This window comes from Flavobacterium fructosi, from assembly GCF_042787335.1.
Taxonomy (GTDB): Bacteria; Bacteroidota; Bacteroidia; order Flavobacteriales; family Flavobacteriaceae; genus Flavobacterium; species Flavobacterium fructosi.
The window spans coordinates 230,687-288,357 of the sequence record NZ_JBHZQA010000001.1 but is presented as its reverse complement, the minus strand read 5'-3'; the positions used below and the strand labels follow the sequence as shown (position 1 = coordinate 288,357).

The 57,671-nt window shown below is 33.3% G+C and carries 49 protein-coding genes and 2 tRNA genes (1 of these 51 cut by a window edge); 31 read left to right on the top strand and 20 right to left on the bottom strand.

Annotated features, from left to right (window positions below; genetic code table 11):
- The first annotated feature begins 1,086 nt into the window (after window positions 1–1,086).
- Window positions 1,087–4,623 carry a PAS domain-containing protein gene (locus ACFX5D_RS01240; RefSeq protein WP_379856459.1) on the top strand — a complete coding sequence of 1,179 codons (3,537 nt, stop codon included), beginning with the start codon at window positions 1,087–1,089 and terminating at the stop codon, window positions 4,621–4,623.
- 9 nt (window positions 4,624–4,632) lie between these two features.
- The gene (locus ACFX5D_RS01235) at window positions 4,633–5,034 is read left to right on the top strand and encodes a response regulator transcription factor (RefSeq protein ID WP_379856458.1); all 402 of its coding nucleotides are present in this window, start codon (window positions 4,633–4,635) and stop codon (window positions 5,032–5,034) included.
- A gap of 19 nt (window positions 5,035–5,053) precedes the next feature.
- On the opposite strand, the gene ACFX5D_RS01230 is transcribed toward ACFX5D_RS01235, so the two are convergent.
- The 3 genes from ACFX5D_RS01230 to ACFX5D_RS01220 all read right to left on the bottom strand — a co-directional run bounded on the left by ACFX5D_RS01230 (window position 5,054) and on the right by ACFX5D_RS01220 (window position 6,947).
- Window positions 5,054–5,536: a hypothetical protein gene (locus ACFX5D_RS01230; RefSeq protein WP_379856457.1), complete on the bottom strand. Its 483-nt coding sequence runs from the start codon at window positions 5,534–5,536 to the stop codon at window positions 5,054–5,056.
- 283 nt (window positions 5,537–5,819) lie between these two features.
- Window positions 5,820–5,990, bottom strand: a complete 171-nt coding sequence (locus ACFX5D_RS01225; RefSeq protein ID WP_379856456.1) for a hypothetical protein — start codon at window positions 5,988–5,990, stop codon at window positions 5,820–5,822.
- A 177-nt stretch (window positions 5,991–6,167) separates the two neighbouring features.
- The gene (locus ACFX5D_RS01220; protein ID WP_379856455.1) at window positions 6,168–6,947 is read right to left on the bottom strand and encodes a response regulator transcription factor; all 780 of its coding nucleotides are present in this window, start codon (window positions 6,945–6,947) and stop codon (window positions 6,168–6,170) included.
- A gap of 147 nt (window positions 6,948–7,094) precedes the next feature.
- On the opposite strand from ACFX5D_RS01220, the gene ACFX5D_RS01215 reads away from it, so the two are divergent.
- Both ACFX5D_RS01215 and ACFX5D_RS01210 read left to right on the top strand, forming a co-directional pair.
- Window positions 7,095–9,092 carry a PAS domain-containing protein gene (locus ACFX5D_RS01215; protein WP_379856454.1) on the top strand — a complete coding sequence of 666 codons (1,998 nt, stop codon included), beginning with the start codon at window positions 7,095–7,097 and terminating at the stop codon, window positions 9,090–9,092.
- Window positions 9,079–10,170, top strand: coding sequence for an ATP-binding response regulator (locus ACFX5D_RS01210; RefSeq protein WP_379856453.1), 1,092 nt, complete (start codon window positions 9,079–9,081; stop codon window positions 10,168–10,170). Before ACFX5D_RS01215 ends, ACFX5D_RS01210 begins: the two co-directional genes overlap by 14 nt.
- A 68-nt stretch (window positions 10,171–10,238) precedes the next feature.
- Here the strand turns inward: ACFX5D_RS01210 and ACFX5D_RS01205 are convergent, their stop codons facing one another.
- The 4 genes from ACFX5D_RS01205 to ACFX5D_RS01190 all read right to left on the bottom strand — a co-directional run bounded on the left by ACFX5D_RS01205 (window position 10,239) and on the right by ACFX5D_RS01190 (window position 13,662).
- A complete protein-coding gene (locus tag ACFX5D_RS01205; protein ID WP_379856452.1) occupies window positions 10,239–11,279 on the bottom strand; it encodes a TolC family protein in 1,041 nt (346 codons plus the stop codon).
- 32 nt (window positions 11,280–11,311) lie between these two features.
- The gene (locus ACFX5D_RS01200; RefSeq protein WP_379856451.1) at window positions 11,312–11,989 is read right to left on the bottom strand and encodes a hypothetical protein; all 678 of its coding nucleotides are present in this window, start codon (window positions 11,987–11,989) and stop codon (window positions 11,312–11,314) included.
- Complete coding sequence (locus ACFX5D_RS01195) at window positions 11,976–12,536, bottom strand: RNA polymerase sigma factor (RefSeq protein ID WP_379856450.1); 561 nt, start codon at window positions 12,534–12,536, stop codon at window positions 11,976–11,978. The genes ACFX5D_RS01200 and ACFX5D_RS01195 overlap by 14 nt, the downstream gene beginning before the upstream one ends.
- Window positions 12,537–12,684: 148 nt before the next feature.
- Entirely contained in the window at window positions 12,685–13,662 is a 978-nt protein-coding gene (locus ACFX5D_RS01190) for a polyprenyl synthetase family protein (protein WP_379856449.1), read from the bottom strand.
- A gap of 221 nt (window positions 13,663–13,883) precedes the next feature.
- Between ACFX5D_RS01190 and ACFX5D_RS01185 the strand changes: the two genes are divergently transcribed.
- The 3 genes from ACFX5D_RS01185 (at window position 13,884) to ACFX5D_RS01175 (ending at window position 19,564) form a co-directional block, all read left to right on the top strand.
- Window positions 13,884–16,973 (top strand): SusC/RagA family TonB-linked outer membrane protein, encoded by a 3,090-nt coding sequence (locus ACFX5D_RS01185; RefSeq protein ID WP_379856448.1) that lies wholly within the window; start codon window positions 13,884–13,886, stop codon window positions 16,971–16,973.
- Between the two features lie 11 nt (window positions 16,974–16,984).
- Window positions 16,985–18,391, top strand: coding sequence for a SusD/RagB family nutrient-binding outer membrane lipoprotein (locus ACFX5D_RS01180; protein ID WP_379856447.1), 1,407 nt, complete (start codon window positions 16,985–16,987; stop codon window positions 18,389–18,391).
- 90 nt (window positions 18,392–18,481) lie between these two features.
- The gene (locus ACFX5D_RS01175; protein WP_379856446.1) at window positions 18,482–19,564 is read left to right on the top strand and encodes a phosphoglyceromutase; all 1,083 of its coding nucleotides are present in this window, start codon (window positions 18,482–18,484) and stop codon (window positions 19,562–19,564) included.
- 53 nt (window positions 19,565–19,617) lie between these two features.
- On the opposite strand, the gene rlmN is transcribed toward ACFX5D_RS01175, so the two are convergent.
- Entirely contained in the window at window positions 19,618–20,661 is a 1,044-nt protein-coding gene (rlmN, locus tag ACFX5D_RS01170) for a dual-specificity RNA methyltransferase RlmN (protein WP_379856445.1), read from the bottom strand.
- A gap of 80 nt (window positions 20,662–20,741) precedes the next feature.
- Here rlmN and ACFX5D_RS01165 point away from each other — a divergent pair, with 80 nt between their 5' ends.
- The gene (locus tag ACFX5D_RS01165; RefSeq protein WP_379856444.1) at window positions 20,742–21,383 is read left to right on the top strand and encodes an O-methyltransferase; all 642 of its coding nucleotides are present in this window, start codon (window positions 20,742–20,744) and stop codon (window positions 21,381–21,383) included.
- A 160-nt stretch (window positions 21,384–21,543) separates the two neighbouring features.
- On the opposite strand, the gene ACFX5D_RS01160 is transcribed toward ACFX5D_RS01165, so the two are convergent.
- From ACFX5D_RS01160 to ACFX5D_RS01130, 7 genes are all read right to left on the bottom strand, one after another.
- On the bottom strand, window positions 21,544–22,113 hold the full coding sequence (locus ACFX5D_RS01160; protein ID WP_379856443.1) for a phosphatase PAP2 family protein: 570 nt from the start codon (window positions 22,111–22,113) through the stop codon (window positions 21,544–21,546).
- Window positions 22,113–22,439, bottom strand: a complete 327-nt coding sequence (locus ACFX5D_RS01155; protein WP_379849480.1) for a Sec-independent protein translocase subunit TatA/TatB — start codon at window positions 22,437–22,439, stop codon at window positions 22,113–22,115. Before ACFX5D_RS01155 ends, ACFX5D_RS01160 begins: the two co-directional genes overlap by 1 nt.
- A gap of 110 nt (window positions 22,440–22,549) precedes the next feature.
- Window positions 22,550–24,793: a M1 family metallopeptidase gene (locus ACFX5D_RS01150; protein ID WP_379856442.1), complete on the bottom strand. Its 2,244-nt coding sequence runs from the start codon at window positions 24,791–24,793 to the stop codon at window positions 22,550–22,552.
- A gap of 65 nt (window positions 24,794–24,858) precedes the next feature.
- Complete coding sequence (locus tag ACFX5D_RS01145; RefSeq protein WP_379856441.1) at window positions 24,859–25,362, bottom strand: DUF6702 family protein; 504 nt, start codon at window positions 25,360–25,362, stop codon at window positions 24,859–24,861.
- Window positions 25,363–25,488: 126 nt separating this feature from the next.
- The gene (locus ACFX5D_RS01140; protein WP_379856440.1) at window positions 25,489–26,244 is read right to left on the bottom strand and encodes a peptidase associated/transthyretin-like domain-containing protein; all 756 of its coding nucleotides are present in this window, start codon (window positions 26,242–26,244) and stop codon (window positions 25,489–25,491) included.
- Window positions 26,234–26,962 carry a carboxypeptidase-like regulatory domain-containing protein gene (locus tag ACFX5D_RS01135; protein WP_379856439.1) on the bottom strand — a complete coding sequence of 243 codons (729 nt, stop codon included), beginning with the start codon at window positions 26,960–26,962 and terminating at the stop codon, window positions 26,234–26,236. The genes ACFX5D_RS01140 and ACFX5D_RS01135 overlap by 11 nt, the downstream gene beginning before the upstream one ends.
- Window positions 26,949–27,713, bottom strand: coding sequence for a hypothetical protein (locus ACFX5D_RS01130; protein ID WP_379856438.1), 765 nt, complete (start codon window positions 27,711–27,713; stop codon window positions 26,949–26,951). Before ACFX5D_RS01130 ends, ACFX5D_RS01135 begins: the two co-directional genes overlap by 14 nt.
- Before the next feature lie 168 nt (window positions 27,714–27,881).
- Here ACFX5D_RS01130 and pepE point away from each other — a divergent pair, with 168 nt between their 5' ends.
- Entirely contained in the window at window positions 27,882–28,589 is a 708-nt protein-coding gene (gene pepE, locus ACFX5D_RS01125; protein ID WP_379856437.1) for a dipeptidase PepE, read from the top strand.
- 60 nt (window positions 28,590–28,649) lie between these two features.
- Here the strand turns inward: pepE and ACFX5D_RS01120 are convergent.
- A tRNA-Gly gene (locus ACFX5D_RS01120) sits at window positions 28,650–28,722 on the bottom strand.
- Window positions 28,723–28,766: 44 nt separating this feature from the next.
- A tRNA-Gly gene (locus ACFX5D_RS01115) sits at window positions 28,767–28,839 on the bottom strand.
- A gap of 149 nt (window positions 28,840–28,988) precedes the next feature.
- Here ACFX5D_RS01115 and ACFX5D_RS01110 point away from each other — a divergent pair.
- Window positions 28,989–29,318: a GNAT family N-acetyltransferase gene (locus tag ACFX5D_RS01110; RefSeq protein WP_379856436.1), complete on the top strand. Its 330-nt coding sequence runs from the start codon at window positions 28,989–28,991 to the stop codon at window positions 29,316–29,318.
- A gap of 109 nt (window positions 29,319–29,427) precedes the next feature.
- Here the strand turns inward: ACFX5D_RS01110 and ACFX5D_RS01105 are convergent, their stop codons facing one another.
- Window positions 29,428–30,150: a murein L,D-transpeptidase catalytic domain family protein gene (locus tag ACFX5D_RS01105; protein ID WP_379856435.1), complete on the bottom strand. Its 723-nt coding sequence runs from the start codon at window positions 30,148–30,150 to the stop codon at window positions 29,428–29,430.
- 189 nt (window positions 30,151–30,339) lie between these two features.
- On the opposite strand from ACFX5D_RS01105, the gene ACFX5D_RS01100 reads away from it, so the two are divergent.
- From ACFX5D_RS01100 to ACFX5D_RS01060, 9 genes are all read left to right on the top strand, one after another.
- A complete protein-coding gene (locus tag ACFX5D_RS01100; protein WP_379856434.1) occupies window positions 30,340–32,733 on the top strand; it encodes a DUF5916 domain-containing protein in 2,394 nt (797 codons plus the stop codon).
- Between the two features lie 180 nt (window positions 32,734–32,913).
- On the top strand, window positions 32,914–35,331 hold the full coding sequence (locus ACFX5D_RS01095; RefSeq protein WP_379856433.1) for a DUF5916 domain-containing protein: 2,418 nt from the start codon (window positions 32,914–32,916) through the stop codon (window positions 35,329–35,331).
- 141 nt (window positions 35,332–35,472) lie between these two features.
- Window positions 35,473–36,990 (top strand): 2,3-bisphosphoglycerate-independent phosphoglycerate mutase, encoded by a 1,518-nt coding sequence (gene gpmI / locus ACFX5D_RS01090; protein WP_379856432.1) that lies wholly within the window; start codon window positions 35,473–35,475, stop codon window positions 36,988–36,990.
- Window positions 36,991–37,112: 122 nt separating this feature from the next.
- Window positions 37,113–37,784: a TetR/AcrR family transcriptional regulator gene (locus tag ACFX5D_RS01085; RefSeq protein WP_379856431.1), complete on the top strand. Its 672-nt coding sequence runs from the start codon at window positions 37,113–37,115 to the stop codon at window positions 37,782–37,784.
- Between the two features lie 14 nt (window positions 37,785–37,798).
- Window positions 37,799–39,469 carry a peptidase domain-containing ABC transporter gene (locus tag ACFX5D_RS01080; protein ID WP_379856430.1) on the top strand — a complete coding sequence of 557 codons (1,671 nt, stop codon included), beginning with the start codon at window positions 37,799–37,801 and terminating at the stop codon, window positions 39,467–39,469.
- A complete protein-coding gene (locus ACFX5D_RS01075; RefSeq protein ID WP_379856429.1) occupies window positions 39,463–40,809 on the top strand; it encodes an HlyD family secretion protein in 1,347 nt (448 codons plus the stop codon). The genes ACFX5D_RS01080 and ACFX5D_RS01075 overlap by 7 nt, the downstream gene beginning before the upstream one ends.
- A complete protein-coding gene (locus ACFX5D_RS01070; RefSeq protein WP_379856428.1) occupies window positions 40,809–42,197 on the top strand; it encodes a TolC family protein in 1,389 nt (462 codons plus the stop codon). Before ACFX5D_RS01075 ends, ACFX5D_RS01070 begins: the two co-directional genes overlap by 1 nt.
- 44 nt (window positions 42,198–42,241) lie before the next feature.
- The gene (gene map / locus ACFX5D_RS01065) at window positions 42,242–43,060 is read left to right on the top strand and encodes a type I methionyl aminopeptidase (RefSeq protein WP_379856427.1); all 819 of its coding nucleotides are present in this window, start codon (window positions 42,242–42,244) and stop codon (window positions 43,058–43,060) included.
- Window positions 43,060–43,830, top strand: coding sequence for a class I SAM-dependent methyltransferase (locus ACFX5D_RS01060; protein ID WP_379856426.1), 771 nt, complete (start codon window positions 43,060–43,062; stop codon window positions 43,828–43,830). Before map ends, ACFX5D_RS01060 begins: the two co-directional genes overlap by 1 nt.
- 77 nt (window positions 43,831–43,907) lie before the next feature.
- On the opposite strand, the gene ACFX5D_RS01055 is transcribed toward ACFX5D_RS01060, so the two are convergent.
- Window positions 43,908–46,718: a M16 family metallopeptidase gene (locus ACFX5D_RS01055; protein ID WP_379856425.1), complete on the bottom strand. Its 2,811-nt coding sequence runs from the start codon at window positions 46,716–46,718 to the stop codon at window positions 43,908–43,910.
- 174 nt (window positions 46,719–46,892) lie between these two features.
- On the opposite strand from ACFX5D_RS01055, the gene ACFX5D_RS01050 reads away from it, so the two are divergent.
- The 3 genes from ACFX5D_RS01050 to pruA all read left to right on the top strand — a co-directional run bounded on the left by ACFX5D_RS01050 (window position 46,893) and on the right by pruA (window position 50,539).
- The gene (locus ACFX5D_RS01050) at window positions 46,893–48,152 is read left to right on the top strand and encodes a type IX secretion system plug protein (RefSeq protein WP_379856424.1); all 1,260 of its coding nucleotides are present in this window, start codon (window positions 46,893–46,895) and stop codon (window positions 48,150–48,152) included.
- Between the two features lie 81 nt (window positions 48,153–48,233).
- A complete protein-coding gene (gene apaG / locus ACFX5D_RS01045; protein ID WP_379849442.1) occupies window positions 48,234–48,620 on the top strand; it encodes a Co2+/Mg2+ efflux protein ApaG in 387 nt (128 codons plus the stop codon).
- A 290-nt stretch (window positions 48,621–48,910) separates the two neighbouring features.
- Window positions 48,911–50,539 (top strand): L-glutamate gamma-semialdehyde dehydrogenase, encoded by a 1,629-nt coding sequence (gene pruA / locus ACFX5D_RS01040; RefSeq protein WP_379856423.1) that lies wholly within the window; start codon window positions 48,911–48,913, stop codon window positions 50,537–50,539.
- Between the two features lie 141 nt (window positions 50,540–50,680).
- On the opposite strand, the gene rsmG is transcribed toward pruA, so the two are convergent.
- Window positions 50,681–51,310, bottom strand: a complete 630-nt coding sequence (gene rsmG, locus ACFX5D_RS01035; RefSeq protein ID WP_379849438.1) for a 16S rRNA (guanine(527)-N(7))-methyltransferase RsmG — start codon at window positions 51,308–51,310, stop codon at window positions 50,681–50,683.
- A 104-nt stretch (window positions 51,311–51,414) separates the two neighbouring features.
- Between rsmG and ACFX5D_RS01030 the strand changes: the two genes are divergently transcribed.
- The 9 genes from ACFX5D_RS01030 to ACFX5D_RS00990 form a co-directional block, all read left to right on the top strand.
- Window positions 51,415–52,509 carry a fatty acid desaturase family protein gene (locus ACFX5D_RS01030; protein WP_379856422.1) on the top strand — a complete coding sequence of 365 codons (1,095 nt, stop codon included), beginning with the start codon at window positions 51,415–51,417 and terminating at the stop codon, window positions 52,507–52,509.
- A gap of 46 nt (window positions 52,510–52,555) precedes the next feature.
- On the top strand, window positions 52,556–53,758 hold the full coding sequence (locus tag ACFX5D_RS01025) for a pyridoxal phosphate-dependent aminotransferase (protein ID WP_379849434.1): 1,203 nt from the start codon (window positions 52,556–52,558) through the stop codon (window positions 53,756–53,758).
- 231 nt (window positions 53,759–53,989) lie between these two features.
- Window positions 53,990–55,150 carry a formate-dependent phosphoribosylglycinamide formyltransferase gene (gene purT, locus ACFX5D_RS01020; protein ID WP_379856421.1) on the top strand — a complete coding sequence of 387 codons (1,161 nt, stop codon included), beginning with the start codon at window positions 53,990–53,992 and terminating at the stop codon, window positions 55,148–55,150.
- Between the two features lie 5 nt (window positions 55,151–55,155).
- Window positions 55,156–55,482 (top strand): DUF6370 family protein, encoded by a 327-nt coding sequence (locus ACFX5D_RS01015; RefSeq protein ID WP_379856420.1) that lies wholly within the window; start codon window positions 55,156–55,158, stop codon window positions 55,480–55,482.
- Window positions 55,483–55,488: 6 nt separating this feature from the next.
- Window positions 55,489–56,064 carry a Crp/Fnr family transcriptional regulator gene (locus tag ACFX5D_RS01010; protein WP_379856419.1) on the top strand — a complete coding sequence of 192 codons (576 nt, stop codon included), beginning with the start codon at window positions 55,489–55,491 and terminating at the stop codon, window positions 56,062–56,064.
- A gap of 125 nt (window positions 56,065–56,189) precedes the next feature.
- Window positions 56,190–56,906, top strand: a complete 717-nt coding sequence (locus ACFX5D_RS01005) for a pirin family protein (protein WP_379856418.1) — start codon at window positions 56,190–56,192, stop codon at window positions 56,904–56,906.
- Between the two features lie 56 nt (window positions 56,907–56,962).
- On the top strand, window positions 56,963–57,103 hold the full coding sequence (locus ACFX5D_RS01000; RefSeq protein ID WP_379856417.1) for an N-acetyltransferase: 141 nt from the start codon (window positions 56,963–56,965) through the stop codon (window positions 57,101–57,103).
- 95 nt (window positions 57,104–57,198) lie between these two features.
- Window positions 57,199–57,606, top strand: a complete 408-nt coding sequence (locus tag ACFX5D_RS00995) for an OsmC family protein (protein ID WP_379856416.1) — start codon at window positions 57,199–57,201, stop codon at window positions 57,604–57,606.
- Window positions 57,607–57,612: 6 nt separating this feature from the next.
- A protein-coding gene (locus ACFX5D_RS00990; RefSeq protein ID WP_379856753.1) for a (4Fe-4S)-binding protein crosses the window boundary here: on the top strand, window positions 57,613–57,671 show its start. Its footprint extends 136 nt past the window's final position; the window shows 59 of its 195 coding nt (coding positions 1–59); its start codon is at window positions 57,613–57,615; its stop codon lies off the right edge, out of view.

Genomic DNA, 57,671 nt, shown 5'->3' with positions numbered 1-57,671 from the left:
TTTTTAAAATTTTTCATTTTAGATTAAATTTTTTTTTTACAATTACTGTAATTCAAAATTCACCTTTTGCATACAAAAACATCCCGTTTTTATTGACTGCTCTAAAAATTGTACTAAAGATTTAAAATATCGTTAAAAACGTTTTTTAATTCTATAGTAACTCTGAAAATTATTTTTTTTTAGATTTTTTTACTTGTAGGTTAATCTTTTGTACAAAAAATATTATTTCTATAAAAAATTGAATTCAAGCTAATCAATCTAAAAAAAACATTTAGACTTTTTTTAATAGTTATCATTAAAAAACAAGTTTCAATTCATTTTTTTTCGTTTTACCATACCATCAAGACATTAAAAAGTGGATTAGACAAATTTCTGACACTTCCAAAGATGATAATGTTATTGCCGTAACTACATAATGAGAAAAAGAAATATAAAACAGTCTTATGATTAATGAAAATTTCAGAAACTAGATTTAATAATAGGTAAAATCACAAAGGAGCTATTGTCACTGCAGAACTGGAAGCCCTATTTGTTTACGATAACATCCGATAATGCCAAAAAATTGCAATACATCAAGATATAGAAACAGCACTAGAAATTGATTTTTATTTTGCGAATCCATACAGTCCATGGGAATGAGGAGCTAACAAAAATCTAAATGGACTTATCAGACAGTATATTCCTAAATCGACATCCTATGAAGCGATATCCAATGAAAGAATTATAGAAATTCAAGAGAAAATAAATAACCGCCCAAGAAAAAGATTTAATTTTGAAACACCAAATTATATGTTAATCAAAAAGTTGCATTTGTAACTTTAATCTAGCTTACAATAATGAAAGTATAAAATAAAATTTAAAAAGAATCAGACCGATACTATATCAAGTTCAATATTATCAAAAATTAATTATAAATTTACGAAAATTTTCTGGGTTCAGCTTACTATAAAATTGCTCTAAACGGATTTGAATTACAGCATACATTAACCTGGATTTTTTCTTTATTTCTTGTAAAACATTTCTGATTTCATAAATGAAAGCATTAATCAGTCTAATAATTTGTTGGTATAAAATAAATTTAAAAAAATGCATTTATTAAAAAAAATAAAATTTTCAAAAACCGTAGATTTTCAAAAAGAATTCAATAGCATTCTATTATTCACATCAGAAATATGCGAAGTCCCTTGTGTCTTTATATCATTAAATTATTTAACTGACCTAACTGTAAAAGCAAAAATAGGCTTAGATCTTATACCTCTATCACCTAATATATTAGCGTTTAATGAGAATATTATTCAGCAGAATAAAATTAAAATTATTTCAGATATTAAGAATGACGTTTCTAATCAATCCGAAAACTTAGTAGATTTTTTCGCTGGGCTTCCAATATGTCTTAATGAGAATTTAGTTATAGGAACTTTTTGCATAATGGATTCGAAACCTAAAAAACTCTCTCCAATACAATTAAAGGCACTAGACCACGCTGTGTTACAAATTCAGTCTTTATTGAAATTGCATATTCAAAAAGAAGATTTACACCATAAAATTAAAGAAAAAGAAACTCAATTTCAATCTTTTATTGATAATTCAAAAGAAATATTATATGAACTTAACCTTGACGGAATATTCACTTTTGCATCTAAAAACTTAATTAGTTTTCTTGGTCATAAAACTGATGAAATTATTGGGAAAAATATTTCTTCATTTATACATCCTGAAGATATGGAAATGTGCATTAATCATTTGAATAATGTATTAGAAAACGGGAAAAGTGATAACGAAATGACTTACAGAATTTCACATAAAAAAGGGCATTATCTATGGCATTCTACCAATTTGAAATTATTGATAAAAGAGGGCAAAAAAATTTATGTGGGCAATTGTAGAGACATTACCGAGTATATTGAGGTTCAACAGAAGCTATTACAACAAAAAGAATTTTACGAAAAAATATTAGACAGACTTCCCACTGATGTAGCCGTTTTTGACAGCAACCACAAATACATTTATTTAAATCCAGCTGCGATAAAAAGTGATGAACTACGCAAATTCATCATAGGAAAAAACGATTTTGAATATGCGAAACATACCAATAGAGATGATACATTTGCGAAAAGCAGACACACCAAGTTTTTACAAGCCTTAGAATCGAAAAGCATGATTGAATGGGAGGATACAATTAATGGTATGGATGGCAAAAAAACCTTATACACCCGAAAACTCACTCCTGTTTTTCGGGACGACGGATCCCTTGAAATGATGGTAGGCTTTGGTATTGACATCACTGAAAGTAAGGCGTTTCAAGAAGAAATTCTTAAAAGCCGACAACTTACAACAAGTATTCTCCAGAATGTAGCTGTTGGGATTTTAGTTCAAGGACCGCAATCAGAAATATTAGAAAATAATATAGCAGCCTGCGAAATGCTTGGCCTTACGCCAGATCAACTGCTAGGCAAGACCTCTTTTGATGCTTCGTGGAAAGTGATTCATCTTGATGGGTCGCCTTTCCTTCCCGATGAACATCCTGTACCGCGGGCGCTCCAAAAGTTGAAGCCAATAAACAACATTGTCATGGGCGTTCATCGTCCAATGTATAACGATTTAGTTTGGTTATTGGTTGATGCGATACCTGTGTTTGGACATCTTAAGGAGTTACTCTATATAATATGCTCTTTTAATGATATTACAGCACAAAAAAATGCGGAAGATGCCTTAAAAATTAGCAATGAACGTTTTTCTTATTCTAGTAAAGCTACTTCAGATGCGCTTTGGGATTGGAACATAATTACTGATGAAATATTTCTTGGGGAGAGTTATAGCATTCTTTTTGGACATAAATTTGAGAATAACATTGTGAGAGGACAAGATTGCATGAAATTTATTCATCGAGAGGACAAAGAAACCTACCTCGAAAGCACTGATAAGATACTAAATGGGTCTTTTCTCAAATGGTCACTAGAATACCGTTATTTAAAATCCGATGGCACCTATGCTTACGTAAAAGACAAGGCTGTTATTATACGAAATAATGAAGGCAAGGCAATCCGAATGATAGGCGCTATGCACGACATCACAAAAGAAAAAAAGCTACAAGATGAACTACAGCAAAGTGAAGAACAATTTAAAGGAGCGTTTGAACATTCAGCCGTAGGAATGGCGATTATAAATTTACAAGGTTACTGGATAGAAGTCAATAATACATTATGCGAAATATTAGGCTATTCTAAAGAAGAATTTAAAGCATTGACATTTGATAAAATTACACATTCCGAGGATTTACAAGAGTGTTTAGCAAATAAAAAGAAATTAGATTCCGGAGAGGTACCAAATTTTTATATGAAAAAGAGATACATCCATAAAAAGAAATCTTTAGTGTGGGTGAATTTATCTGTTTCTGTCGTGCGAAATAACATTGGTGAAATTCAACATTATATTCAGCAAATAATTGATATCACGGAAAGAAAAAAGATCGAAGAGGAAAATAAATTACTAATTGAGGAGAATAATCGCAACAAAACCATTCAGCTTAACGAAGCCCAAAACTTGTATCGCCTTCTTGCAGACAATACGGTCGACTTGGTTTGTTTGCATAATTTAGACACTTCTTTCCAATATGTTTCACCCTCAATACAAAAGCTCTTAGATTACACTCCTGAAGAATTGTTAGAAAAATCACCCCTCGATTTAGCCCATCCAGAAGACTTAAAATACCTTCAGGTGAGTTTTAATGATTTTATTTCTAAAAAAGTAGATGATACTACAATTGCTAGGTTTAAAGCAAGAAACGGAAATTATATTTGGCTTGAAACAAAAGCAACTTTGACTGAAAAAGAGGGAGAAATAACTGGTTTTCAATCAAGTTCTCGAGATATAACAATACGAAAAAAAGAAGAAGAAGCAATTGACAAAGCACTTGCAAAAGAAAGGGAATTAAATGAATTACGCACCAATTTAGTCTCCACAATTTCTCATGAATTCAGGACGCCTATGACCACAATTAGAGCTAGCGCTGAATTAATCTCTATGTATTTAGAAAATCAAAATTTAGAAAATGGAAATCGCTTACTAAAACGAGTAATGATTATTACGGAGGAAATCGATCGAATAGTTGAACTAATGAATGCGGTACTGACCATTTCTAAAGAAGATTCCGGAAAGACTAATTTCAACCCTACCGTATTTGATTTGAAAGAGTTTTGTCTTGAAATGATTGACAATAGCTTTTTAAATAATAGGAATCTTCCAATGGTAACTACAAATTTTAATGGCTTAACTTTCACCGTTAAAGCTGATAAAAAGCTTATGGAATATGCTCTTTTTAATATTTTAAATAATGCCTTTAAATACTCTCAAGAATTTGAAGAAGTCGTTCTATGTCTTTCATCAACTGGAGATACAATTATCATTGAAATCATCGATTTTGGTATAGGTATCCCAAAGCAAGACCAACTTAAATTATTCAATACATTTTTCAGAGCAAGCAATACCGATGGTTATCAAGGAACCGGTTTAGGATTATATATTGCTAAAACATTCACTGAAAAAAATTCAGGAACAATTGCATTAGAAAGCGAATTAGGCAAAGGCACAAAAGTAACCATGAAATTTCCTTTAATAAAATAATTAAAAACGATGGCTAAAATATTAATTATTGACGACGAAGTAAGACTGAGAGAAACTATTTGTGAATTACTGTCATATGCGGGTTATGATGTCCTTGATGCTCAAGACGGAATGGACGGATTACAAAAAGTAGAGAGATTTATACCTGATGTTATCCTCTGTGACATTATGATGCCTATTCTTGACGGATATGGTTTTATGGAAAAGCACAAAATTTCTGACTACTCTAATATCCCTGTAATCTTTCTTACTGCCAGAATAGAACTTAAAGATCAAGAAAAAGGTAACAATTTAGGAATTAAAGGATACTTAAAAAAGCCATTTATTTTTAAAGAATTAAAAAATATCATTGAATTACAATTAACATTAGCCAACACCACTAAATCAGTAATTAATAAATTTTTTATTTAACATAATTTTTTATTTATTATTATGCTACCTCGTTTTTTAAGTCCTGGTAATCAAATTCACATTCCTGTTTCACTCCGGTTTTTAATAGTGATAGTGTAGAAGCTGGAAATTTAGAAAGAAATATTTTGGCAAAGTTGAGATTTTTTTTACTGACGATTATTTCGTTAAAATCATAATCCGTTTTATTTATCAGTAATTTATAAGAATAATTTTCTATGCAACTCCCTACAGAAATTAGAATTAATGCCAAAATTAAAGATTCGACTATAGTACTTAAATATAAAGGTTGTAAAACCATTACATAAAATAAAACTGAAAATACTAGTACTATAATATTGGCTGTAAAATCTCTTTTTTTTATTAATCTAGTATTTGAAATTTGATTTAAGATAATTACAGCATGATAATTTTTAAAAGTTACTTTCGATTCTGAAATTATAAAAAATGAATTCTCCTCTAAAACTTTTTCGCTTTTTGTTGTATTTGTGCAATTTGCAGTCATATGTCTTAAATTAAATTTAAAGAATCTTACCAAAACAGCTTACCTCTATCAAATTTCAGTTTATTGCCCCCAATAACCAATTAAGCAAGCTGCCTGATAAGGATAATCCAAAACCTATTGTAAAATTATATTGTCAATTTGTGATAAAGTCCTTTTTTAGTTATAGCTTAAAAATAAATACTAATAATTTAATCCTAAAAGAAATTTAATTAGTTCATCATAATTCATAAAAAGCAAACCTTTACTTTTTAATAGTATTTAAGTAAATAGTCTATAATCTTAGCTAAAGAGAAATTCCCACAATAAAGACAACAACTACAATTAATCCAATTCCAATAACAAAGAGACTAAACATAACTACTATGTTATTTTCTGTTACTGTTTCCTTATTCTCAGGAAACAATCCGTTTAAATCATCCCAATCGGATTGAGACGGTCTTATTTTAAGTTTCATTTAAAATTCCAAACATTACATTTTTTTTTAAAAATAAGCTATTTGTTTAGAATTTATTTATTTAGTACTTCTGATTGAAAGAAAAAAGTCAATAATTTAAAATCATAAAAAAAACACTATAGGAAAGTGTTTTTTTTATGATTTTAAATTATTTAATCCGATTATCTTTATAAAATTTTAAAGCAACGATTGTTTTTCATTTTGGATTGATTTTATATAATCACGAGGAGTTACTTTAAGATATGATTTAAAGCTGGTAGAAAAATAAGAGAACGAGTTAAATCCCGTTTCATCAACTAAATATTGTACATTTCTTTCTCCTAAATCAATGAGTTTAATAGCATATTCTAATTTAAACTCTCTTATGTACTGACTGGCATTTTTATTAGTGAGTTTCCTCATTCTTTTATCTAATGTTGATTTACTTATAAAAAGCTTACTTGACAATTCATTCATATCAATTTTTGATTTTAAATGTTTAACAAGAACTTCATTTAACGAGCTTAAAAAATCTTTTTCAGATAATTTAATAGTAACTTTTGAAAACGGATCAGGAATATATTTCTTTTCTATATTTTTTTTAAGTTCAATCACATTTTTTATTTTGTAAATCAATTCCTTTACTTTAAAGGGTTTCATTATAAAATCATTTACTCCATTTTCTAACTGTCTTAATTTTATATCATCATCCATATTAGCCGTAATTATAATAAACGGAATGGTTTTAAATTTAGTACTGTTCTTGATTTTTAAAAACAGCTCTTCTCCCCCCATAATAGGCATCATTAAATCACTTATAATGACATCCGGAATGTTTTTTTGAAAATATAGTAAAGCTTCTCCTCCATCTTTTAGCCATTTTACTTCAAAATCACTCACAATCAATAATTCTAAAATTGAGCTTCCTAAAGCTAAATCATCTTCGATTAAAACTATTTTTAATTTGTGTTTTCCCATTGTACTAAACTAACAATTTCTATTTTAATAAAACCTTATTTTATTTTAAACTATCAGTAATTAAATCCATTAAAAAATTTAATTAAAATACTTTTAACAAGAAATAAATAAACAAACAACTTTTTCACAACGCCTACGATCACAACAATGAAAAATCATTTATTGGGAATTTCTATTGCTAATCATGTTCTTTTAAAAGGACCTTCAGTTGAAGTTTCCCTAAATACTTGCATTGAAGTGTTAGGTGAAAGTCATGAAGTTGACAGATGTTATATCCTAAAAATAGAAAAAGATTCTATCAATTATTGTTACGAATGGTGTAATATTGGCATAAGCCCTTTCCTGAACAATTCAAACCTAAAAAGAGAAATTTGCAATGAATTTTCTGAAATCCTCGCTAAATTATCCAATGATGAACCCATATACGGTTGCGTAAAAGATTGTAATAACGCGTCTTTTTCCAGAATTATGAAGGACCGCAATGTTCAATCCTATTTATTCACCCCTATTTTAGAGAACTCGGAACTCTGTGGTTGGATAGGTTACGAAAGTTGTAACGATGAAAAAAAATGGGATAACAATCAAATAGTTTCGCTTCATTTATTAGCTAAAAATATCGGAATCAGAATAAAGCACGATAAGATATTTGCCAACCTAGGTGATGATCTGGAATGTTTTAATTTTTATATTCAAGGGTCTCAATATTTTATTTGGGAATTAGATTTAAAAACAGCTACTACTACAATTTCTCATAAGTGGGCTGAAATGATTGGCTACAATACTACTGGAATAGTTAATACCCATGATTTCTGGAAAAAAAACATCCATTTGGATGATATTGACCGATTAGAAAAAGAGCTAGAAGATTACATCTTAAACAAAGCGGCCTACTATGAAGGTATCTTTAGAATAAAGCATAAAAACGGACAGTTCATCTGGATAAAATATAATGGATTAATAAAAAAAGACAATAGTGGAAAACCCATTAAAATCATAGGAACCCATATAAATGTTAATGAAATTAAAGAAAAAGAAATACAATTACAGATATCAGAAGAAAAATTTAAATTTATTGCTGATCATACTTCTGATGTAATTTGCCAACATAATATTGATGGAAGTTATCGCTATGTTTCAAATTCTATAAAGGAAATATGCGGATATGAACCTGACGAAATGCTCGATAAAATAGCTTTTTCTTTTATACATCCAGACGATTTTAAGCGTATCCTTGATGCGTATAAAAAATGGATTCAGTATTCTAAACATAAAATATTAACCTATAGATTCAGAAAGAAAGACAACACATATATCTGGTTAGAAACCGCATCAAAAAATATTTTAAATGAGGAAAATGTTGTTGTAGGAGTTCAAACTTCTAGCAGAGATGTTAGTGAACGAATTAAAGCCGAAGAAAAAATAAAAACTGCGCTCAAAAAAGAGAGAGAGTTAAGTGAAATGAAATCACGATTTGTCGCAATGGCGTCCCATCAATTCAGGACCCCACTGACTGTTATCTATTCCAACGCGGAACTTATTGATCTTAAAACAAATCATCTTAATAAAGAAACAGTTAGTTCTATTGAAAACATTACTTCAAGAATAAAAAAAGAAGTAGACCGAATGACTGAATTAATGAATAATATTTTAATTTTTGGGAAGTATGAATCTAAAAAAATTAAAAAAGAAATTAAAAAAATTAATCTCAATATATATATTAAAACATTAATCAATACTTATTTTAACAAAGCACTGCAGGAAGAAAAAATTGAAATAATAATAAAGGGTAAAAAAAAAGTACTGCATACTGATGAAACTTTATTGACTCATATTTTAACAAACTTAATCAGCAATGCATTTAAATACTCTGCCGGTAAATCTAATCCACTTATAATCATATCCTATTTAGAAAAAGAAATTGAAATAGAAGTAATTGATTATGGAATTGGAATTCCTGAGAATGAAACTCAATATCTCTTTACCTCTTTTTTTAGAGCTTCAAATACAAATACCATAATTGGTTCTGGCCTGGGTCTAGCAATTGTAAAACAATTTACAGATTTTTTAAAAGGACGAATCGAATTAAAAACTAAAGAAAACTTTGGAACAACAATAAAATTAATTTTTCCTTATGAACAAAAATAAAATTCTCTTAGTTGATGACGAATTAAATTTAAGAGAAACTATTAGCGAGCTACTTATCTATCAGAATTATACCGTCAAATCAGCATGCAATGGACAAGAAGCATTAGACTTATTAGAATATTGGACACCAGACTTAATTATATGCGATATAATGATGCCGGTTATGGATGGCTATACATTACATGGAATAATTAAAGATATCCATTCTTTAAACTCAATACCTTTTATTTTTTTGACTGCAAAAAAAGAGCACAACCTAATGAGAAAGTGTCTATTGGATGGCGTTGACGATTTCATATCTAAACCATTCAAAATAAAAGAATTAACATCCATTATAGAATCAAAGATAGAACGATTTTCAAAAATAAAGAATACTTACAATAATTTGTATCCAGGTAGAAAAAAGATTTTTTTACATGAAATCAATACACCACTAAATGGAATTTTAGGACCGATTGAACTTCTAATAGAAAATCCAAAAGACCTTGACAAAAAAGAGATATCCGCATTTTATGAATCGATTAAAATATCCGGTGAGCGATTAAATAGAACCATGCAAAATATAATTCTTTATCAAAATCTAAAAAACAACTCCATCGAATTTAACCTTAATTCAAGTGCTGAAATATTAAATGAATTTTTAAAAACAAAAGAAAAAATTTTAAAAATTTATGAAGGTCAAGAAAAAAGAATCAGTTTTGAAATTGACAAAGCGACGATTAAAATCAATAGCGAGCATTTGCAATATATATTTTTTGAATTAATAGACAATGCCTTAAAATTCTCTTCAAATAACAAAGTAATTATTGTTTCTGGAGAACAGTTCAATAATGAATATTATGAATTAGTGATTCGGGATTTTGGGATCGGCTTCAGTGAACAGGAATTAAATAAAATAGGTGCTGCGCAACAATTTAATCGAGAAGAAAGAGAGCAGCAAGGACTAGGATTAGGGCTCTTTTTAAGTAAGATTATTATAAAAAAATCAAAAGGTATTTTCACTATTGTATCCAAAGAAAATGAAGGAACAAGTATTAAAATATTCCTGCCTTTATGCGACACCCCAATTCTTGACTAAATTGTCTCTAAAATAAAAAAAACGCTTATTTCAAAGCGCTTTCAAAGAATAAAACTAATTAACAAATTTTAATTTAAATCGAAACGCATTCCTAAGGAAACATTGTTTTGTTTCACTGCATTATCTTTAAACAAAGGATTTAAATCGTATTTCAGATACAAGCTTGTTTCTTTATAACCAATATAAGTGCTCAAACCATAAATAAAAGTAGTAGTATTGAAATCGCCTCTGACTTTTTCCGTAGCTTTTAGATCGGTATCATCGTACTTAGTGATTTGTTTTGATTTCAAATTGATTCCCGCATAACCCCCTATTCCCAAACGGAAACTACTATGCGTTCTAAAAAAAGGTTTTCCTACAGTATCTCTGTTACCTGAAAAATCAAATTCTAGGTGAACTGGCGCCACTAAATATACATTTCTAAAACGGGAGTCTTTCAAATCTATCACATTGACAATTAAATTAGTTTGATTGCCTTTTACTGCAAAACTACGATTTTCTGTAGGACGAAGATTATTATACATTAATGACAAGCCGTATTTAGCGTGCAAAAGGTTTTCATTCTTTAAAATTCTACTGTTATAGGTAACTCCCAATTCGTAGAAATGCGAACCTAGAAATCTATAATCCGAATCTTCTAACTTGCTGTCCGTAATTAAATTATTCACACCTGCTGCAAGTACAAATTGAGAAGTTGTTCTCTTTTCACTTTGAATACTATCCTTATCTTTGTCTCTATTTTTATTTTTACGGAAAGTAAAACTGTATCGTTTTGTAGAATCTTGCTCCTTAATTTTACCATCCACTTTCTCCTGCACTAAATTTTTCAGTTCTTCTTGAGCAATTGCAACTTTATTCTCTATTATTGTTGCCCTTGCCTGTGCCAACTGTTGTTTTTTAGAATCGGCTTGCTCCTTAGTTAGTGTTCCTTTTTCTAACTGAAGATTAACGACCTCAACTTCGATTTTCAGTGCCGCTTTTTCTTCTTTTGTAATAGCTTCAATTTTTGACGCAATAGTTTTCGCCCGTTTTTCAAATGTTTCCTGCCCAAGCATTTTACTGGCTAAAAGACATAATAGTAGTGCTAAGTAAATTGTGAAATTTCTCATAGTGTTTTGATTTTAAAGATGATTGATGATTTTTATTCTAAGTTGCGATTGGCCAAAGCTACTTTTACTGTTTGGTAATTCTTACTTACCTTATTGATTACTTTCTCTCGAAAGGAAAGCTCTAATTCTCCATCAACCTGCAGGAGTAAATAACTGGCATTTACATGTACAACTGGTTTTTGATTCAAATGATTTTCCTCTTTCGAAAGACTTTCAACAGCTGCCAGTAATTCGTCAACTGAAACAGTGTTCATTTGTTGTTTGATTGATTTTTGTACTGGTTTTTGATTATTGATTGAAACGTCTGATACTTGATTTTGATTCGAATAATTTTTACTGAGAATTGATGTTGGTTTTACTACTGCTTTTTTTTCAGCTTTAGCCAAATTATTTTGCCCAACTACATCTTCCGTATGCTCCATATGAGAATAAGGACTTAGCGGATTTAAGGTCGTCTTACTATTATTTTTCATCCCCGAATTCTGAATCACAACTTCATTGTTTTGTTTTTCATTTTGACTGAAATAAACGGTCCCAACCAATAAAAAACCTAAAATACTTGCTGCGATATACATCCAGTGAAACTTTACCTTTGGTTTTTCAGCAGCCGTAAGCATTGTATCGAGTCTGGCCCAAGCCATTTCTGATGGCATAATCTCCCGAGAATTCAATTGCTCTTTAATCTGAGTTTCTATTTTATTCCGTTCCATACTCGTAATTTTTAAGCTTGATAATCTGCCCTTGCAACATTTTTCTTGCGTGTGACAATTGCGATTTTGATGTTCCTTCATTAATACCCAACATACTGGCAATTTCGTGATGTTTGAAGCCTTCGATAACATATAAATTGAAAACCATTTTATAGCCATCCGGCAAACTGTCTATCAAAAATTGCATATCATCAATTGAAAATTGGCTTTCAATATTATTGAAGCTTTCTTCAAAATAATCTTCATCGTCAATGTACTTTATCTTTTTGTGAACCCTGATAAAAGAAATACATTCGTTTACCATGATTCTTCTAATCCAACCTTCAAAACTTCCTTTTTGTTGAAAATTTTTCAAACCAGTAAACACTTTCATAAAAGCAGTAATCATGATATCTTCTGCCTGATGAATATCTTTTACGTATTGGCGGCAGACACCTAACATTTTTGCAGAAAAGCGGGTATAAATCTTTTGTTGGGCCTGCCGATTACTTTCGACAGCTAACTGGATCAATTCATTTTCCTCCTGATGTAAGTTGATTACTTTCAAAATCTTTATAAAGTGTTTCTATTAACATAGACGATTAATAAGGCAAAAAGGTTGCACCGTAATTTTTAAAAAAAAAAAATTAGCGTTCGAAAACTATAAAAATCAAGAAAATCAATAGTTAACGAGAGACAATTATATTTAAAAAAAATTATTTTCTTCTTTCTATGACGTAATTGACCATTAAAATCAGTGCCTCTTTAAAATCAGAATGCGGATAATTATCCAGAATTAAAAGCGCTTCTTGTTGAAATTCCACCATTTTTTGTTCCGCATAGAGTAATCCATTATTGTTTTTTACAAAAGCAATAACTTCTTTCACGCGTTTTTTATCTTTATTATGGTTTTTAATGGAGTTGATTAACCAGTTTTTTTCTTTGGAAGTACACGTATTCAAAACATGAATAAGCGGTAAAGTCATTTTTTGTTCTTTGATGTCAATCCCTGTTGGTTTGCCAATGGCTTCATCAGTATAATCAAATAAATCATCCTTTATTTGAAAAGCCATTCCGATGAGTTCTCCAAATTTACGCATGTTTTCTACCTGAACCTCATCTTCGATAACAGATTTTGCTCCAAGAGCGCAGCAGGCAGCAATAAGTGTTGCTGTCTTTTTTCGAATGATTTCATAATATATATCTTCAGTGATATCAAGTCTTCGGGCTTTTTCTATTTGAAGCAACTCGCCTTCACTCATTTCGCGCACGGCCACTGAAATAATGCGAAGCAAATCGAAATCGCCATTATCAATGGAAAGTAATAATCCTTTAGACAACAAATAATCACCAACTAGAACGGCAATTTTATTTTTCCAAAGCGCATTTATAGAGAAAAAACCTCTTCGACGATTACTGTCATCTACAACATCATCATGCACTAATGTTGCGGTATGAATTAGCTCTATAACACAAGCTCCACGATACGTTCTTTCGTTTACGATTCCTTCGGAAACCATTTTTGAAGTTAAAAAAACAAACATGGGGCGCATTTGTTTCCCTTTACGGTTAACAATATAGTAAGTGATTCTGTTGAGCAACGCCACTTTTGAAGTCATCGATTCGTAGAACTTTTTTTCAAAAAGTTCCATTTCGTTAAAGATGGGCTGTTTAATTTGGGAAGTCACATTCATTAGATTTCAAAGGTACATTTTTTAACAAATAATAAATAGTCTAACAACTAATTTAAATGCAATCAATAAAATAATTAATTTTTTAAACAATAAAATAAAAACACAAAGATAATACTGATACTATTTTCTTAATTACAAGTTAATTTTTGTTAAAGTTAACATAACACAACCGTGAGATTGCAAAACTATGTTTGCATTAGAAAACATAACTTAATAAACAAATGAGAATTTTAGAAAAAAAATTAATGCTGCTTTTACTTGTTTTTTCTGTGCATCTGATCAACGGACAAACAAAGAAAATTACTGGAAAAGTAAACGACCCAAATGGGCTCCCATTACCCGGAGCAAGTGTCATTGTTAAAGGATTCAAAACAGGTTCCATGACCGATTTAGACGGGAATTATAGTATAACTGCCGAAAATGGAAAAACATTATCATTCTCTTTTATGGGATTTAAATCAAGAGAAATTTTAATTACTAGTGCGACTACTATAAATGTTGTATTAGAAGATAATTCTCTAGCTCTGGGCGAAGTTGTGGTAACTGCTTTAGGAATTAAAAGAGACAAAAGAGCACTTGGTTATGCTTCACAAGAATTAAAATCAGATGATATAAATAAAGTCAACTCGTCAAATTTTGTTTCTAATTTATCCGGAAAAGTTTCCGGGGTACAGATAACAGGTTCTGGAAATGGGATTACAAGTTCCTCAAGAGTAGTTATACGTGGCGAAAAATCATTAAATATCAACAACAACGGCCCATTATTTGTAATTGACGGAATTCCTATCAACAATACTACTTACGGAGTTGGTGGAGGACCAACAAATCAACGTGATTTACCAACTGATTATGGAAATGGCGCTTCCGAAATAAATCAAGAAGATGTAGAAAGTGTCAATGTATTGAAAGGGGCTGCTGCATCAGCCTTATATGGCTCAAGAGCTGCAAATGGAGTAATTGTAATTACTACTAAATCAGGAAAGAAAAATAAAGGGTTAGGTATATCCATTTCTTCTTCTTACATGACAAGTGAAGCGTTAAGACTTCCTGAAATACAAGGTGTTTATGGAGCAGGATCAAAACAGGCCTATGATCCTGGAGCTGACACTAATTTAGGTCCCCGATTTGATGCCGGATTATCAATTTTACAAAATGGAAGTCCTGGATACTCCGTTGGAAAAGGAGAAATACTTCCGTTCCAATTTAGATATGACTTGAACGATTTTTTCAGAAAAGGAAATTCAATTTCGAATTCGGTTTCCCTCAGTGCCTCAGATGAGAGAACGAATTTTCGTTTAAGCTACGGAAAAACTACCAGTGAAGATATTGTACCCAACTCCAATTTAAAAAGAGACAATATCAATTTAAATCTAAATCATAAAATTTCTGATAAGTGGAAAATAATAACTGTCGCAACTTATACAAAAAGCGGGAGTGACAACACCCCCGTTACTGGATATGGAAGTCAGGGAATTATGTACAACTTATTATGGAACCATACTAATGTGGACTTGGACTGGCTTAAAGAGTACTGGATTGTAAAAGATGTAAAACAAAACAGTATGTTCAGCTGGGGAGACAATCCTTTTAAAATTGCCAATGAAAATAGCAATGCCTTCAAAAAAGGACGCTTATTTGGTAACATAGCCACAACTTACGATTTTAATGAAAATCTTTCATTAATGGTTCGAATGGGAATGGATAATTCTAATGATTTCCGTTGGTCAAGAAGACCTATCGGATCGTCGAGATATCCACAAGGAATGTATCGGGAACAAACCATTGCTTTTACAGAATATAATGCTGATGCTTTGCTTTCTTATGATCGCACATTTGGAGATTTCTCTACAAAATTTTCTTTGGGTGCAAACCGAATGAATCAATACACTTCTGAAGGAAAAATTGAAGGACAAGGAATTAGTATTCCAGGCATTTACAATTTACAGAACATTAACGTAATGCCTATGCAGTCCAGAAATATTTACAAAAAACGCATCAATAGCACTTATGGCATGGCGAATATTGGTTACAAAAACTATTTATATTTAGACTTGACAGCAAGAAATGACTGGTCTTCAACCCTACCATCAAACAACAATTCTTATTTCTATCCTTCGGCCTCATTGAGTTTCATTCCCTCTTCAGTATTTGAAATGAACAAAAACATTGATTTCCTTAAATTTAGATTAAATGCTGCATCGGTAGGTAACGACACTGATCCATATCGTTTAGTAAAAACGTATGCCAATGGTGCTTTAGCAGGTACATTAACAAATCCAAACGCAATCTTAAACAGCAATTTAAAACCTGAAATCGCAACCTCTTACGAAGCGGGTATTGAGGCACAGTTTTTTAAGAAAAGAATTACTTTAGATGCGAGTTATTACATTACAAACTCTAAAAATCAGATCGTAGGTTTAGATATTTCACAGGCAACAGGATCGACTTCTAATGTAATTAATGCAGGTAAAATTCAAAATACAGGTATTGAAATTGGTTTAGGAATTACCCCGGTAAAAAGCGAAAATATAGAATGGTCGCTCAATGCTAATTTTAGCCGAAATAGAGGGGTTGTAAAAGAACTTACGGAAGGAATAAATAGTTATATCATTGCTCAGGGGCCTAATGGCGGTACTGTAGAAGCCCGCGTAGGAGAACGTATGGGTGATATGTATGGCAGAGGATACTTAAGAAGTCCTGATGGTGAAGTTGTATATGATACTACTGGTTCCCCAATTTTAGACACTAAAATCAAAAAAACAGGAAACTATAACCCCGACTGGATGTTAGGACTTTCTACTAATTTAAGATTCAAAAACATAACTCTTAATGCCTTATTCGATGTTAGACATGGAGGAACTATTTACTCGATGACTAATGCAATTGGTATGGAAAGTGGCATATTGGCTGTTTCATTACCCGGTAGAGAAACTGGAATAGTAGGACAAGGTGTTGTACAAAATACTGATGGGAGTTACAGTCCTAATACTACTGTGATTAGTGCGGAAAACTGGTATTATTCAAATGCTTTTCGTAGAGATAACATTGAAGCAAACTCATTTGATGCTTCTTATGTAAAATTACGTGAGGTAAGTTTGAATTACAGATTCCCAAAAAAATTAATTAATGCTGCTAATATGCAAAATATTAGTATTGGCTTAGTAGGAAACAATCTGGCACTTTGGACAAAAGTTCCTAACATAGATCCGGAAACACAATCCATCAGTGGAGGAACATTGCTGCCAGGATTTGAAGTACTGCAACTTCCGTCATCAAGAAATTATGGTGTTAAATTAAACGTTTCATTCTAAAAAAAATAATCATGAAAAAAATCCTAATACTCGTCCTCTTACTATGTGTTTCCATTTCTTGCACTGATAATTTTGAAGAAATAAACACCAACAAAAACCAGCCAACACTGGCGCAACCAAAAACACTTTTGCCTAATATCATTTTCAATTTAGCAAATGAAAACGTGTCGAATGCATTTGATTTTGGGGATATTGTGGCCCAATATGGAGGAAACTATGAATACAATCAGCTTGATGTTTACAACTGGGGTGCTGACGGCCGTTTTTGGGACAACTACAAATGGCTTAATGACATCAATGATATTAGAAAACAAGCAGTTGCGTCAGACAATAAAAATTACGAAGCAGTTTCTTTAATTCTGGAATCATATGTAATCAGTGTAATAACAGATTCATACGGAAACGTACCTTACAGTGAGGCATCAAGAGGAGAAGAGGGTATTTTGAAACCCATATATGATTCTCAAGAACAGATTTACACTAAGATATTTGAAAATCTAACAAAAGCTAATTCTATTATACAAACGGCTAGTCCAGTTGAAGGTGATATATTGTTCAATGGTTCCATGCTTAAATGGAAAAAATTTTGTAACTCACTACACATTAGATTACTAATGCGCGTTTCTAACAAAATGGCAGTAAACACCAAATTAAACGACATCGTTTCTAACCCTGCAACTTATCCGTTATTTGAATCCAATACCGATAATGCAGATTATAAGTATTCTGGTATCTTTCCAAATATATCACCTATGAGTAATGGAATAAATAGACTATATGGCTATAATATCGTTATGCCTTCCACACACCTAGTGAATACATTAATAAACAATAGTGATCCTCGATTAAAAGAATGGATTGATCCAATTACAGGAACCACCAATCAAAAAGGGGTTCAACCTGGTCTTCCACTAGATCAAATTGGTGAACCAACAAAATATTCAAGAAGGACTGAAGATTATTTTTACACTAAAACAAAAATAACTTCTCTATTTATGACGTATAGTGAATTAAACTTCTTGTTAGCCGAAGCGAGTCAGCGCAATATAATTTCGACAGGAACGGCACAAGGATATTATAATATAGCGGTTCAAGCATCATTTACGCAATGGAATGTAACAATGCCAGCAAATTATTTAACAGTAATAGCTCCTTACTCTCCAACAAATGACGTATTATACACGCAAAAATGGCTGGCTTTATACCACACTGGAGTAGAAGCATGGTTTGACTGGAAAAGAACGGGAAAACCAAGTTTTATCCAGGCGGGTCCAGGTGCAAAAAACAATGGCAAAGTACCCAGAAGAATAATGTATCCCAGTATTGAACAATCAATAAATGCGGAAAACAATACAGCCGCTATGCAAAAAATTGGCGGGGATAACATTAACGTAAAAGTGTGGTGGGATAACTTTTAATAATAATAATAATAATAGTAGTAGTACTAAAAAAGCAAGTAATAACAATGCCAAAGTTACACTTCTAACTTTGGCTATTTAATATCCAAAATGAAAAAAATAATTTTATTCGCACTCGTTTTTACCAGTATTTTAACCCATGCTCAAAAAACAGAAAACATCATCATTATTACCACAGACGGTTTTAGATGGCAAGAAGTTTTTAATGGAATGGATGAATCAATTGCTAATGACAAAAAATTTAATCAAGACGACAGTACACATATCTACACTAAATACTGGAGTACGGACGCAAAGGAACGAAGACAAAAACTAATGCCTTTCATGTGGTCAGTTATCGCTTCAAAAGGACAACTGTACGGCAACAGAAATTATGGTAATAAAGTAAATAACGCAAACCCATTCTGGTTTAGTTACCCAGGTTACAGCGAAATAATGACTGGATATGCAGATCCCTTAATAAATTCGAATCATTATAAAGCAAATCCAAATGTAAACGTATTAGAATTCTTAAATCAGCAATCAAAACTAAAGGGAAAAATAGCTGCTTTTGGCGCATGGGATGCATTTGATAGAATTCTAAATGAAAAAAGAAGCGGATTTCCTGTAGTTTCAGCATTTGATAAAATAGGGGGGAAGAAACCCACAGTTAGAGAGAAACTAATCAATGATATGCTGGCTAACTCTTTCAAACCGTTTCATGAAGAAGAATGTCTGGATGTTTATACACATTTTGAAGCATTGGAAGAATTAAAAACTAAGAAGCCCAAAGTATTATATATCGCCTACGGTGAAACTGACGAATGGGCACACGGAGCGCGCTACAGTTCGTATTTAGATGCTGCACATCAAGTGGATGCTTGGATAAAACAGATATGGGATTTTGTACAAAACGATCCACAATATAAAAACAAAACCACTTTACTGATAACAACAGATCATGGCCGCGGAGATGAAATAAAGGCAGAATGGACCAGCCATGGAAGTAAGATTAAAGGAGCTTCCCAAATATGGTTTGCCGCTGTGGGCCCAGAGATAGCTGCTAAAGGTGAAATAAAAACGGAAGGACAAGTATACCAAGAACAATTTGCACAAACAATTGCTAAAGTGATGGGCTATACCTTTGAAGCGAATCATCCAATTGCAACAGAAATAAAAACATTAAAACAATAATTATTCAAGTAAGTGTCAGCACAAAAAAAGGAGTTCAAAATTGAACTCCTTTTTTATGCTTCTTTATTGGCCAGTTGCCCACAGGCAGCATCAATATCTTTTCCGCGGCTTCTTCGTACTTTTACTACAATACCACTCGCTTCAAGCGCTTTTATATATTCATTTATTGACTCTTCTGAAGCTTGTTGGAATTCTCCATCATCAATTGGGTTGTATTCAATTAGATTAACTTTACAAGGCACATATTTACAGAATTTAACCAACGCATCTATCGAAGCTTTATTGTCATTAATATCTTTCCAAACTACATATTCGTAGGAGATTTTGCTTTTGGTTTTTCTATACCAATATTCTAATGATTCGCGTAAATCTGCCAAAGGAAAATTTTCACTGAAAGGCATGATTCGAGAACGGATTTCATCTATTGCGGAATGAAGAGAAACGGCCAGTTTAAATTTTACGTCATCATCAGCGAGTTTCTTAATCATTTTTGGCACCCCCGAAGTCGAAACCATAATACGTTTTGGCGACATTCCTAAACCTTCCGGAGAAATAATCATTTCAATCGCTTTCAACACATTGTTGTAATTCATGAGCGGTTCTCCCATTCCCATAAAAACAATATTTGACAGCGGATGATTGTAATACAAACGACTTTCTTTATCGATGGCAATCACCTGATCGTAAATTTCAGCTGGCTCCAGATTTCGCATTCTTTTTAAGCGCGCTGTTGCGCAAAAGTTACAATCTAAACTACAACCCACTTGACTGGAAACGCAAGCAGTTGTTCTTGTATTAGTTGGTATCAAAACCGATTCTACCACTAATCCATCATGCAAACGAACCGCATTTTTGACGGTTCCATCTTCACTTCGCTGCATGGTATCAACTTTGATATGATTAATCACAAAGTTCGCTTCAAGCATAGAACGTGTTTCCTTAGAAACATTAGTCATATCATCAAAACTGTGCGCACCTTTGCTCCACAACCATTCATAAACTTGATTCCCACGGAAGGATTTGTCGTTATTCGCCACAAAAAACTCACGTAATTGTTCTTTTGATAAGGCTCGTATGTCTTTTTTCTCAATTTGCATGGTGCAAAGTTAGTAAGTATTTTGAGGTTTTCGTTATTTGTGAATTTGGTTATTTGTAATTTTGTAAAAAAAATAAAAAAATGCATTTCATTTCCCCAGAATTAGAAGACTATATCGAGCAACATTCTGAAAAAGAACCTGCATTATTAGCAGCGCTCAATAAAGAAACTTATCAGAAGATTTTGTTGCCTCGCATGTTAAGCGGACATTTTCAGGGACGCGTTTTAAGTATGTTGAGTAAACTGATGCGGCCAATGAACATTCTCGAAATTGGGACTTACACTGGCTATTCTGCATTGTGTTTGTGCGAAGGCATCCAGGAAAGCGGGCAACTTCATACGATTGACATCAAAGAGGAATTAGTAGATTTTCAACGCAAGCATTTTGACAAATCGCCTTGGGGAAAGCAAATTGTACAACATCTTGGCGAAGCAGTTGAGATCATACCAACTCTTACCTTAAAATTTGATTTGGTTTTCATCGATGCTGATAAAGAAAATTACCTCAACTATTTTGAATTAATTCTTCCTAATATGAATAAAGGCGGCATTATTTTATCCGACAATGTGTTGTGGAGCGGTAAGGTTTTAGAACCGTTGCAACCTAATGATTTAAGTACAAAAATCATTATGGAATACAATGAGTTATTGAAAAACGATCTTAGAGTAGAAACCGTTTTACTACCGATTCGCGATGGATTGACAGTGAGTAGGGTGCTTTAGGTTTTAGTCTTTTGGAAATTAAAAAGACATTTTGGAAACCAATATCCTAGCCCTGATGGAAGCGGCATCCTTTTCTAGTCCTGAACTTGTTTCATCCTGAAACAAAGTCAGGACTAGAAAAGATATAGCAAACAGCAGGAAAAAGCTCCTAAAAAAAATATTATTTGGACGCAGTAAAGTATTTTTGCTGAACCAGCCCGTATATAATGAACATCATAAAGCCGAAAATAAAGCCGAAAAAATAACCCGTAAGAATATCTATTGGGTAATGCAATCCTAGATATATCCTACTATAAGCAAATATTAAGGGCCATAGGAAAAGAAAACCAAAATATTTAATTTTACTCTTGAAATTAAAATATAAAAAAGTAGCCACGGCCATTGTATTTGCAGCATGACCTGAGAAAAAGCTAAACGAATAACTCTTTTTTACTACTCTAATAAAAGTATTGAGTGCGGGATCGTTACAGGGCCTCAATCGTTGAAATCCATTTTTGAATAAATTGGTCGTTTGGTCCGTAATAGTTATCAAAACGGCCACAAACAAAAGCAAAATCAAAGTTTGCTTTGCACCTAATTTTTTAAAAATAAAATAAGCCAATAGTAAAAAAAATGGCAACCAATTAAGTTGTTTGGTAATCATTAACCAAAGCGGATCATAGGTTTCTGAACCTAAACCATTCAAATAAATAAATAATTGGGTATCAAGGGAAAGTAATTTTTCCAACATTAGATTTGGCGTTTAATAGGACCTGCAGCATCGTCAATTATTTCCTTCGTTTTTTCAATATGAGTAGCAGTTTCTCCAAGAAGATTTTCCTTAGCTTTATTGATTTCTGATGAAATATTTCCTGTCATGTCCGTCAATGATTTCGCATCAAAGCCATTAGCCTCAGCCCCTTTTTGTATTTCACTTTTTATATCATTTGTCGCATTTTTTATTTGCGCCATTGCTTTTCCCATGGTACGTGCTATTTCAGGCACTTTATCAGAACCAAAAAGCATTAGTACGATAAACATTATAAAAATTAATTCGCCTCCTCCTATGCCAAACATATTTCCTATTTTTAATTACTACAAAGATATCATTTTTTGAAACTTTGTGTTTTAAATTTTTCATAAAAAAAAGACTCAAAATTGAGTCTTTTTTTTATTTTTATTTTTCCCTAATCAAATTTCGTTTTTATTTCAACTTTTGGCCAAGTGTTATTGGTTACATCAATATCCGCCGTTTCTAATTTTGGGTCAATCTGAATCTTTTTTATTGCTTTTTCCGTAGCATATACTTTCTTAGCAGTATCGTTATTTTTCCTCCAGATTTGCGCCGGATATTTAAAAACTTCTTTCGTATCATCGTCATAAGTCATTTCAACAATAATAGGCATCAACATTCCTCCAGGCTTATTGAATTCTACTTCGTAAAAATACTTCGGTGCTTTTAAATTTGCTTTTTCTTCAGCTGAAAATTTTTGGTTTACATATTCCGAAAGTAATTTTACTTCTTCTACCTTCAATGGTTTCTTTGAAGCCAAATTTAATTCGGCGCTTTTATCAGAAACTAAATATACAAATGGTCCTTTATCCAAACCAAAACGTCCTTTTCTTACCTTGACATCTTTCAATTCTGCAGTTGGTGTTTCAGTAACATAATATTGTTTTACTTCATTTATACCAATATCAACAAAATCAGTCGAGTAAAACCAGCCTCTAAAAAACCAATCTAAATCTACTGCCGAAGCATCTTCCATTGTTCTAAAAAAATCTTCCGGCGTTGGATGTTTGAATTTCCATCTGTTTGCATATATTTTAAATGCATGGTCAAATAATTCTCTTCCCATGATGGTTTCTCTAAGAATATTTAAACCGGCAGCTGGTTTCCCATAAGCATTATTACCAAACTGAATAATATTTTCAGAGTTAGACATAATAGGCTCCAATAATTTTTGGTCTCCGCTCATGTAAGGAACAATTTTACTGGGAATTCCACGATTAGATGGAAAATTAATTCCTAATTCTTGTTCGGCCATATATTGCATAAACGAGTTTAATCCTTCGTCCATCCAAGTCCATTGACGCTCATCAGAATTTACAATCATAGGGAAAAAGTTATGTCCTACTTCATGTATTACCACGCCCATCATTCCATTTTTTGTACGCTCGCTTGTCACGCCATTTTCGTCTGGACGTCCATAATTCCAACAAATCATAGGATATTCCATTCCTTGGTCTTCCGCTGAAACAGAAACTGCTTTTGGGTACGGATAATCGAAAGTGTGGGAGGAATAACTTTTTAAGGTATGAGCGACTGTTCTGGTAGAAGTTTCTCCCCAAAGCGGATTCGCTTCCTTTGGATAAATAGATTCAGCCATCACCACTTTATTGCTCAGCTGCACTGCCATTGCATCGTAGATAAACTTTCTAGAAGTGGCAATACCAAAATCTCTTACGTTTTTAGCACTAAATTTCCACGTCTTTTTCTTATCAGAAAATCCTTTTTCATTGACTTCAGCCTCTGCTTGAGTTACAATTACAACGGGTTTATCAAATGATTTTTGAGCCAACTCGTATCTTTTAACCTGTGCTGGTGTAAACACTTCGCTTCTGTTCATCAATTCTCCTGTCGCATCCATAACATGGTCTGCCGGAACGGTAACGTTTACATCAAAATTTCCAAAAGGCAAAGCAAATTCTCCACCTCCCCAAAATTGCATATTCTGCCAACCTTCAACATCATTATAAACGGCCATTCTAGGGTAAAACTGTGCAATTACATACAATTTATTTCCTTCTTTTTCGAAAGGTTCATAACCAGAACGACCTCCATCCTGAATGTAGTCATTAATATTGTACCACCATTTAGTTGAAAATATAAATTTTTCACCTGGTTTCAAAGGAGTAGCTAAGTTAATACGCATCATGGTTTGATTTATGACATAAGATAAGGGATTTCCTTTCGCATCTTTTACATATTCGATTTTAAACCCACGATCTGTACCTTGCTTCAGATATTTATTTGCAAATTTCTCCGCTGGCAAAACTTGTTCTATTTTTTCACCTTCTGCCAAGGGGGATTGTGAATTTTTAGCTGCTTGGTTTTGGTCCAATTGCACCCATAAATACTCTAAATTATCCGGCGAATTGTTGTAATAAGTTACGGTCTCAGAGCCACTTAATTTTGCATTTTTATCATCTAATTCCACGTCTATTTTATAATCCGCTTGTTGCTGATAATAGGCTGGTCCGGGAGCTCCCGATGCCGTACGAAACATATTAGGCGTAGCTAATAAATCATACATCTGGCTGAACTTGTTCGTGTCGTACTTTCCTGGTTGTTTTGGTGTTACGGTAGATGCTTTTTCTTGGGCTAATAAAATCGCCGGAAGAAACAATAATAGAGATATTTTTTTCATAAATAAAAAGGGTAGTTATTTCAGTTTGTGAAAATAACAATTTTCAACAAAAGATACTTGCAATATTAATATTTTAACACTCCATTCCTTGAAGAATCGGTAAAGAGTATGCTATTTTTTGTACCCAGTACCGTAATATGTGTAATGTTTTGCTGCTCTGAGCTCCAATCTATTAAAACTGAATTAGAAATTTCAAGCGAATAAATTTTAGAAACCCCTTTAATATTCGAATAGCATACCAAAACATCTCCATCTAATTCTTTACTCAAAAAAGTCATAGGTTTCGATTGCCCATTTACTTTGATTGAAAAATTTTCTGCAAGATATTTTTTAAGTAATATGACTTCCTCACTTGCTTCTTTTTCAGTTCCTAAATTCAACTTTTTATTATACTTTTTCTCCAAAGCCTTATTTAAATCATCGACAAAAATACGAGAAGTTATTTGCAACATTTTCTTTTCGGGAGCATAATTTACCTGATATATTGCCATATAAAATTTATGAACACTAAAGGCTGATGTTGTCAAAATTAAAAGTCCGAAAAAGGTATATAAGATTATTTTTTTCATTTGGCAAAAGTAGCAATTCTTTTAAACTCTTCGTTTTCTAGGTTTATTTTTAATACAATAAACAACAATCATACCACCAATTTTCATAAAGTCTCTTCCGTTTTCAATTCTTAAAACCGGCTACTTTTAGTTTTCAATAGCAGTAATTTTTTTATACTCCTTGTTTTTAGTAACAAGGAAGTCAATTAATTGAAATTCATTTTCGGAATTAAGAAGCAACTTTGATTTAGGATCATTTTCACAAAAAATCAGAAAAAGTCTAATTTCATCATCCTTTAACTGTAATGTATTAGCGAAGAAATCATACCCAACCCTTTTCAAAGCTAGTTCGGTAAAACTTTTATTTTCTGTAAAATCTATTACCTCCAGATTATTTTTTCGCAATGATTTTAGAACATCTTTATAAATTCGTACAAAGTTCATTCCGTTTTCAATAGTCCCATTTGGTGGCATTGTTCTATTCTTTGGAGAAGACTTTTCGTCGTCAAAATATTGCTTATCAACAATTCTCTGTGTATTTCCCAAATTTGGCTTTAATACCTTTTTTACGGGAACAATAACTTCGATTAGCTGATTTGTAAATGCCTCCATTTTCACTCGTAATAGAGGAGTCGAAAGTTGTTTTTCAGTAAGTACAATTTTTCTAGATTTGAATGCTAAGCTCGAAAAAACCAAGGTGTCATTCACTTTTGCCAGAATACTAAAAAACCCTTTTGGTCCTATGAGCAGTCCCGTTTTAGAATTCACATTAAAAACAATCACATTTTCTAACTTAATAGAATCGTTTACGACCTGACCATGCAACGTTTTTCTTGTCAATACCTGACTCACACAAAATTGACAAAATAAACACAAAACAAGGATTGTTATTTTATTTTTCATTTTCAATGGTTTTATTATAATTTTCAGCTAAACTGACAATCAAAAACATCGTTAACGTTTTGTTCTTCGTACTCAATGCATCTGCAAATGGGGCATCTTCAATACAATAATATTGAAATCCCCGTATATAATCACTCGGAATTTTCAGAGTTTCAGTATAATATTTATTTTCAAAAAGAACTTCAAGTCTGGATAACGAATTTTCTTTTTTCTCTACAACAATTTCTTTTTTAAGCATTGCTTTACGTCCCGAAATTGTGTTTAACAAACCGTCAATACCACCGCTAGAGGTTGCGGTATATAATTTCCTTTCTGCAGGGCTGTATTTTTTTTGGCCATAAGGGATAATTCCCAGATTTTCAGCCGTTATTTTAGAGCTCTCATTGACGATAATTTCTTTTAGAGGAATGCTTTGGGTTGTCATTTGAATTGCAATCCGATTCGACAAAAAATCTCCCTTAGTGACTTTCTTACGTAAAGTTACGAGATTCACAGCTGAAAACACTAAAATATCCCCTTCTTTTATAAATAGCGAAAAGAAACCATCTCTATCTGAAACAGTTCCCCGCTGACTCCTTGAATTGAATACATTTATTCCTTCAACAGCAACAGATTCAGCTGTTATTTTACCTTGAATTTCTTTTTCAGCATTATTTTGTCCAAATGCAATTTGGGTCAAAAAAAAGAAAGCGAACAGTAGCGTACTATTTATTTTCACTGGCTATAATTTCGTTATACGTAGTGGCTAATTCCCCAATCAAAAAAGAGGTCATTGTTTTATTATTAGATTTTAAAATAATTGTAAATTTTTCATTTTTCACAACATAACATTGAAATCCTTTTACATATTCAGAAGGTATTTTTAACTTATTTACAAAATAATCTATATCGAATAAATTATCCAGTTGTTCCAAATATGACTCTTTCTTCTCGACTTCAATCTCTTTTCTAAGCATCTTAGTTCGTCCAGAAATAAAATTCAACAAAGGATCTGCAGAAACAGAACCGCCTGCCATCCCGCTCACACTTGCCGATGTATTAAGGTCAGTAGCAGTATATAATTTACGTTCCGCAGCAGTGTATTTTTTGTGATTATTAAGAACAATCCCTAATGATTCCGCATTGATACTTGTAAATCTTTTAACGATCACTTCTTTTAATTGATTCACAATTGGATTCATTTTAACACAAAATAAATTTTGTTGAAAACATTCTGCCGTTACGCCAATTATCATCGTTTTAAATTGTGGCGCGGAAAATATTAATCTGTCTCCTAGTGCCGCCGCTATCGAAAATTCCCCTTCTTTATTTGTAATTACAGCCTTTTCGTTTTTCAAATTAATGACATAAATCCCTTCAAGATTTGACAAGTCAGCAATAACTTTTCCATTCAATTTGGCAGGAACTGGCTCTTGTGCTAATGCCTTTGTTGCCATCAAAATAAAAAACACACATACAGCTTTAGTCATTGGTCTACATTAAAATTTGAATTATTGTAAGAATGGTAAAAGTATCTTACTCTTTTCTAAATTAATTACTAATAACTTGGTAAAAATATGTTAATTAAACATTGTAAAAAACAATTTTAAAAAGCATGATTTAATACCTTTATGCAAACTCTTTTTACACAAATAAAAATGAAAAATATTATTATCGCCAGCACTTCAACCCTTCACGGCGGGGACTATTTAGATTATCTTTTACCTGAATTACAATTGCATTTCAAGGATTGCAAAACCATTATTTTTATTCCTTTCGCGCGCCCTGGCGGTTTATCACATGAAGAGTATACTGCAAAAGTAGCTTCGGCTTTTGCCAAAATGGATATAGCTGTCAAAGGAATTCATGAATTTGGAGATCCAGCATCAGCAATTCAAGATGCTCAGGGGATTTTTACCGGTGGCGGCAACACTTTTTTGTTGGTATCCCAATTGTACAAAAACAATATCATGACCATTCTTGCAGAAGCAGTAAAAAATGGAACTCCGTATTTTGGTACAAGCGCAGGAAGCAATATTTGTGGATTAACAATGCAAACCACTAATGACATGCCTATTATTTATCCGCCGAGTTTTAAAACCTTAGGTTGGATCCCTTTCAATTTGAATCCCCATTATTTAGATGCTGACAAACAATCACAACATATGGGCGAAACACGCGAAACAAGAATCAAAGAATTTCATGCATTTAACTCCGTCCCTGTTTTAGGATTACGAGAAGGAAGCTGGCTGGACGTTAAAGGTGAAAAAATAACTTTAAAAGGCAATTTATCAGCCAGACTTTTTAGACAAAACCAAATTCCTGAAGAATTAGAAAACGGATCTGATTTGAGTTTTATAAAATGATTTTGAAAGGAGATCAGAATAAATAAAAAAAACCGAAACAATTAAGTTTCGGCTTTGAAGAGCGAAAGACGAGGCTCGAACTCGCGACAACCAGCTTGGAAGGCTGGAGCTCTACCAACTGAGCTACTTTCGCAAAACATTAAATAAAAAACCTCAAACTAAAAATTTGAGGTTTAGAGCGAAAGACGAGGCTCGAACTCGCGACAACCAGCTTGGAAGGCTGGAGCTCTACCAACTGAGCTACTTTCGCATTAACAACGGTGCAAATATAGATAATAAAATAGGTTACATGCAAGTTTTTTTTTTGAAAAAAATCATTAAATTATATCCAAAACCTTTTTAATAAAGCATATCTCAGACATAAAGAATTTAATATGAAATTATTATACCTTTATTTCGTTGCAAATTTATTTAAAAAAAAATGCAAAACATAGAAGAAATAAATGCAAAAAAACCTTTCCGATACTACATCCTGTTCTTCGACGTGGAAAGTCGAAAGAAAGCTGTCTTTTTGATGGTGATGATTTAGAGACTACTACTCATTTCAACCTTTTTTACGATCAGGAATTAAATGGGGTAATTTCATTATTTAAAAATACCACAGATTTATTTTTAGAAAAAATCCAATACCAAATTAGAGATATGGCTGTTTTAGAAAATTACAGAAGAAAGCACTGGGTGAAACATTTGGAAAAATGCTGTATTGACCGAAATGCAAATTTAATTTGATTCAATGCCAGAAAAGACGCTGTTGGTTTGTACTTAAAAATGGCATACCTAAAAAGATATGCCATTTGAAATCGAAAATATTGAGGAACATATTGTACTGTTCCAGAAATTACGAAACTAATTCCGAATCCAATTTAAAACTTCTTGATGGATGATAAATAAAGAAACACGATTTATTTTTTATCGCATTGATAATATCTTTAGACAATTCTACCGGTATAGCAGGACAACCCTGACTTCTCCCTAATCTATGATTACTTTGTACAAACGAATTACTAACATATTCTGCCGCATGCATTACCACACCTCTATTTCTTGCGTTACTATTAATTCCTTTTTCCAATCCATCTAACTTAAGTGACATTCCGTGTTTTCCATTGTAAATCTCACCTGTAGCATAAAACCCTAAACTACTTTTATACGATTCTGCTGCATTTGAAAAAGAAGAGGCAAAATCATCACCTGTATTTCTTCCGTGCGCAACAAGGGAATTATACAGTATTGTATTTGTTGTCAAATCGATAACCCAAAGTCTTTTGGTACTAGATGACAAACTAAAATCAACCAAAGTCAAAATATTTTTTTGAACTAATCCTTTTTCTTTCAACAAATAAAAACCTTTCAAAGCTTCAGTAAAGCTTTCTAATTTTGGCAAACTAAATTCACTAGAATGCAAACTATTATAAACCATTTCAATCTTAGCATCTATACTAGTATTTACTACTTTGGCATATATTACAGGTTTAACAATACTGAGTTCAGAAATATTGGGTTTGCTTGTTGAAAATGAAAAAAGTAAAAACAAAATTGCGGGTAATGTCTTATAAATCATTGAATATCTTTTAGTTAAATAATAATTTGGAATGGCAAACGTACACATAAATTCACCGTTAAAACAAAAATTATGATAAATTTAAATATAATATAACAAAATAAATTAAAAAATATTGCTTAATAGCATTGAAATAAAAACACAATATCTACAAATTTTATTATTTTTGTCTCTATACCTTACTAATTTATGGCGAAATATCATTATTTATCATTACTTACTTTAATTTTTTGCAGTATTACCACTTATAGTCAAAAAAAAGTCCTTCATGCAAAATCTATAAGTGATAACATTACAATTGATGGAAAAATAAATGAAGAAGCGTGGAATACTGCTTCCGTGGCTACTGATTTCGTTATGTATGAGCCTGATAACGGAAAACCAATCAGTACTGATAAAAAAACAGACGTAAAGATACTATACGATAATAACGCCATTTACGTTGCCGCTGTACTATATGACAATAATCCTGCCAAAATAAAAACAGAAATCACCAACCGCGATATTTTTGGAGTTTCCGATATTTTTTCCGTGTACATCAACGGGTTTAATGACGGACAGCAAGATTTTAGATTTTATGTAAGTTCAGCCGGTGTTCAAATGGATTGTTTAGCGACTGAAGACAGCGAAGATTTTACGTGGGATTCCATTTGGGACAGTAAAGCGACACTTACTGATTTTGGCTGGGTTGTCGAGATGAAAATACCATATGCCGCTTTGCGATTTTCGAACGCACAAAAGCAAACTTGGGGCATCAATTTCATGAGGGAAATTAAACGAGATGTCCAAAAATATACTTGGAATAGAGTTGACACCAAAATAGGCGCGGTGATTCCACAAGCTGGAATTCTTGACGGGATAGAAAATATAAAAACGCCAACCCGTCTTTTCTTTATACCGTACTCCTCAGCCTACTATCAGCAAAACGAAATAGGATCTAGCACCACATTCAAAGCTGGTTTAGATATCAAATATGGAATTAATGATTCGTTTACATTAGATGCCATTTTAATACCTGACTTTGGACAAACAAAATTTGACAATGCTATTTTGAATCTTGAACCTTTTGAACAAAGACTTGATGAAAATCGTCCTTTTTTCACAGAAGGAACGGATTTATTTAACAAAGGAGGATTGTTTTATTCCAGAAGGATTGGTGGCGCGCCAAGTACGGAGCCACAAATTGCTGCTAATGAAGATATCACCAATTACCCTAGTAGCGTGAAACTAATCAATGCTGTGAAAATTTCCGGCAGGACGGAGAAAGGTTTGGGAATTGGTTTTTTGAATGCTATTACTAAAAAAACATACGCTACCATACAAAACAATGACACCAACGAAACCAGAAAAGAAGTTATTGAACCATTGACTAATTACAATATGTTAGTTTTAGATCAGCGTTTTAACCAAAACTCATCTGTTTCGTTTGTGAATGCTAATACTACCCGAACGGGAAGTTTCAGGGATGCCAATGTTTCCGCTCTACTATTCGACTTGAATACAAAAGCAAATACGTATAGCTTCTTTGGAGACTTTAAATACAGCTCCATTAATACAACCGAAGATTATACCGGTTTTAAAACCTCTTTAAATTTTGCAAAAACAAGCGGAAAATATCGATACTACCTTTCTGGAAAATATCTCTCCAAAGATTATGATATCAATGATCTAGGAATTATTTTCTACACGAATTATCACAGTGCTTTTGCAAATGCCAGTTACAGAATCTTGAATCCTACAAAGTTTTTTAATACTTTTAAGGTAGAACAAGAATTAAATTTAGAAATCCAGAATACAACCGGTAAATTGCAAGAAGCTTGGTATAAAACGGTCGTAAAAGCCAGATCACGAAACAACAATTACTTTGAACTGGCCCTGGTTCTTACTCCCGTGGAAACTTTCGATTTTTATGAGCCACGAGAAAATGGCCGGTACCTGCAAATCCCCAGAAGAGTTTCTTCTTATTTTGGAACAGAATTTAACACCAACAATGCTTTTACTTTTGATTTCACACCAAGTTTCACAAAATATGACCAAGATGGCCGAATTACCTATGGTCTGGCTTTAGGTCCAAAATACAGGTTTAATGACCAATTTTCGTTATCCTACGTATTAGATTATACCCGTAAAAAAAACGACAGAGGCTGGGTAGCTTTTGATGATGCCGGAATTATTTTTGCACAGCGCAATAGGGAAATACTACAAAATGACATTACTGGAAAATATGCGATAAATAATAAAATGACCATCAACCTTACTGCTCGCTATTACTGGTCCTATTCTCAAAACCATGAATTTTTCACGCTGCAAAATAATGGTTACTTAATTCCAAATAATGAATATTCCGCTAATAAAGACCGGAATTTCAATTCTTGGAATTTTGATTTGGCCTATTCATGGTGGTTTGCACCAGGAAGCGAAATTTCCTTTTTGTACCGAAACTATTCGCTTGAAAGAGCCAGTAAAGTTGAGAAGAATTTGAATACTAACTTTAAAAGTGTTTTTAATGGAAATCTCACAAATATTGTTTCTGTATCTATTCGTTATTTCATTGATTATAATGTAGTAAAAAATAAATTTTAACCCATAATAAGATCCTCATAGAATGAGATTGAATGAACCACCATTCAATCTCATTTTTTTTTTAGAATAAAACACCTCTTAATTTTTTCTTAAAAAATGTAACAAATTTTTAAAAATATAGTCTATTATTAAAATTCAATCAAAAGAAATTCATCAATCGCGCAAATCAATCAAAACTACATGCGAAAATTACTTCTAATAATTCTACTCTTTTTTTCAGCTCTTGGCTACAGCCAAAAAAAAGTGCTGCAAACTAAATCTATTTCAGAAAACATAACCATCGACGGAAAAATAGAGGAAACTGCATGGAAATCGGCCTCGGTCGCGTCAAATTTTATCATGTTTGAGCCAGATAACGGCAAGGCAATTCCAGAAAATAAAAAAACTGAAGTAAAAGTTTTATATGACAATGACGCCATCTATGTTGCGGCATTAATGTATGACAATGAGCCAAAAAAAATCATGAAAGAAATTTCACAACGTGATAATTTTGGGGCATCAGACCTTTTTGGCGTTTTTGTGAATGGCTACAATGACGGACAACAAGATTTTCAATTTTATGTCTCCGCCTCTGATGGACAAGCGGATTGTATAACGACAGACATTAATGGAGAAGATTATTCCTGGGATGCAGTTTGGAAAAGCAAAGCAACAATCACTGATTTCGGTTGGGTTGTTGAAATGCGAATTCCTTACGCTGCACTTCGTTTTTCGGGTGAAAACAAACAAACTTGGGGGCTCAACTTTTTTAGAGAAATTAAAAGGGATAGACATAAATATTCTTGGAACTTTATTGACTCCAAACTTGGAACCTTCACACAACAATCCGGTACCTTAGAAGGAATTGAAAATATAAAACCTCCTACCCGAATCTTTTTATTGCCATATTCTTCTTTTTATGTAAATGCCGGCAAAGGACAAAAAACTTACGGTACTATTAAAGGTGGCTTGGATATAAAATATGGAATCAATGACGCTTTTACGCTTGACATGATTCTTATTCCAGATTTTGGACAAACAAAATATGACGATCAAATTTTAAACTTAGGTCCGTTCGAGCAGCAATTTAATGAAAATAGACCCTTTTTTACCGAAGGAACTGATTTGTTCAGCAAGGGAAATTTATTGTACTCCAGAAGAATTGGAGGAAGACCTTCAAGTTCCCCGACCATTTTCAACAACGAGAAAATTATTGAAAATCCTTCAAGCGTTAATTTGATTAATGCCCTAAAAGTCTCCGGTCGAACAAAAGATGGTCTAGGAATAGGAATTTTGAATGCCGTTACTGAAAAAACATATGCGTCAATACAAAACAACAATACGCAGGAAATTAGAAAAGAAGTGGTTGAACCCTTAGCAAATTATAATGTTTTGGTACTAGATCAGCGTTTCCGAAAAAACTCTTCGGTTTCATTTATCAACACCAATGTAACCCGAAATGGGAGTTTTCGCGATGGAAATGTATCTGCAATGGTTTGGGATTTAAATACCAAGAAAAACACGTATAATCTTTCTGGAAATTTCAAATACAGTTACATAAATGATATTGAAGACAAAAAAGGAACAGCAACATCGTTGAACTTAGGAGAGACTTCTGGCAAATACCGATACAGTGTAGGAACAGAAATAGTATCAAAAAATTTCGATAATAATGATTTAGGAATCAATTTTGAAACTAACTATTATGCTATGTATGGAAATGCAAGTTATAGAATTTTAAATCCTACAAAACACTTCAATTCTTTCCGTGTAAATCTCAATTTATATACCCAGTTTCAAAAAGAGACTGGAAAAATTCAGGGAAATAAAATCAACCTTAACATTAATTCGAATAATAAACAAAATCATTTTTTTGGTTTAGGGATAAATGCCAGTCCAATTGAATCCCATGATTATTATGAGTCCAGAACGGAAAACAGGTATTTGATTTCTCCAAAAAGATTGGGCGGATGGTTCTACTTTTCTTCAAATTACAATAATAAGTTTGCTATTGACGTCAATCCTTCATTTGCTATATTGAGTGAATCAGGAAGAAATTCTTTTGGCATTGACATAGGTCCAAGATACCGTTTCAATGATAAATTTTCGTTGAATTACAACTTTAACTTTTTTAGACAAAACAACAATAAAGGTTTTGTGGACAGTATTGATGATGATTTAAATGCATCTACGGCTAATGCCATTATTTTTGCCAATCGAAATGTTATTACCTATTCCAACTCTCTTTCCGCTAAATATTCTATTAACAGTAAAATGACTTTCAATCTTTCCTTGCGCCATTATTGGTCGTACGCCGAAAATAAAAACTTCTTATCGTTGCAACAAAACGGCAGATTAGCGGATTATAATACTTACACCCTAAATAAGAACTCTAGTTTTTTCTCCTGGAATGGTGACATCTCCTATTCTTGGTGGTTCGCCCCAGGAAGCGAAATTTCTATTTTATACAGAAATAATGCAGCCAATTTTCAGCGAGAAATAGATAAGGATTTTGGAAAAAAAATAACTACTTTATTGACCAATGATCAACTAAAACACGTTTTTTCTATTAGTGTCCGTTATTTTATTGACTATAATGAAGTGAAAAATAAAATTTAAGTTGCATTAATTTCACAAAAAAGCCTTTTCTGCAGCAAAATTATTATTTTTTGATGGCGTTAATTCCTGAATATATAATAGTCGTTTTGAATACTTCAAACATTTTTAGAAATACTTTATCTTTGTATAAAATCTTTTATAATGAACAAAAAAGTAATTCTAATGATATTAGACGGTTGGGGAAAATCTCCAGATCCGAAAGTTTCTGCAATCGATAATGCAAATATTCCATTTATAAATAGTCTATATCAAAAGTACCCTAGTGCACAACTGAGAACTGATGGTTTAAACGTAGGATTGCCAGAAGGACAAATGGGAAATAGCGAAGTAGGACACATGAATCTGGGTGCGGGCCGAATTGTGTATCAGGATTTAGCCAAGATAAACCTTGCCGTAGCGCATAACACTTTGGCGAAAGAACAAGTATTAGTTGATGCTTTTACCTACGCAAAAGAAAACAATAAAAAAGTACATTTCTTAGGTCTTCTTTCTGATGGTGGTGTCCACTCCCATACTTCACACTTACGAGGTTTAATTGATGCAACACAACAATACGGACTGCAAAAAGTTTTCATTCACGCCTTCACTGACGGCCGTGATGTTGATCCAAAGTCCGGAAAAAATTATATCCAGGATTTACAAGAATATATTGATAATACAACTGTTAAAATAGCTTCTGTTATTGGGCGTTATTATGCGATGGATCGTGACAAACGCTGGGAAAGAGTAAAACTAGCTTACGATTTATTGGTAAACGGAATTGGAACTCATTCTACAAACGCCGTTGCTTCAATAGAAGAAAGTTATGAAGTTACTGTAACCGATGAATTTATTCATCCAGTGGTCATGGTGGATAAAAATGACAAACCATTGGCTACTATTGAAGATGATGACGTAGTTATATTCTTCAATTTCAGAACTGATAGAGGTAGAGAACTGACCGAAGCGCTAACGCAGCAAGATTTCCATGAACAGAACATGCACAAATTGAATTTGTATTATGTAACGTTAACCAACTATGACGAAACATATAAAAACGTAAAAGTTGTTTATAATAAAGATAACATTACTGAAACCCTGGGTGAAGTTTTAGAAAAAGCGCACAAAAAACAAATTCGTATTGCCGAAACCGAGAAATATCCTCACGTGACTTTCTTCTTTTCTGGTGGAAGAGAACAACCTTTTATTGGCGAAAGTCGCATCTTGAAAAATTCTCCAAAAGTGGCTACTTACGACTTGCAACCAGAAATGAGCGCATTTGAATTGACAGATGCTTTAATTCCTGAACTGGAGAAAGAAGAAGTAGATTTTGTATGTCTTAATTTTGCCAACGGCGATATGGTAGGACATACAGGAATTATGAGTGCTGCAATAAAAGCTTGTGAAGCTGTAGATAAATGTGTCGAAAAAGTAATTACAGCAGCATTAACCCACAATTATACAACTATTGTAATTGCAGATCACGGAAACTGTGAAACCATGATTAATCCCGACGTAAGTCCTAATACAGCCCATACGACAAACCCAGTTCCAATTATTTTGGTCGACAAAGATTTAAAACAAATACACGATGGTGTTTTGGGTGATATCGCTCCAACTATTTTAGCATTAATGGGCGTTGAAAAACCGGAAGTTATGACTTGTCATTCTTTGTTGTAAGTCTAATTAATTCAAATATTCATAAAAAAGCTATTCCATGCGAATAGCTTTTTTTATAAATAAAAGTTAAAATTTCATAATTGATAGTATTACTATTATATTTGCATGAAATATGATTAATTATGAATACAATACTATCCAATCTAAAAATACAGGTCAACGAAAAAATCTATGTTAAAGATCCCGAAACGTCTGCCTTGGGAAAAAAAATCATTGAGCAAAGTATCCTTTTGATTGATGAAATTGGGTTCGACAATTTTACGTTCAAGAAGCTTGGTGAAAAAATTGGTTCTAATGAAAGTTCTCTTTATCGGTATTTTGAAAACAAGCACAAACTATTGGTGTATTTATCCTCTTGGTATTGGAGTTGGATGGAATACAAACTTGTTTTTGCCACCACAAATATTACTGACCCAAAAGAAAAACTTAGAAACGCAATCACTATTGTTACTGAAAAAGTAATCGATGACAGCAGCACCGAACACATTAATGAGGCTATTTTAAACAAAATTATTATTGCGGAATTCACAAAAACGCTTCATACCAAAGAGGTTGGCCAGGAAAACAAAGAAGGTTTTTTCCTGATTTACAAAAGAGTAATCAACAGAATTGTGAATATTGTAACCGAAGTAAATCCAAGTTATGTATACGCTAAATCTCTGGTATCGACAATTGTGGAAGGCAGTTTACATCAACACTTTTTGACCGAACACTTTACTAATATAACGGATTGTAATAGTTCTAAAAGTACAACAGAATTTTATCTCCATTTGATCGAAAACGTTTTACGCTAAAAAATAAAAAAAATATGACTCCTTTAAAACGATTTTACAATTTACTTGAATTAGACAAAAAAGATGTTTCTCAAATATTCTTTTATGCCATTTTTGCGGGATTAATCAGTTTATCTCTTCCTCTTGGAATTCAGGCCATTATCAATTTTATTCAATCTGGAAGAGTCAGTGCTTCATGGATTGTACTTATTATTTTAGTTGTTTTTGGTGTAGCCCTAGTAGGGATTTTATCCCTAATGCAATTGCGAATTACAGAAAATTTACAACAAAAAATATTTGTTCGGTCCTCTTTTGAATTTGCAGCACGTTTACCAAAAATAAAATCAGAGCAATTGTACAATAACTATCCTCCTGAATTAGCGAATCGTTTTTTTGATACTATGACGATTCAGAAAGGAACCTCTAAGTTATTAATCGATTTTTCGGCAGCCTTACTTCAAATTATTTTTGGAATTCTATTGTTGTCATTATACCACCCCTACTTCATTATTTTTGGAATTCTATTGCTTTTTCTCCTCTATTTCATTTTCAAATTTTCGTATAAATCGGGGTTAGAAACTAGTTTGAAAGAATCAAAATTCAAATATAGAGTTGCCGGCTGGTTGCAGGAAATGGCGCGTAATAATTTCAGTTTCAAAAATGAACTTAATTATGATTTTGCTTTAGAAAAAAACAACCATATCGTCACTGATTATCTCAACTACCGTGAAAAACATTTTAATGTAATTAAAAGACAATTCACTCAGTTAATTGTTTTTAAAATCATTATTACTGCTAGTTTACTATCGATAGGCGGTTTTTTAGTCTTGTCCCAACAAATGAATATTGGACAGTTTGTTGCTGCAGAAATCATTATTCTATTGGTAATTAATTCGGTTGAAAAAATCATTATTGGATTGGAAACTTTATATGATGTACTAACTTCTATCGAAAAAATTGGACAAGTAACAGATTTAGAGTTAGAGGAAGATTCAAATATAAAAAGCGAAACGTGCTACACAAATATCGTTTTGGAAACAGAAAACATTAAATTCAAATTTCCTGATTCCGAAAACGAGGTCCTAAGTACAATCAGCCTGAAAATTGAACAAGGAGAAAAAATAGTAATTGAAGGTGACAACGGTTCCGGAAAAACAACGCTGATACGGTTGCTTGCTGGTATAATACAGCCCACATCCGGTTCTTTTTACATCAATGATGACACGTTTAGAAAAATAAACCTAAAACAATACCGATCACAAATAGGAAGCGTTATCCAAAGTGAAACTCCATTTGAAGGGACAATATTAGAAAACATTACTTTTAATGATTCATCAATTCCTTTCGAAGATATAAAATGGGCAATTGATGGCGTTCAACTGAGTTCCTTTATCAAATCATTACCCAAAGGTTTAGATGCTAAGCTTTTTCCTGAAGGAAAGCAATTATCTTCATCTAATGCACAAAAAATATTACTGGCCAGAAGTATTATTCACAGACCTAAAATACTTTTTTTCGAAGATCCGACTGATAGTATGGATGAAAAAGTAGCTAATGAAATTATTGATTTTATTACTTCCGATAAAAACAAATGGACAATTATAGTTTCCTCAAAAAATCCGCATTGGAAAACCAAATGTAGCCGAAGAATTACCATGCAAAACGGATTCATTCAACTGGACTCAAAAACTGATATATCATGCTAAACATATCCGACAATAAAACAAAACTACAGTCACTTGCTCAATATGAAACAGTAAAAAATTTAAGTAACAGACCGCACTATAAAATCTTAAACAGAATTATAGCAGGTGTTTCAATAATTGGGGTAATTGCACTGTTTTTACCTTGGACACAAAATGTTTCAGGAACTGGAGCTGTAACAACATTAAAACCAAACCAAAGACCACAATCTATTCAAAGTGTTATTTCTGGTCGAATAGAAAAATGGTATGTAAAAGAAGGTGATTTTGTAAAGAAAGGAGATACTATTCTTTTTATATCGGAGATTAAAGAGGATTATATGGATCCGAATTTGGTAGAAAACACTAAAAATCAAATGAATGCGAAGAAACAATCTTTACAATCGTATGGTTCAAAAGTAAATACCTTGGGAGCACAAATTCAGGCTATTGAAAGTGAAAAAATGCTAAAACTGGAACAAGCTCAAAACAAAATTAAACAATCTCTTTTGAAAATAAAAAGCGACAGTATGGATCTGGTTGCCGTTAAAACACAACTAAAGATTGCAAACACACAATATAACAGGTCCTTGCAATTGAACAAAGAAGGTTTAAAACCATTAACCGACACCGAAGACAAAAGACTAAAACTCCAAGAAGTTGAAGCAAAAATCATCACGCAAGAAAACAAATTTTTAATAAGTAAAAATGAATTTATAAACGCAAAAGTAGAGATCAACAGGATAACTGCTGAATATTCAGAAAAAGTCTCCAAAGCCAATAGTGATAAATTTACTGCATTGAGCAGCCAATATGATACTGATGCGCAAGTAAATAAATTAGAAAATCAATATGTTAATTACAGCATTCGAAATGGCTTGTATTATATCAAAGCCGCACAAAGTGGCTACATTAACAGAGCGTTGCAATCCGGCATTGGAGAAACGATTAAGGAAGGAACACCAATAGCCACAATTATGCCATCAGATTATGATATTGCAGTAGAGACATTTGTAAATCCAATTGACTTGCCTTTAATAAACAAAGGTGAAAAAGTACGTGTTTGGTTTGACGGATGGCCTACGATCGTTTTTTCAGGATGGCCGGATATGTCTTATGGAACTTTTGGAGGTAAAATTGTGGCTATTGAAAACTTCATCAGTGATAATGGTAAATACAGGGTCTTAATTGCTCCTGATTCTTCCGAAGCAAAATGGCCTAAACAATTAAGCATAGGCTCCGGAGCGCAAACTATTACTCTATTACACAATGTGCCAATATGGTTTGAAATATGGAGAACACTGAACGGATTTCCTCCCAATTATTACAAAACTGGAACAAAAACAATAAAAGAAAAGAAATAATGAAGCAACTCCTTTTTGCCTTTCTATTATTTGGTTTTACCGCTTTTGGACAAGATTTTGGTTCCAAAGAACTGACCTATACCGAGTTTCTGGGCTATGTAAAAAAATTTCACCCGCTCGTTAAAAATGCCAACTTAGAAATCAATAAGGCACAGGCAAACTTGATGATGGCACGAGGTGGATTTGACCCAAAAATCGCGGTAGATTTTAGTAAAAAACAATTCAAAGACAAAGAATATTATTCGATTTTAAACAGCAGTTTCAAAATCCCTACTTGGTATGGAATCGAGATAAAAGCGGGGTTAGACAACAATGAAGGAGTTTATCTCAATCCTGAAAACACGATTCCTAATAAAGGATTAACATCGCTTGGAGTAACCGTTCCGCTTGGACAAGGCTTATTCATTAATCAAAGAATGGCAGATGTCCGAAAAGCAAAAATGCAGCTGCAATTGAGCCAATCCGAAAGAAAATTACAGGCTATAGCAGTTTTATACGATGCTTCGCTGGCTTATTTCAATTGGAAAAAAAACTTCAACGAAGTAAAGTTGTACGAAGAATATAATGACAATGCGCAGACACGTTTCAAAGGAATAAAAACATTAATCACACAAGGGGACAAACCGGCGATTGACAGTATCGAATCTGGAATCATTGTAAAAAACCGACTGTTGAATTTAGAAGATTCCAAACTTAAATTGGCTAAAGCCAAATTAGAACTTGCCAACTTTCTTTGGATGGAAAACAACATTCCAATTGAATTATCAGACGAACTCATTCCCGAAACACAGTTAGAATTCACGATTCAGGAAAGTTTAAAAACAAATGATTTGTTGAACGCCGATTTCTCCATCACCAATCATCCAAAAATAAATGCATTACAAAGCAAAATTGACATCTTGAATGTAGAGAAAAAATTAAAAGCCAATATGCTTCTACCGAAAATTGATGTGGGCTACTCCTATTTATCAGAGCCCAGTTACATTGATAATTACCGATTTCAGGATTACAAAATAGGCTTGGATTTTTATTTTCCTTTATTTCTGCGAAAAGAGCGCGGAAGTTTGAAACTGGCGAAATACAAAGTTCAAGAAAGTGAATTTGCATTGGACTTAGAAAAAGTACAACTGTCCAATAAAATTAATGCTCAAAAACTTGAGATCGCATCCCTTTTAAAACAAAAGGAATTAATCAAAGATTTGGTAAAAGATAATCTCACGATGCTCAATTCTGAAGAACGCTTATTTTCTTTTGGAGAAAGTTCCTTGTTTTTGATCAATACGCGAGAAAATAATTTAGTTAGTGCACAACTTTCCCAAATAGCATTAGAGAATCGATTTTACGTCTCAAATTCAGAGCTTTTTAAAATTATGGCCAATCCGGATTAAATAATTTATAAAATCGTACTTTTGCAAACTGAAAAACAAGTAATATGATCATTGTAAAATCACGTGAAGAAATAGAATTAATGCGCGAAAGTGCCTTAATAGTATCAAAAACATTAGGGATGATTGCTTCTGAAATAAAAGAAGGAGTTACCACTTTATATCTTGACAAATTAGCGGAAGAATTCATTCGTGACCACGGAGCTGAACCAAGTTTTCTTGGATTATATGGTTTCCCAAACTCACTTTGCATGAGTCCGAACGCTCAAGTAGTGCACGGAATTCCAAACAATAAACCATTAGAAAGTGGTGATGTGATCTCAGTAGATTGTGGTGCCTACAAAAATGGATACCATGGAGATCACGCTTATTCTTTTGAGATTGGCGAAGTAGCTCCCGAAACTAAAAAATTATTACAAATAACCAAAGAATCATTATACGTAGGAATCCGAGAATTGAAATTAGGAAACCGCGTAGAAGATGTAGGAAATGCTATTCAGCGATATACGGAAGCACATGGCTATGGTGTCGTTCGTGAACTGGTAGGTCATGGGTTAGGACAAAAAATGCATGAAGATCCAGAAATGCCTAACTATGGTAAAAAAGGAAGAGGAAAGCTTTTTGTTGAAGGAATGGTTGTGGCAATTGAGCCTATGATTAATATGGGAACCAGAAACATCAAACAACTCAAAGACGGTTGGACAATCCTTACTGCCGATGGAAAACCAAGTGCCCATTTCGAACATGATGTAGCTATTATCGACGGGAAACCAGAAATTCTATCGACGTTTGCTTATGTGTATAAAGCATTAGGAATTGTGAGTAATGAAGAGGATGAATTTAGAAAAACACCTTTGGTATTGTAATGAAAAAACTCTTTAAATTAATACTCAATACCATACCGCGTCCTTTATTGATACGATTAAGCTATGTAGCACGTCCCGTTCTTGCATTAGCATTAAAAGGAACTACATTCACTGATCCTATTGACGGGAAAAGTTTTAAAATGTTCTTGCCTTACGGTTATGGAACACAAAGAAACAATGTGCTTTCGCCTAGTACACTTTCATTGGAAAGACACCGTTTGCTTTGGCTATATTTAAATGAAAAAACTGATTTTTTTACTTCTGTAGCAAAAAAGAAAGTGTTGCATTTTGCACCCGAACAAGCTTTTTATAAATTGTTTCGAAATCAAAAGAATCTTGATTATACCACAACCGATTTATTCTCTCCTTTGGCAGATGTAAAAGCGGATATTTGTGATTTACCATTTGAAGACAATCAATATGATGTGATACTTTGCAATCACGTTTTGGAACACATACCAGATGATACCAAAGCAATGCAGGAATTATATCGCGTATTGAAACCCGGCGGAATGGCGATTTTACAAATTCCACAGGATTTATCCAGAGCCACTACTTTTGCTGACGACAGTATCACCGACCAAAAAGAACGCGCAAAAATCTTTGGGCAATACGATCACGTTCGTATCTATGGACGAGATTATTTTAACAAATTAAGGAGTATCGGTTTCAAAGTCGTTGAAGAAGATTACACTAATAAAATAGCACCTGAATTAGTAGAAAAATATTGTTTGGCAAAAGGGGAAATTATTCCTGTTTGTTTTAAATAAATAAGTTCAGACTGTAAATAATAAAGCCCGCTAAAAAAATATTTAGCGGGCTTTTTAGTATTAAATAATAAAGGTCATTAGCTTTTATCAGGCATCAACATTCCTATTACTTTATCTTTTGTCAGATATTTTTTGGCAACATTCTGAATGTCTTTTGCCGTTATTTCACTTATTTTTTCTTCCGTTTGAAGAAGCTCAGCTGGATTCGTTCCATTTACAAATGACTTCGTAAAATTGCTTAACCAATATCTGTTGTCTTTGATATTCTTTTTGTAGTCAAGTAATTCCGCTTCTTTAAATTTAACAACATCTTTTGCTTCAGGTCCGTTGTCAATTATTTTTTGCAATTCTTTTAATGCAGAAGCAGTTAATTTCTCCGTATTTTCTGGTCCACATGGGAAACCTATACTAAAATTATATGAACCATTTGGCACTTTATTCATACTTCCTCTTGCGCTGATTCCGTAAACTCCACTTTCATTTTCTCTTAACTCTTCGATCAATTTTATAGTCAAAACCTCTCCTAAAGCTTCCATCGTTGCAGCTTCTTTATCAGAATAAACAGCGTCACCATAGTACATGATTGTTACAGAACTTTTTGGATCTGTTCCTTTATTTACTACTTTTTTCAAATCACCTTTAAGCATTCTGTAGCCTAAATCAGTCACTTTATCTTTTTTATCTGTAGAAGGCAAAGAAGCTAAATATTTAGTAGCATATGACTCCATAGTTTTGTCATCTACATTTCCAACGAAGTAAAATTCAAAATCTCCAGCATTTGCAAAACGCTCTTTGTATTTATTGTACGCTAAAGTATAATCCGTTTCTTCCCATGTTTTTTCATTTGGAATCAAACCATTAAATCTTGGGTTTTCCTTGTTCAAATAACCGTAAAATTCTTGTTGAAAAAAGAATCCTGGTTGTGATGCCATATTTTTGAAAAAAGCAGATTGTTTTTGCTTGTATCCTTCAAAAGCAGTTACGTCTAAATTTAAATCTGTAAAATAAGCATGCGTCATTTGGAACAAATACTCTAAATCCTTGGGAGTAGTTTTCCCTCTCAAACCTTCAGTTGTATTTCCGATATAAGGATTTACACTGGCGATTTTACCGGTCATGAATTTATTGATGTCATTTAATTTCAACCCTGAGAAACCAGCTTCTGTTAAGGCTCCATTAGCGAACTGAACTTTTTTCATTACTTCATTAGAATACAAATTGCTTCCACCTAAACTTACGGCTTCAAAAAGAATCTCATCATTTTTAAAGTCGGTGTTTTTATAAGTAACTTTAGCTCCGTTAGAAAGAAATAACGTTTTTGTACCCATAATATCATTACTTTCTCTTTTAATGATAGTTCCTGAAACAATGTCTGCTCTCAAAAGACCTTTTGCCACAGCTACATCTTCATAAGGTTTAATTTGGTCAACGTTCACTTTTAATGCATTCAAAACGTCTTGCTCTAAAGGTTTTTTAAGACCTGCTTTTTCTGGTCCAGTTAGAACAATTACGCGGTTATCATCTTTGATGTATTCTTTTATAAAACCATTTACATCTTTCAACTCAATTGTAGGCAAAATTTGTTTCATTGTAGCAAATGTCCATTCAATTCCTGGAGTCGGTTCCTTTTCTAAGAAATTAGCTTGGTATTCCCCAACAAAACTTTCAGAATTGGTTTTATTTCTGTCATTATATGATTTTTCGATAGTAGCTAAAAATTCAGCTTTTGATCGATCTAATTCTCCTTGCGTAAAACCAAATTTCTTAGCTCTTTCATTCTCAGTAACCAAAACCTTCAAAGCATCTAATTGCTTATCTTCTTGGGACATTGCTACTGACTGATACGCTTTTTTGTTTCTGGCCCAAGTCTCACCATGATAGGAATATCCATAGGTAAAGGGCGGTGTGGCTGAATTAGCCAACTCACCCAACCTTGAATTCAACATGGTGGTAAATAATCCTTCGACTACATAATCTTTAAAATCTTTAATGGTAACAACGGATTTTGGCATACCATAATCCTTATACACCAATTGCACTTGTGCGCTTGTTGCTTCTTTATCACTTTCAATTGCTACGAAAGTTTCTTTGTGATTTGGCACCTCAAAAGTTTTTCTTGGTTTTTCATTTTTAGGATTTTGATAGTTCGAAAAGTGAGCAACAACTTTTTTCTCCATTTCGGCTACATCAATGTCTCCAACAACGATAACACTCATTAAATCCGGGCGATACCAATCTTTATAGAAACTTACAAGTTTCTCATATTTAAAATTTTGCAAAATTTCTTTTTTACCAATTGGCAAACGATCTGCATAGTGAGATTTGTACATCATTTTTGGCAAGTAACGACCCATCATCCTTTTTTGAGCACCTAAACCCAAACGGTATTCTTCAAGCACAACACCTCTTTCTTTATCAATTTCTTCCGGAGTTAGGTTTGCATTAAACGCCCAATCTTCAATGATATTAAAACCATTCTCTAATTTTTCAGGACTGTCAGAAGGTATTGGAAGGAAATAAACGGTTTCGTCGAAACTCGTATAAGCATTTAAATGTTGCCCGAACTTCACACCAATACTTTGTAGATAATCAACCAATTTGTTCTTGGGAAAACGTTTCGTCCCATTAAAACTCATATGCTCCATAAAGTGAGCCAGTCCTTGTTGGTCATCATTCTCAAGGATAGATCCTGCATTGATAACAAGTCTCAAATCGACTTTGTTCTCTGGTTTGGCATTTTTCTTGATGTAATAAGTAAGTCCATTTTTAAGTTTTCCTGTTTTTACACTGGAATCAAAAGGAATGGCTTTTGAATAATCAATTTCCTGTGCAAAAATCACAGCTGGAAATAGCAATAGCCCGAAAGCTAACTTACTAAGGTGTTTCATATTGTTTGGTTTATTTTTAGTCAAATCTAAAAAGATAAATTTAATTTTCACGTAATTATTACGAAATATTTAACAGAAATTACGCACAAATACATTACAGCTCTTTACATAAAAACAACGCTGATTAAAATGAATCCTAATTACTATATTTACAATGTCCAAGCAATACAAAAGATGACAAAAACCTTTGCCAAAATATTTTCGCTATTCCTGCTATTTTTCTATAATTGTGCTTTTGCACAAGCAGAAAATGAAGTAGCACCGCCGTATAATATTAAAACCATTTCTTTTTCTCAAAACAACCAAAATGTAATCCCGATACTAAAATTAGGAGAAGGACTTCAATTGCAATTTGATGACTTATTTGGCAACGAGGCAAACTACTATTACGAAATCACGCATTGTGACTACAATTGGACAGCTTCGGAAATACCTAAAAGCGAGTATTTAAAAGGTTTTGATAACCAAAGAATCACAGATTACACGAATTCGTTCAATACCTTGCAAATTTATTCGCACTACAGACTATCGATCCCAAATCAATTTACACAATTACTAATTAGTGGAAATTACATTCTCAAAATTTTAAATGAAGGTAAAGAAGTTATTTTTTCCCGAAAATTCATTCTCTATGAAGATTTAGCTACCGTGCCTATTCAAGTAAAAAGAGCACGCACCGTTAGCAATTTAGATTTTAAACACAACTTAGAATTTACGATAAAATCCAATACCATTACATTTCAAAATCCGTTAAAAAATGTAAAAATCTTGTTGCTTCAAAACGGACAGTTCAACAATGCTATAAACAACATTATCCCTCAATATACCATTGGGAATGATTTAGTTTATAAATATGATACTCAAACCCAATTTTGGGCTGGAAATGAGTTTTTATATTTTGAAAATAAAAATATTCGGGCAGCAAATAATAATGTTGCACGAGTAAATGCAGATAATGAAATCTACGGTTCTTATTTATATACCAATAATGCCCGAGCTAATTTTCCTTATTCCGTTATCGAAGATATCAATGGAAATTTTGTCGTTAAGAATTTCAATGCGCAGAATAACGAAATTGAAGCTGATTATGCCTGGGTATATTTTAGTCTTTCGGCACCGACTTTCAGAATTAATAAAGACATTTACATCACCGGAATGTTCAATAATTACAATTTGATCCCCGAATATAAAATGGATTACAATCCTAAAAAAGGAATCTATGAAAAAGCCCTATTGATCAAACAAGGATTCACAAATTTCCAATATACCGTTGCTGACAGCAAAGCAATTATTGACCATGAAAATGCAATTGACGGAAATTTCTATCAAACAGAGAATGAATATTCCATAATCGTTTATTACCGCGAAAACAATGACCGCTATGATAGAGTAATTGGGAAAGGAATTGCCAATTCATTAAATATTATCAACTAAAAAAACTTTTCTCAAAATAGGGAAACGAAATCAATTTTTTGTAAATTTGTCAGTATTAAGCACCTAAATTATTTATTTAATATGGTTTCTCAAATAACAAGAGGTATAAAAATATCAGTATTGACTAGTTTTGAAGGTACCTATTTCAAAAACTATAAGCTTCATTTTGCCTTTAGTTACGAAATAACAATTGAGAACCACAGTAAAGACTCTGTTCAATTAATTTCTCGTCATTGGGAAATTTTCGATTCCCTAAATGACATAGAAATCGTAGATGGCGAAGGAATAATTGGTAAAAAACCTGTTTTAAAACCAGGCGAATTTCATACGTACAGCTCTGGTTGTTTATTGTCTTCTCCTTATGGCGCAATGAAAGGCTATTTTAACATGATCAATTTTACTTCCACAAAAAAATTCAAAGTAATAGTTCCTACTTTTAGATTGTGTGCGCCTTTTGCCTTGAATTAGCATTTATCTTCATTTTTTAAGTAGCTCATCCAGCTCTTAATTTCAAATTTTCGTAGCCTCATTTGTTTTTATAAGCAAAACAAGGAGCTTCTAAAGTCGCTCGTGTTTTACAAGAAAAAATATAACGAGTCCAAAAAAAGCTTTGCATTTATCTGGGCTAAAACACTCCACGTAAACACATCACTTTTAGTTTACACCAAAAAATGTCTATTTTTCAAACAATCCTTCGTACTTTTGTGCATTATTTAAAAACACATTACAAGGACTTCTAATTTTATAATTTTACAAATATGTTAAAAGGATTTTTTCATGTACCAAAAGCGGTAAACGAACCAGTAAAAGGATACGCACCAAATTCACCAGAAAAAGCAGCTGTACAAGCAGCTTACACAAAAATGTGGAATTCTAAAATCGATGTACCATTATATATTGGAAACGAAGAAATTAGAACTGGTAACACAAAAAACATGACCGCTCCTCACGATCACAAACACGTCGTAGGAACCTATCATTTAGCCGAAAAAACACATGTTGAGCAAGCGATTGCAAACGCATTAGAAGCTAAAACAGCATGGGCAAATATGGCTTGGGAACAAAGAGCAGCTATTTTTCTGAAAGCGGCTGAACTTATTGCAGGTCCTTACAGAGCAAGAATAAATGCTGCAACAATGATTGCGCAATCAAAAAACATACATCAAGCCGAAATTGATGCTTCTTGTGAATTTATTGATTTTTTACGTTTTAACGTAGAATTCATGACGCAAATTTACGGTGATCAGCCTAGTTCAAATTCAGATATGTGGAACCGCTTAGAATACAGACCTCTAGAAGGTTTTGTATACGCGATTACTCCATTCAACTTTACTGCTATTGCCGGAAATCTTCCCGCAAGCGCGGCAATGATGGGTAATGTTGTGATCTGGAAACCAAGCGACAGCCAAGTTTTCTCTGCACAAATCATTATTGAAGTATTTAAAGAAGCTGGTGTTCCTGATGGCGTTATCAACGTAGTTTTTGGAGATGCTCTGATGATTACTGATACTGTTTTAGCCAGTCGTGATTTCGCAGGAATTCACTTTACAGGTTCAACTCATGTGTTCAAAGATATTTGGGCAAAAATTGGGACTAATATTCACCATTACAAAACCTACCCAAGAATTGTAGGAGAAACTGGAGGAAAGGACTTTATCATTGCACATCCAAGTGCCAATCCAAAACAAGTGGCAACAGGAATTGTTCGTGGTGCTTTTGAATTTCAAGGTCAAAAATGTTCTGCTGCTTCAAGATCGTATGTTCCAAGAAGTTTGTGGCCAGCGATAAAAGAACAACTAATCACCGATACAAAATCCATGAAAATGGGTTCTCCTGAAGATTTCGGAAATTTCATCACGGCAGTTATTCACGAAGGTTCATTCGACAAATTAGCTGGTTTTATTGATCAAGCCAAAAAAGATGCTGATGCTGAAATTATCGTTGGAGGAAATTATGATAAATCTGTGGGGTATTTTATTGAACCAACTATTATTGTTACGACAAATCCTCATTACTCAACAATGGAAACCGAATTGTTTGGACCTGTAATGACGATTTTCGTTTACGAAGACGACAAATGGGAAGAAACTTTAGAGTTAGTTGATACCACTTCAGAATATGCTTTAACAGGTGCTGTTTTTAGTCAAGACCGTTATGCTATTGAGCAAGCGACTACCAAATTGCAAAATGCTGCCGGTAACTTCTATATCAATGACAAACCAACCGGAGCCGTTGTAGGAATGCAGCCATTTGGTGGCGCAAGAGCATCAGGAACTAACGACAAAGCGGGCTCGGCACTAAACTTATTGCGTTGGGCTTCGCCAAGAACTATTAAAGAAACTTTTATAACTCCAGAAGATTACAGATATGCGTTTTTAGGAGAATAAATTAGTCGTAAAGTTTGATAATCGAAAGTATTAAAAAAAAATTCTTACAAATAAAAAAGCCAAATCTATTTTAGATTTGGCTTTTTTCATATTTTTTATAGACACTTCTACCTTTTGTCTTTAAGACTTTCGACCTTATGACTATGATTGAAACTTCAACGGTACATGCACTACTTTCTTTGTCTCAAAGAATTCATCTTCGAAAAAGTCAGCTAAATTGTATTCTGTGGCTTTTGGAAAATCCTTGAGCTCTTCGGTCAAATCCCCGCCTTTTAGATAGAGAATTCCATTTTTCAGTTCGTGTTTGTTTTGTTTTTTAATTTTGGTTTTTACCCAAGAAACAAAATCTGGCATATTAGTGACGGCGCGACTCACGATAAAATCGAAATCACCTTTCACTAATTCAGCACGTAATTGTTCTGCTTTTACGTTTTTCAGTTCCAATGCTTCGGCAACAGCTTGAACCACCTTGATTTTTTTGGCAATAATATCAATCAGAAAAAATCGGGTTTCCGGAAAAAGAATAGCCAAAGGAATACCGGGAAATCCTCCGCCCGTTCCCACATCCAGAACATAAGTTCCCGGTTCAAATTTTATGATTTTGGCAATTCCCAAAGAATGTAATATATGTTTGGTATATAAAGCATCAATATCTTTTCTGGAAATAACATTTATTTTTTCGTTCCAATCGTGGTATAGAAAATCCAATTTTTGAAACTGATCTTTCTGAATATCAGTCAAATTAGGAAAATACTTAAGAATCTCGTCCATGTTCTAATTTTTTAACAAAAGTAATACTTTAGAGTTAAAATATTTATCCCAATTTTGCATATCCAAAAATTTATAATAATTACCTTTGAACTTTATTAAATCATATGATCAAAACGGCACCTACATTTGCAAAGCAAGACAATCTAAAATTTTTTAGAACGCTTAACTCGCGGGTAAACAATTACTTCAAAGAAAACAATATCCAAAAAACTGGGAATTGGAGTCTTTATTTGAAAACCGTAATTTTGATTACCGTTTTTCTTGCGCCTTATTTTTTAATTCTAACACTCGGCATGCCATTTTGGGCGCATCTACTTTTAACGATTGTTATGGGAATTGGGATGGCTGGAGTAGGAATGAACGTAATGCATGATGGAAATCACGGTTCGTACTCCAATAAAAATTGGGTAAACAAATTCATGGGAGGAACGATCTATGTTCTTGCTGGAAATGTTTACAACTGGCAAGTACAACACAACGTCTTGCATCATACCTATACCAACATTCCCGGTCATGATGAAGATTTAGATGCTGGACGTGTAATTCGTTTTACAAAAGATGCAAAATGGTATAATTTTCACCGTTTTCAACAATATTATTCCGTTTTTTTATATGGATTACTAACTTTCAATTGGGCCATAACTACTGATTTTAAACAAATGAGAAGTTATCTAAAAAGAAAATTATCATACGGAGAAGCCAAGAACCCAAAAATACTTTGGACTACTTTAATAATCACAAAAGTAATTTACGTTTCTATTTGGATTGTATTGCCTATTATTATAGGAATCACTTGGTGGAAAGTACTTATAGGTTTTTTCGTAATGCATTATACGGCAGGATTAATTCTAAGTGTTGTTTTCCAATTGGCACACGTTGTGGATGAAACCACTAATCCGTCTCCAAATGAATTAGGCGAAATGGATAATACTTGGGCCATTCATCAATTGTTTACCACAACCAATTTTGCTCCAAAAAATAAAATTGTAAACTGGTACACCGGAGGATTAAACCACCAAATAGAGCACCATATCTTTCCAAATATCAGTCATGTTCATTACGGCAAAATTGCAAAAATCGTAAAAGAAACTGCTCAGGAATGCAACTTGCCTTATTACGAATATAAAACAATGCGAGGTGCTGTTATCGCTCATTTCAAACATTTGAAAGAATTGGGAATGAAACCAGAACTTACATAATCGCAACACGTATCAACACAATATTAAACTACAACCACCAATAAAAATGAATCCACTTTCAGACAGAATTAACAACCTAGCTACATCACAAACATTAGCAATGGCAGCTTTGGCCAGAGAACTAAAAGCGCAGGGAAAAGATATTATCAGCTTAAGTTTAGGCGAGCCTGATTTCAATACACCAGACTTCATTAAAGAAGCGGCTAAGAAAGCGATTGACGAAAATTACAGCACCTATTCTCCTGTGGAAGGATATGCTGATTTAAAAGAAGCAATCTGTAGAAAATTTAAAAGAGACAATAATTTAGAATATAAACCGTCTCAAATTGTAGTTTCAACAGGAGCAAAACAATCTTTATACAACATTGCACAAGTAATGTTGAATGACGGTGATGAAGTAATTTTACCTGCGCCTTACTGGGTTTCTTATTTCGAAATCGTAAAATTATCAGGTGGAGTTCCTGTAGAAGTTCCAACTTCTGTAGATACTGATTTTAAAATTACACCAGAACAATTAGAAGCAGCAATCACACCAAAAACAAAAATGATGTGGTTCAGTTCGCCTTGTAATCCAAGCGGATCGGTTTATAACAGAGAAGAATTAACAGCTTTGGCAAAAGTATTGGAGAAATATCCTAACGTTTATGTTGTTGCTGATGAAATCTACGAGCACATCAATTTCTCAGGAACTTTTTGTAGCATCGCTTCAATCCCGGGAATGCTAGAAAGAACGATTACCGTAAATGGTGTCGCAAAAGCTTTCGCCATGACAGGATGGAGAATTGGATATATTGGAGCTCCTGAATTCATTGCTAAAGCGTGTACAAAAATTCAGGGACAAGTAACAAGTGGTGCTAACAGTATTGCGCAGCGTGCTACTATTACTGCTTTAGATGCTGATCCAAGTGTTTTAAAATATATGGTTGACGCTTTCCATAGCCGTAGAGATTTAGTGGTTGGATTATTGAAAGACATTCCAGGAGTAAAAATTAACGTTCCAGAAGGCGCTTTTTATGTATTCCCAGACGTTTCGTCTTTCTTCGGAAAAACATTAAAAGGAACTTTCATTAAAGATGCAAATGACTTTTCTATGTACCTTTTAGGCCAAGCGAATGTAGCAACCGTAACTGGTGACGCATTTGGAAACCCTGATTGCATCCGTTTTTCTTACGCAACCAGCGAAGAATTGCTAATTGAAGCCTTACGCCGAATCAAAGAAGCGGTTTCGCTTACCGAAGTTCCTGCATAATATAAAATTCGTTTAAAATTTAAAATAGTTTAAGGTTTAAAGTTTCATCGCTTTATACTTTAAACTATTTTTTTTGGGCATGCCCCGCTGAAAAAGCGGGTCGGGCTATCCGTTGCAATCTTTTTTATTACCTTCGCTATCGCTACGGGAATACAAAGGATTTCCACTACTATCCCTCATGCAGTAAAGACAGCTCTCGCGCTGTCCCTAGCTATACCTAACACAATAAATATGAAAATACTACTTCTCGGCTCAGGCGAATTAGGAAAAGAATTTACAATCGCTGCCCAACGCATCGGACAAACCGTAATTGCGGTTGACAGTTACGAAAATGCTCCCGCTATGCAAGTCGCCCATGATTTTGAAGTCATCAATATGCTGGATGGAGAAGCCTTAGACCGCATCGTCGCCAAACACCAACCTGATTTTATTGTACCAGAAATTGAAGCCATCAGAACCGAGCGTTTTTATGACTATGAAAAGCAAGGAATTACCGTAGTTCCTTCTGCGAAAGCAGCAAACTTCACGATGAACCGTAAAGCGATTCGGGATTTAGCATATAAAGAATTAGGATTAAAAACCGCAAATTACCGCTACGCCACTACTGCCGAGGAATTACAAAAAGGTGTTGAAGCCGTTGGAATGCCGTGTGTCGTAAAACCATTAATGTCTTCGTCCGGAAAAGGACAATCTACCATAAAAACCGAAGCTGATATTGAAAAAGCATGGAATTATGCCGTTGAAGGTTCCCGTGGCGATGTGGTGGAAGTTATTGTAGAATCATTTGTAAAATTCAATTCCGAGATTACTTTGTTGACTGTTGTACAAAACAATAATCCGACACTTTTTTGTGCGCCAATTGGCCATAGACAAGAACGAGGCGATTATCAGGAAAGCTGGCAACCCGCTTTAATTTCCGATAAGGATTTGTACGAAGCGCAAGACATGGCCGAAAAAGTAACCGAAGCTTTGGGCGGCGCAGGACTTTTTGGAGTGGAATTTTTCTTGGCTGATGACGGCGTTTATTTCTCAGAACTTTCCCCAAGACCACATGATACGGGAATGGTAACTTTGGCAGGAACACAAAACTTTAATGAATTTGAATTGCATTTACGAGCCATTTTAAGTTTGCCAATTTTTGAAATTATTTTAGAAAAAGCGGGAGCAAGTGCCGTAATTTTAGCTTCAGAAAATTCAACAAACCCAACATATTCCGGCATCGAGAAAATTGCTGCTTTACCCAAAACCGATTTCAGAATCTTTGGCAAACCAACCTCAAGACCGTACCGAAGAATGGGCGTAGCACTAATCAATGACACTTTAAAAACGCCGATTGAGGAAATTGTTGAACGTGCCAAAAAAGCAGCTATCTTAGTGAAAGTAAATTCTTAAAAAAAATGAAAAATATAATAGCAATACTATTTGTGTTTTTAGCCGTCTCAGCTAATGCTCAAGATAAAAAAGAAAAGTCAAAAACCCAAATTGTAGATGCCGCTTGCGGACAATGTCAATTTGGAATGGAAGGACACGGTTGCGAGTTAGCTGTTCGTGTTGATGGGAAAAGTTATTTTGTAGACGGAACTTCTATCGATTCTCATGGTGATGCACATGCTAGCGATGGTTTTTGCGCTGCCATTAGAAAAGCAGCAGTTGTTGGTGAAATAAAAGACAACCGTTTTGTAGTTTCAGAATTTAAATTACTTCCTGAGGAAAAGAAAAAATAATAAAAGTTGTCTTTAATTCTTCAAAATATTACCAAGCATGTAACTCTTACTCCTGTAGAAGAGCAACTTTTTTTGTCTAAAATTGAAACACATCATTTTAAAGCCAAAAGTCTTTTGCTGAATTCAGGGCAAGTTTGCAAATATTCATATTTTGTGAACTCTGGAATCTTGAGAAGTTTCAATATTAATGATAACATTGTAGAGCATGTTTTAAATTTTGCTTGCGAAGGCTGGTGGATTGGTGATATGTACAGCTTAATTTCGCAAAAACCAGGTGCTCTTTTTATCGAAGTTTTAGAAGATGCCGAAGTCGTTCTGCTTTCAAAAGAAAATCAAGAACAACTTTATATAGAAATTCCAAAACTAGAACGCTTTTTTCGAATTCTAACTGAAAATTCATTGGTGGCAAACCAAGAACGATTGATTGACAATTTGAGTTTATCCGCAGAAGAGCGCTTTGAGAAATTTTGCAAAAAATATCCGAGTCTCATTCAAAAAGTACCACAAAAACATATTGCCTCTTATATTGGCGTCACACCTGAATTCTTTAGTAAGATGAAGTCGAGACTGCTGAGAAGGTAGTAATCACTGTTCAGTAGCAGTTGACAGTCCTAATAACTGAAAACTATTTCTTAATCTACATTAAGTGACTTCTTCTCGCTATGATTGTAAATTTGTATTATAATAATTACTACATTTATTTCATCATGGAAAATACAATTATACACAAAGCAAATACACGTGGTCATGCTGATCATGGTTGGTTGAATGCTTACCACAGTTTTAGTTTCGCCAGTTGGTACAACCCGGAAAGAATACAGTTTGGAGCACTTCGTGTTTTAAATGACGACACTGTTGCAGCTGGAATGGGTTTTGGAACGCATCCACACGATAATATGGAAATCATTACCATTCCTCTTGAAGGCGATTTAGCACACAAAGACAGTATGGGAAATACTGAAACCATTAAAAGTGGCGACATTCAAGTTATGAGCGCCGGAACTGGGGTGAAACATAGTGAATTCAATCCAAATGCCGATCAAAGAACTAAATTATTGCAAATTTGGGTCTATCCCAACCAAGAAAACGTAGAACCACGTTACCAACAAATTACTTTAAATCCTGAGGATCGAAAAAATAAGTTGCAACAAATTCTTTCTCCCAATGCTGATGATTCAGGCGTTTGGATTCATCAGGATGCTTGGTTTCATTTGGGTAAATTTGACAAAGAGGTTTCAGCAACTTACAATTTTAAAAAAGAAGGAAATGGTGTTTATGTCTTTATCCTCTCCGGAACTATAATGATTAACGGACACGAATTAGAAACTCGAGACGGTTTTGGAATTTGGAATACCAATTCTTTGGACATTAAAGCGGCCTCAGATTCCGAGTTTTTATTGATGGAAATTCCGATGCAGCATTAATTTTTTTTTAGGAGTGAAATCCTAGAATTAGAATACAAAAAAAAGGGTTCTTCTAAATGGCAGTAAATGATAAAATAAAAGCGAAAATAACATTTGTTTTTGCTGGAAAAGATAAAATCATCATTGACCATACAGAAGTAAATTTAGGTAATAATGGGAAAGGATTTGGAAAGAAAATCGTGGAAAAAGTAGTCTAATTTGCTCGAGAAAAAGGCATTTCAATTCTTCCTTTATGTCCTTTTTCGAAAAGTGTTTTTGATAAAAAACCCGAATTTAGCGACGTTTTATAATTATGAAAAAATTATTAGAAAAAGATATTAGCGGCCATATTGGGACACAAAAATACTTGTGTACCATTTCTTGGCGAAACGGTCAGCTTATTATGGATGAGCCGGAAAGTATAGATGGAAATGATCTGGGCCCAGATCCCTACTCCACTCTTCTTGCCTCTTTAGCAGGCTGTACTTTATCAACTTTACGCATGTATATTGACCGAAAAGGATGGATAATCCCCGAAATTAATATTACATTGAATGCAACACAAGAAACAGGTAATGAAGTGACTACTATAATTTCCAGAAACATTTCTTTTCCGACTGAAATTACTCCAGAACAAAAAGAAAGACTGTTGATGATTGCTGAAAAATGTCCTGTTTCCAGAATTTTAAAAGGAACAATAACGATTAACACCACCTTGTAACTATGGATTGGGAAAACATTAAAAAAGAATAAAGTCACCGCGGTACGGCAAGCTTGTAAATGCAT

Coding starts and splice junctions, on each gene's coding strand:
- ACFX5D_RS01240 (WP_379856459.1), top strand. CDS start 1,087: ATGCATTTATTAAAAAAAATAAAATTTTCAAAAACCGTAGATTTTCAA.
- ACFX5D_RS01235 (WP_379856458.1), top strand. CDS start 4,633: ATGGCTAAAATATTAATTATTGACGACGAAGTAAGACTGAGAGAAACT.
- ACFX5D_RS01230 (WP_379856457.1), bottom strand. CDS start 5,536: ATGACTGCAAATTGCACAAATACAACAAAAAGCGAAAAAGTTTTAGAG.
- ACFX5D_RS01225 (WP_379856456.1), bottom strand. CDS start 5,990: ATGAAACTTAAAATAAGACCGTCTCAATCCGATTGGGATGATTTAAAC.
- ACFX5D_RS01220 (WP_379856455.1), bottom strand. CDS start 6,947: ATGGGAAAACACAAATTAAAAATAGTTTTAATCGAAGATGATTTAGCT.
- ACFX5D_RS01215 (WP_379856454.1), top strand. CDS start 7,095: ATGAAAAATCATTTATTGGGAATTTCTATTGCTAATCATGTTCTTTTA.
- ACFX5D_RS01210 (WP_379856453.1), top strand. CDS start 9,079: ATGAACAAAAATAAAATTCTCTTAGTTGATGACGAATTAAATTTAAGA.
- ACFX5D_RS01205 (WP_379856452.1), bottom strand. CDS start 11,279: ATGAGAAATTTCACAATTTACTTAGCACTACTATTATGTCTTTTAGCC.
- ACFX5D_RS01200 (WP_379856451.1), bottom strand. CDS start 11,989: ATGGAACGGAATAAAATAGAAACTCAGATTAAAGAGCAATTGAATTCT.
- ACFX5D_RS01190 (WP_379856449.1), bottom strand. CDS start 13,662: ATGAATGTGACTTCCCAAATTAAACAGCCCATCTTTAACGAAATGGAA.
- ACFX5D_RS01185 (WP_379856448.1), top strand. CDS start 13,884: ATGAGAATTTTAGAAAAAAAATTAATGCTGCTTTTACTTGTTTTTTCT.
- ACFX5D_RS01180 (WP_379856447.1), top strand. CDS start 16,985: ATGAAAAAAATCCTAATACTCGTCCTCTTACTATGTGTTTCCATTTCT.
- ACFX5D_RS01175 (WP_379856446.1), top strand. CDS start 18,482: ATGAAAAAAATAATTTTATTCGCACTCGTTTTTACCAGTATTTTAACC.
- rlmN (WP_379856445.1), bottom strand. CDS start 20,661: ATGCAAATTGAGAAAAAAGACATACGAGCCTTATCAAAAGAACAATTA.
- ACFX5D_RS01165 (WP_379856444.1), top strand. CDS start 20,742: ATGCATTTCATTTCCCCAGAATTAGAAGACTATATCGAGCAACATTCT.
- ACFX5D_RS01160 (WP_379856443.1), bottom strand. CDS start 22,113: ATGTTGGAAAAATTACTTTCCCTTGATACCCAATTATTTATTTATTTG.
- ACFX5D_RS01155 (WP_379849480.1), bottom strand. CDS start 22,439: ATGTTTGGCATAGGAGGAGGCGAATTAATTTTTATAATGTTTATCGTA.
- ACFX5D_RS01150 (WP_379856442.1), bottom strand. CDS start 24,793: ATGAAAAAAATATCTCTATTATTGTTTCTTCCGGCGATTTTATTAGCC.
- ACFX5D_RS01145 (WP_379856441.1), bottom strand. CDS start 25,362: ATGAAAAAAATAATCTTATATACCTTTTTCGGACTTTTAATTTTGACA.
- ACFX5D_RS01140 (WP_379856440.1), bottom strand. CDS start 26,244: ATGAAAAATAAAATAACAATCCTTGTTTTGTGTTTATTTTGTCAATTT.
- ACFX5D_RS01130 (WP_379856438.1), bottom strand. CDS start 27,713: ATGACTAAAGCTGTATGTGTGTTTTTTATTTTGATGGCAACAAAGGCA.
- pepE (WP_379856437.1), top strand. CDS start 27,882: ATGAAAAATATTATTATCGCCAGCACTTCAACCCTTCACGGCGGGGAC.
- ACFX5D_RS01105 (WP_379856435.1), bottom strand. CDS start 30,150: ATGATTTATAAGACATTACCCGCAATTTTGTTTTTACTTTTTTCATTT.
- ACFX5D_RS01100 (WP_379856434.1), top strand. CDS start 30,340: ATGGCGAAATATCATTATTTATCATTACTTACTTTAATTTTTTGCAGT.
- ACFX5D_RS01095 (WP_379856433.1), top strand. CDS start 32,914: ATGCGAAAATTACTTCTAATAATTCTACTCTTTTTTTCAGCTCTTGGC.
- gpmI (WP_379856432.1), top strand. CDS start 35,473: ATGAACAAAAAAGTAATTCTAATGATATTAGACGGTTGGGGAAAATCT.
- ACFX5D_RS01085 (WP_379856431.1), top strand. CDS start 37,113: ATGAATACAATACTATCCAATCTAAAAATACAGGTCAACGAAAAAATC.
- ACFX5D_RS01080 (WP_379856430.1), top strand. CDS start 37,799: ATGACTCCTTTAAAACGATTTTACAATTTACTTGAATTAGACAAAAAA.
- ACFX5D_RS01075 (WP_379856429.1), top strand. CDS start 39,463: ATGCTAAACATATCCGACAATAAAACAAAACTACAGTCACTTGCTCAA.
- ACFX5D_RS01070 (WP_379856428.1), top strand. CDS start 40,809: ATGAAGCAACTCCTTTTTGCCTTTCTATTATTTGGTTTTACCGCTTTT.
- map (WP_379856427.1), top strand. CDS start 42,242: ATGATCATTGTAAAATCACGTGAAGAAATAGAATTAATGCGCGAAAGT.
- ACFX5D_RS01060 (WP_379856426.1), top strand. CDS start 43,060: ATGAAAAAACTCTTTAAATTAATACTCAATACCATACCGCGTCCTTTA.
- ACFX5D_RS01055 (WP_379856425.1), bottom strand. CDS start 46,718: ATGAAACACCTTAGTAAGTTAGCTTTCGGGCTATTGCTATTTCCAGCT.
- ACFX5D_RS01050 (WP_379856424.1), top strand. CDS start 46,893: ATGACAAAAACCTTTGCCAAAATATTTTCGCTATTCCTGCTATTTTTC.
- apaG (WP_379849442.1), top strand. CDS start 48,234: ATGGTTTCTCAAATAACAAGAGGTATAAAAATATCAGTATTGACTAGT.
- pruA (WP_379856423.1), top strand. CDS start 48,911: ATGTTAAAAGGATTTTTTCATGTACCAAAAGCGGTAAACGAACCAGTA.
- rsmG (WP_379849438.1), bottom strand. CDS start 51,310: ATGGACGAGATTCTTAAGTATTTTCCTAATTTGACTGATATTCAGAAA.
- ACFX5D_RS01030 (WP_379856422.1), top strand. CDS start 51,415: ATGATCAAAACGGCACCTACATTTGCAAAGCAAGACAATCTAAAATTT.
- ACFX5D_RS01025 (WP_379849434.1), top strand. CDS start 52,556: ATGAATCCACTTTCAGACAGAATTAACAACCTAGCTACATCACAAACA.
- purT (WP_379856421.1), top strand. CDS start 53,990: ATGAAAATACTACTTCTCGGCTCAGGCGAATTAGGAAAAGAATTTACA.
- ACFX5D_RS01015 (WP_379856420.1), top strand. CDS start 55,156: ATGAAAAATATAATAGCAATACTATTTGTGTTTTTAGCCGTCTCAGCT.
- ACFX5D_RS01005 (WP_379856418.1), top strand. CDS start 56,190: ATGGAAAATACAATTATACACAAAGCAAATACACGTGGTCATGCTGAT.
- ACFX5D_RS01000 (WP_379856417.1), top strand. CDS start 56,963: ATGGCAGTAAATGATAAAATAAAAGCGAAAATAACATTTGTTTTTGCT.
- ACFX5D_RS00995 (WP_379856416.1), top strand. CDS start 57,199: ATGAAAAAATTATTAGAAAAAGATATTAGCGGCCATATTGGGACACAA.